The organism is Nostoc spongiaeforme FACHB-130, assembly GCF_014698475.1.
Taxonomy (GTDB): domain Bacteria; phylum Cyanobacteriota; class Cyanobacteriia; order Cyanobacteriales; family Nostocaceae; genus Nostoc_B; species Nostoc_B spongiaeforme.
Window position 1 is genome coordinate 115,343 of record NZ_JACJTB010000006.1, and the last position, 55,961, is coordinate 171,303.

General features: G+C 40.9%; 66 protein-coding genes. 49 read left to right on the forward strand and 17 right to left on the reverse strand.

All coding sequences use genetic code 11. The features are described from left to right. Nucleotides 1-274 precede the first annotated feature (274 nt). The 3 genes from H6G74_RS07915 to H6G74_RS31480 are packed head-to-tail and all read left to right on the forward strand — an operon-like array spanning nucleotide 275 to nucleotide 1,065. Nucleotides 275-574: a type II toxin-antitoxin system HigB family toxin gene (locus H6G74_RS07915; RefSeq protein WP_190967207.1), complete on the forward strand. Its 300-nt coding sequence runs from the start codon at nucleotides 275-277 to the stop codon at nucleotides 572-574. Beyond that, a complete protein-coding gene (locus tag H6G74_RS07920; protein WP_190967149.1) occupies nucleotides 558-959 on the forward strand; it encodes a helix-turn-helix domain-containing protein in 402 nt (133 codons plus the stop codon). Before H6G74_RS07915 ends, H6G74_RS07920 begins: the two co-directional genes overlap by 17 nt. Continuing rightward, entirely contained in the window at nucleotides 931-1,065 is a 135-nt protein-coding gene (locus H6G74_RS31480) for a hypothetical protein (protein ID WP_277927134.1), read from the forward strand. Before H6G74_RS07920 ends, H6G74_RS31480 begins: the two co-directional genes overlap by 29 nt. On the opposite strand, the gene ndhN is transcribed toward H6G74_RS31480, so the two are convergent. Beyond that, on the reverse strand, nucleotides 1,046-1,534 hold the full coding sequence (gene ndhN, locus H6G74_RS07925) for an NAD(P)H-quinone oxidoreductase subunit N (RefSeq protein ID WP_190967150.1): 489 nt from the start codon (nucleotides 1,532-1,534) through the stop codon (nucleotides 1,046-1,048). The genes H6G74_RS31480 and ndhN overlap by 20 nt on opposite strands. Before the next feature lie 924 nt (nucleotides 1,535-2,458). Here ndhN and rplC point away from each other — a divergent pair. From rplC to H6G74_RS08125, 40 genes are all read left to right on the forward strand, one after another. After that, nucleotides 2,459-3,094, forward strand: coding sequence for a 50S ribosomal protein L3 (gene rplC / locus H6G74_RS07930; protein ID WP_190967151.1), 636 nt, complete (start codon nucleotides 2,459-2,461; stop codon nucleotides 3,092-3,094). Between the two features lie 91 nt (nucleotides 3,095-3,185). Continuing rightward, the gene (gene rplD / locus H6G74_RS07935) at nucleotides 3,186-3,818 is read left to right on the forward strand and encodes a 50S ribosomal protein L4 (RefSeq protein ID WP_190967208.1); all 633 of its coding nucleotides are present in this window, start codon (nucleotides 3,186-3,188) and stop codon (nucleotides 3,816-3,818) included. Then, nucleotides 3,811-4,125, forward strand: a complete 315-nt coding sequence (locus H6G74_RS07940; protein ID WP_190967152.1) for a 50S ribosomal protein L23 — start codon at nucleotides 3,811-3,813, stop codon at nucleotides 4,123-4,125. Before rplD ends, H6G74_RS07940 begins: the two co-directional genes overlap by 8 nt. 6 nt (nucleotides 4,126-4,131) lie before the next feature. Next, complete coding sequence (rplB, locus tag H6G74_RS07945; RefSeq protein WP_190967153.1) at nucleotides 4,132-4,995, forward strand: 50S ribosomal protein L2; 864 nt, start codon at nucleotides 4,132-4,134, stop codon at nucleotides 4,993-4,995. A gap of 97 nt (nucleotides 4,996-5,092) precedes the next feature. Continuing rightward, nucleotides 5,093-5,371, forward strand: coding sequence for a 30S ribosomal protein S19 (gene rpsS, locus H6G74_RS07950; protein ID WP_190588737.1), 279 nt, complete (start codon nucleotides 5,093-5,095; stop codon nucleotides 5,369-5,371). Nucleotides 5,372-5,458: 87 nt separating this feature from the next. Further along, nucleotides 5,459-5,818: a 50S ribosomal protein L22 gene (gene rplV, locus H6G74_RS07955; RefSeq protein WP_190588918.1), complete on the forward strand. Its 360-nt coding sequence runs from the start codon at nucleotides 5,459-5,461 to the stop codon at nucleotides 5,816-5,818. Between the two features lie 26 nt (nucleotides 5,819-5,844). Further along, complete coding sequence (rpsC, locus tag H6G74_RS07960) at nucleotides 5,845-6,600, forward strand: 30S ribosomal protein S3 (protein WP_190588738.1); 756 nt, start codon at nucleotides 5,845-5,847, stop codon at nucleotides 6,598-6,600. A gap of 151 nt (nucleotides 6,601-6,751) precedes the next feature. Continuing rightward, a complete protein-coding gene (gene rplP, locus H6G74_RS07965; RefSeq protein WP_190967154.1) occupies nucleotides 6,752-7,180 on the forward strand; it encodes a 50S ribosomal protein L16 in 429 nt (142 codons plus the stop codon). 3 nt (nucleotides 7,181-7,183) lie between these two features. After that, nucleotides 7,184-7,414 carry a 50S ribosomal protein L29 gene (gene rpmC / locus H6G74_RS07970; protein WP_190967155.1) on the forward strand — a complete coding sequence of 77 codons (231 nt, stop codon included), beginning with the start codon at nucleotides 7,184-7,186 and terminating at the stop codon, nucleotides 7,412-7,414. 6 nt (nucleotides 7,415-7,420) lie between these two features. Further along, nucleotides 7,421-7,669, forward strand: a complete 249-nt coding sequence (gene rpsQ, locus H6G74_RS07975; RefSeq protein ID WP_015113422.1) for a 30S ribosomal protein S17 — start codon at nucleotides 7,421-7,423, stop codon at nucleotides 7,667-7,669. 39 nt (nucleotides 7,670-7,708) lie between these two features. Next, nucleotides 7,709-8,077 (forward strand): 50S ribosomal protein L14, encoded by a 369-nt coding sequence (rplN, locus tag H6G74_RS07980; protein ID WP_062291728.1) that lies wholly within the window; start codon nucleotides 7,709-7,711, stop codon nucleotides 8,075-8,077. Further along, nucleotides 8,077-8,421, forward strand: coding sequence for a 50S ribosomal protein L24 (rplX, locus tag H6G74_RS07985; protein WP_190967156.1), 345 nt, complete (start codon nucleotides 8,077-8,079; stop codon nucleotides 8,419-8,421). The genes rplN and rplX overlap by 1 nt, the downstream gene beginning before the upstream one ends. Nucleotides 8,422-8,517: 96 nt before the next feature. Then, nucleotides 8,518-9,066 (forward strand): 50S ribosomal protein L5, encoded by a 549-nt coding sequence (rplE, locus tag H6G74_RS07990; RefSeq protein WP_190967157.1) that lies wholly within the window; start codon nucleotides 8,518-8,520, stop codon nucleotides 9,064-9,066. 20 nt (nucleotides 9,067-9,086) lie between these two features. Then, nucleotides 9,087-9,488 (forward strand): 30S ribosomal protein S8, encoded by a 402-nt coding sequence (rpsH, locus tag H6G74_RS07995; RefSeq protein ID WP_190967158.1) that lies wholly within the window; start codon nucleotides 9,087-9,089, stop codon nucleotides 9,486-9,488. A 65-nt stretch (nucleotides 9,489-9,553) separates the two neighbouring features. Next, entirely contained in the window at nucleotides 9,554-10,102 is a 549-nt protein-coding gene (gene rplF / locus H6G74_RS08000) for a 50S ribosomal protein L6 (protein ID WP_190967159.1), read from the forward strand. 2 nt (nucleotides 10,103-10,104) lie between these two features. Continuing rightward, on the forward strand, nucleotides 10,105-10,467 hold the full coding sequence (gene rplR, locus H6G74_RS08005) for a 50S ribosomal protein L18 (protein WP_190967160.1): 363 nt from the start codon (nucleotides 10,105-10,107) through the stop codon (nucleotides 10,465-10,467). Between the two features lie 196 nt (nucleotides 10,468-10,663). Continuing rightward, nucleotides 10,664-11,188 carry a 30S ribosomal protein S5 gene (rpsE, locus tag H6G74_RS08010; protein ID WP_062291712.1) on the forward strand — a complete coding sequence of 175 codons (525 nt, stop codon included), beginning with the start codon at nucleotides 10,664-10,666 and terminating at the stop codon, nucleotides 11,186-11,188. Between the two features lie 44 nt (nucleotides 11,189-11,232). Beyond that, a complete protein-coding gene (gene rplO / locus H6G74_RS08015; protein WP_190967161.1) occupies nucleotides 11,233-11,679 on the forward strand; it encodes a 50S ribosomal protein L15 in 447 nt (148 codons plus the stop codon). A gap of 70 nt (nucleotides 11,680-11,749) precedes the next feature. Next, nucleotides 11,750-13,063, forward strand: coding sequence for a preprotein translocase subunit SecY (gene secY, locus H6G74_RS08020; protein ID WP_190967162.1), 1,314 nt, complete (start codon nucleotides 11,750-11,752; stop codon nucleotides 13,061-13,063). Continuing rightward, nucleotides 13,063-13,617, forward strand: a complete 555-nt coding sequence (locus tag H6G74_RS08025) for an adenylate kinase (RefSeq protein WP_190967163.1) — start codon at nucleotides 13,063-13,065, stop codon at nucleotides 13,615-13,617. Before secY ends, H6G74_RS08025 begins: the two co-directional genes overlap by 1 nt. Nucleotides 13,618-13,819: 202 nt before the next feature. Beyond that, nucleotides 13,820-14,044 (forward strand): translation initiation factor IF-1, encoded by a 225-nt coding sequence (infA, locus tag H6G74_RS08030; protein ID WP_006276978.1) that lies wholly within the window; start codon nucleotides 13,820-13,822, stop codon nucleotides 14,042-14,044. A gap of 135 nt (nucleotides 14,045-14,179) precedes the next feature. Then, entirely contained in the window at nucleotides 14,180-14,293 is a 114-nt protein-coding gene (gene rpmJ, locus H6G74_RS08035; RefSeq protein ID WP_015113411.1) for a 50S ribosomal protein L36, read from the forward strand. Between the two features lie 125 nt (nucleotides 14,294-14,418). Continuing rightward, complete coding sequence (gene rpsM / locus H6G74_RS08040) at nucleotides 14,419-14,799, forward strand: 30S ribosomal protein S13 (protein ID WP_190967164.1); 381 nt, start codon at nucleotides 14,419-14,421, stop codon at nucleotides 14,797-14,799. 54 nt (nucleotides 14,800-14,853) lie between these two features. Beyond that, nucleotides 14,854-15,249, forward strand: a complete 396-nt coding sequence (rpsK, locus tag H6G74_RS08045; protein ID WP_015113409.1) for a 30S ribosomal protein S11 — start codon at nucleotides 14,854-14,856, stop codon at nucleotides 15,247-15,249. Nucleotides 15,250-15,583: 334 nt separating this feature from the next. Next, nucleotides 15,584-16,531 carry a DNA-directed RNA polymerase subunit alpha gene (locus H6G74_RS08050; protein ID WP_190967165.1) on the forward strand — a complete coding sequence of 316 codons (948 nt, stop codon included), beginning with the start codon at nucleotides 15,584-15,586 and terminating at the stop codon, nucleotides 16,529-16,531. A gap of 33 nt (nucleotides 16,532-16,564) precedes the next feature. Beyond that, on the forward strand, nucleotides 16,565-16,915 hold the full coding sequence (rplQ, locus tag H6G74_RS08055) for a 50S ribosomal protein L17 (RefSeq protein ID WP_190967166.1): 351 nt from the start codon (nucleotides 16,565-16,567) through the stop codon (nucleotides 16,913-16,915). Between the two features lie 70 nt (nucleotides 16,916-16,985). Continuing rightward, nucleotides 16,986-17,807: a tRNA pseudouridine(38-40) synthase TruA gene (gene truA, locus H6G74_RS08060; RefSeq protein ID WP_190967167.1), complete on the forward strand. Its 822-nt coding sequence runs from the start codon at nucleotides 16,986-16,988 to the stop codon at nucleotides 17,805-17,807. A gap of 66 nt (nucleotides 17,808-17,873) precedes the next feature. Continuing rightward, a complete protein-coding gene (gene rplM / locus H6G74_RS08065) occupies nucleotides 17,874-18,326 on the forward strand; it encodes a 50S ribosomal protein L13 (RefSeq protein ID WP_190967168.1) in 453 nt (150 codons plus the stop codon). Further along, entirely contained in the window at nucleotides 18,326-18,742 is a 417-nt protein-coding gene (gene rpsI / locus H6G74_RS08070; RefSeq protein WP_062291689.1) for a 30S ribosomal protein S9, read from the forward strand. The genes rplM and rpsI overlap by 1 nt, the downstream gene beginning before the upstream one ends. A 203-nt stretch (nucleotides 18,743-18,945) precedes the next feature. Then, nucleotides 18,946-19,185: a 50S ribosomal protein L31 gene (gene rpmE / locus H6G74_RS08075; RefSeq protein WP_190684229.1), complete on the forward strand. Its 240-nt coding sequence runs from the start codon at nucleotides 18,946-18,948 to the stop codon at nucleotides 19,183-19,185. Between the two features lie 93 nt (nucleotides 19,186-19,278). Beyond that, the gene (prfA, locus tag H6G74_RS08080; RefSeq protein ID WP_190967169.1) at nucleotides 19,279-20,379 is read left to right on the forward strand and encodes a peptide chain release factor 1; all 1,101 of its coding nucleotides are present in this window, start codon (nucleotides 19,279-19,281) and stop codon (nucleotides 20,377-20,379) included. Nucleotides 20,380-20,542: 163 nt separating this feature from the next. Continuing rightward, nucleotides 20,543-21,043, forward strand: a complete 501-nt coding sequence (locus H6G74_RS08085) for a hypothetical protein (RefSeq protein ID WP_190967170.1) — start codon at nucleotides 20,543-20,545, stop codon at nucleotides 21,041-21,043. A 33-nt stretch (nucleotides 21,044-21,076) separates the two neighbouring features. Further along, nucleotides 21,077-21,913, forward strand: coding sequence for an Rpn family recombination-promoting nuclease/putative transposase (locus tag H6G74_RS08090; RefSeq protein WP_190967171.1), 837 nt, complete (start codon nucleotides 21,077-21,079; stop codon nucleotides 21,911-21,913). A 17-nt stretch (nucleotides 21,914-21,930) separates the two neighbouring features. Then, entirely contained in the window at nucleotides 21,931-22,158 is a 228-nt protein-coding gene (locus tag H6G74_RS08095; protein WP_190967172.1) for an Rpn family recombination-promoting nuclease/putative transposase, read from the forward strand. A gap of 134 nt (nucleotides 22,159-22,292) precedes the next feature. Further along, nucleotides 22,293-23,987: an ABC-F family ATP-binding cassette domain-containing protein gene (locus H6G74_RS08100; RefSeq protein ID WP_190967173.1), complete on the forward strand. Its 1,695-nt coding sequence runs from the start codon at nucleotides 22,293-22,295 to the stop codon at nucleotides 23,985-23,987. Nucleotides 23,988-24,200: 213 nt separating this feature from the next. Beyond that, nucleotides 24,201-25,799 carry a 2,3-bisphosphoglycerate-independent phosphoglycerate mutase gene (gene gpmI, locus H6G74_RS08105; RefSeq protein WP_190967174.1) on the forward strand — a complete coding sequence of 533 codons (1,599 nt, stop codon included), beginning with the start codon at nucleotides 24,201-24,203 and terminating at the stop codon, nucleotides 25,797-25,799. A 164-nt stretch (nucleotides 25,800-25,963) separates the two neighbouring features. Next, on the forward strand, nucleotides 25,964-26,197 hold the full coding sequence (gene secG, locus H6G74_RS08110) for a preprotein translocase subunit SecG (RefSeq protein WP_190588759.1): 234 nt from the start codon (nucleotides 25,964-25,966) through the stop codon (nucleotides 26,195-26,197). Between the two features lie 10 nt (nucleotides 26,198-26,207). Further along, a complete protein-coding gene (locus tag H6G74_RS08115) occupies nucleotides 26,208-26,954 on the forward strand; it encodes a peptidase (RefSeq protein ID WP_190967175.1) in 747 nt (248 codons plus the stop codon). Between the two features lie 24 nt (nucleotides 26,955-26,978). After that, entirely contained in the window at nucleotides 26,979-27,410 is a 432-nt protein-coding gene (locus tag H6G74_RS08120; RefSeq protein WP_190967176.1) for a putative toxin-antitoxin system toxin component, PIN family, read from the forward strand. Continuing rightward, complete coding sequence (locus tag H6G74_RS08125) at nucleotides 27,407-27,643, forward strand: ribbon-helix-helix protein, CopG family (protein WP_190967177.1); 237 nt, start codon at nucleotides 27,407-27,409, stop codon at nucleotides 27,641-27,643. Before H6G74_RS08120 ends, H6G74_RS08125 begins: the two co-directional genes overlap by 4 nt. A 110-nt stretch (nucleotides 27,644-27,753) precedes the next feature. Here H6G74_RS08125 and H6G74_RS08130 read toward each other — a convergent pair whose 3' ends face one another. The 8 genes from H6G74_RS08130 to H6G74_RS08165 form a co-directional block, all read right to left on the reverse strand. Further along, the gene (locus tag H6G74_RS08130) at nucleotides 27,754-28,380 is read right to left on the reverse strand and encodes a Uma2 family endonuclease (protein WP_190967178.1); all 627 of its coding nucleotides are present in this window, start codon (nucleotides 28,378-28,380) and stop codon (nucleotides 27,754-27,756) included. A gap of 31 nt (nucleotides 28,381-28,411) precedes the next feature. Continuing rightward, the gene (locus tag H6G74_RS08135; protein WP_190967179.1) at nucleotides 28,412-29,560 is read right to left on the reverse strand and encodes a glycosyltransferase family 4 protein; all 1,149 of its coding nucleotides are present in this window, start codon (nucleotides 29,558-29,560) and stop codon (nucleotides 28,412-28,414) included. Nucleotides 29,561-29,876: 316 nt separating this feature from the next. Beyond that, entirely contained in the window at nucleotides 29,877-31,463 is a 1,587-nt protein-coding gene (locus H6G74_RS08140) for an MFS transporter (protein WP_190967209.1), read from the reverse strand. Then, the gene (recO, locus tag H6G74_RS08145) at nucleotides 31,463-32,365 is read right to left on the reverse strand and encodes a DNA repair protein RecO (RefSeq protein ID WP_190967180.1); all 903 of its coding nucleotides are present in this window, start codon (nucleotides 32,363-32,365) and stop codon (nucleotides 31,463-31,465) included. The genes H6G74_RS08140 and recO overlap by 1 nt, the downstream gene beginning before the upstream one ends. 109 nt (nucleotides 32,366-32,474) lie before the next feature. Continuing rightward, the gene (deoC, locus tag H6G74_RS08150; RefSeq protein ID WP_190967181.1) at nucleotides 32,475-33,155 is read right to left on the reverse strand and encodes a deoxyribose-phosphate aldolase; all 681 of its coding nucleotides are present in this window, start codon (nucleotides 33,153-33,155) and stop codon (nucleotides 32,475-32,477) included. A gap of 207 nt (nucleotides 33,156-33,362) precedes the next feature. After that, entirely contained in the window at nucleotides 33,363-34,487 is a 1,125-nt protein-coding gene (locus H6G74_RS08155; RefSeq protein WP_190967182.1) for a DNA cytosine methyltransferase, read from the reverse strand. Between the two features lie 35 nt (nucleotides 34,488-34,522). After that, nucleotides 34,523-40,147: a trifunctional serine/threonine-protein kinase/ATP-binding protein/sensor histidine kinase gene (locus H6G74_RS08160; protein ID WP_190967183.1), complete on the reverse strand. Its 5,625-nt coding sequence runs from the start codon at nucleotides 40,145-40,147 to the stop codon at nucleotides 34,523-34,525. Between the two features lie 472 nt (nucleotides 40,148-40,619). Then, on the reverse strand, nucleotides 40,620-41,279 hold the full coding sequence (locus tag H6G74_RS08165; RefSeq protein ID WP_190967184.1) for a response regulator: 660 nt from the start codon (nucleotides 41,277-41,279) through the stop codon (nucleotides 40,620-40,622). A gap of 142 nt (nucleotides 41,280-41,421) precedes the next feature. Here H6G74_RS08165 and lipA point away from each other — a divergent pair, with 142 nt between their 5' ends. Both lipA and psaX read left to right on the forward strand, forming a co-directional pair. After that, the gene (lipA, locus tag H6G74_RS08170) at nucleotides 41,422-42,345 is read left to right on the forward strand and encodes a lipoyl synthase (protein WP_190967185.1); all 924 of its coding nucleotides are present in this window, start codon (nucleotides 41,422-41,424) and stop codon (nucleotides 42,343-42,345) included. 139 nt (nucleotides 42,346-42,484) lie between these two features. Next, entirely contained in the window at nucleotides 42,485-42,622 is a 138-nt protein-coding gene (gene psaX, locus H6G74_RS08175) for a photosystem I protein PsaX (protein ID WP_190588770.1), read from the forward strand. A gap of 21 nt (nucleotides 42,623-42,643) precedes the next feature. Here psaX and H6G74_RS08180 read toward each other — a convergent pair whose 3' ends face one another. Beyond that, nucleotides 42,644-43,510 carry a branched-chain amino acid ABC transporter permease gene (locus H6G74_RS08180; protein WP_190967186.1) on the reverse strand — a complete coding sequence of 289 codons (867 nt, stop codon included), beginning with the start codon at nucleotides 43,508-43,510 and terminating at the stop codon, nucleotides 42,644-42,646. A 190-nt stretch (nucleotides 43,511-43,700) separates the two neighbouring features. Between H6G74_RS08180 and hrmK the strand changes: the two genes are divergently transcribed. Both hrmK and larE read left to right on the forward strand, forming a co-directional pair. Next, nucleotides 43,701-45,503 (forward strand): hybrid histidine kinase/response regulator HrmK, encoded by a 1,803-nt coding sequence (hrmK, locus tag H6G74_RS08185; protein ID WP_190967187.1) that lies wholly within the window; start codon nucleotides 43,701-43,703, stop codon nucleotides 45,501-45,503. A 60-nt stretch (nucleotides 45,504-45,563) separates the two neighbouring features. Continuing rightward, nucleotides 45,564-46,415, forward strand: a complete 852-nt coding sequence (larE, locus tag H6G74_RS08190; RefSeq protein WP_190967188.1) for an ATP-dependent sacrificial sulfur transferase LarE — start codon at nucleotides 45,564-45,566, stop codon at nucleotides 46,413-46,415. A 67-nt stretch (nucleotides 46,416-46,482) separates the two neighbouring features. On the opposite strand, the gene H6G74_RS08195 is transcribed toward larE, so the two are convergent. Both H6G74_RS08195 and H6G74_RS08200 read right to left on the reverse strand, forming a co-directional pair. Beyond that, the gene (locus H6G74_RS08195; RefSeq protein WP_190967189.1) at nucleotides 46,483-46,845 is read right to left on the reverse strand and encodes a DUF4864 domain-containing protein; all 363 of its coding nucleotides are present in this window, start codon (nucleotides 46,843-46,845) and stop codon (nucleotides 46,483-46,485) included. Between the two features lie 5 nt (nucleotides 46,846-46,850). Beyond that, nucleotides 46,851-48,002 carry an SGNH/GDSL hydrolase family protein gene (locus H6G74_RS08200; RefSeq protein ID WP_190967210.1) on the reverse strand — a complete coding sequence of 384 codons (1,152 nt, stop codon included), beginning with the start codon at nucleotides 48,000-48,002 and terminating at the stop codon, nucleotides 46,851-46,853. Between the two features lie 740 nt (nucleotides 48,003-48,742). Between H6G74_RS08200 and H6G74_RS08205 the strand changes: the two genes are divergently transcribed. After that, nucleotides 48,743-48,982 carry a hypothetical protein gene (locus H6G74_RS08205; RefSeq protein ID WP_190967190.1) on the forward strand — a complete coding sequence of 80 codons (240 nt, stop codon included), beginning with the start codon at nucleotides 48,743-48,745 and terminating at the stop codon, nucleotides 48,980-48,982. Nucleotides 48,983-49,032: 50 nt separating this feature from the next. On the opposite strand, the gene H6G74_RS08210 is transcribed toward H6G74_RS08205, so the two are convergent. From H6G74_RS08210 to H6G74_RS08230, 5 genes are all read right to left on the reverse strand, one after another. Next, a complete protein-coding gene (locus tag H6G74_RS08210; protein WP_190967191.1) occupies nucleotides 49,033-49,938 on the reverse strand; it encodes a DNA-methyltransferase in 906 nt (301 codons plus the stop codon). A gap of 96 nt (nucleotides 49,939-50,034) precedes the next feature. Continuing rightward, a complete protein-coding gene (locus tag H6G74_RS08215) occupies nucleotides 50,035-51,102 on the reverse strand; it encodes a DUF6745 domain-containing protein (RefSeq protein ID WP_190967211.1) in 1,068 nt (355 codons plus the stop codon). Continuing rightward, on the reverse strand, nucleotides 51,089-51,262 hold the full coding sequence (locus H6G74_RS08220) for a hypothetical protein (RefSeq protein ID WP_206756979.1): 174 nt from the start codon (nucleotides 51,260-51,262) through the stop codon (nucleotides 51,089-51,091). Before H6G74_RS08220 ends, H6G74_RS08215 begins: the two co-directional genes overlap by 14 nt. Continuing rightward, the gene (locus H6G74_RS08225; protein ID WP_242051179.1) at nucleotides 51,259-52,350 is read right to left on the reverse strand and encodes a DUF6745 domain-containing protein; all 1,092 of its coding nucleotides are present in this window, start codon (nucleotides 52,348-52,350) and stop codon (nucleotides 51,259-51,261) included. Before H6G74_RS08225 ends, H6G74_RS08220 begins: the two co-directional genes overlap by 4 nt. After that, nucleotides 52,316-52,609 (reverse strand): hypothetical protein, encoded by a 294-nt coding sequence (locus tag H6G74_RS08230; protein ID WP_190673056.1) that lies wholly within the window; start codon nucleotides 52,607-52,609, stop codon nucleotides 52,316-52,318. Before H6G74_RS08230 ends, H6G74_RS08225 begins: the two co-directional genes overlap by 35 nt. Before the next feature lie 470 nt (nucleotides 52,610-53,079). On the opposite strand from H6G74_RS08230, the gene topA reads away from it, so the two are divergent. Then, on the forward strand, nucleotides 53,080-55,728 hold the full coding sequence (gene topA / locus H6G74_RS08235) for a type I DNA topoisomerase (protein WP_190967192.1): 2,649 nt from the start codon (nucleotides 53,080-53,082) through the stop codon (nucleotides 55,726-55,728). Nucleotides 55,729-55,961 lie beyond the last annotated feature (233 nt).

Consider the following 55,961-nt stretch of genomic DNA (forward strand, 5'->3'; position numbering starts at 1 on the left):
ATTGTACGTACTATTTTTAAAGGGTCAATAGGGTTATCATAGTTGCTATGACCTTAGATTTATTGAATATTTATCAAAGGTATTATTGCGCGTATGTTAATCGCAATGGCATGTTTATAAATATAATCGCAACTTCTCCCAAAAAATAAGCGATCACCGCAGGTTTACGGTGTAGTTGCAATTTTGTTTTTTACTTGATGTTGAGTAGTCTGATCAAGTAAAAGCCCGGTGACTACTCGCCGAGGATATTAAAAAATAAAATGATTATATTATGATGCACGTCATAAGCCGTAAACCGCTTCTGAAATTCTGCCAAACACACGCTGATTCGTGCGAAGCACTTGATGACTGGTTTCGGACTGCAAGCAAAGCAAGCTGGACTAATCTGATTGAGGTTCAAGCAGTCTACCCAAAAGCTGAAGCTGTTAGTAACTTTACAGTTTTTAATATTAAAGGCAACAAATATCGCTTAATTACGAGTATTAATTACGAGAAGCAGGTTATCTATGTCAAGTACGTTTTGACTCATGCCAATTATGACAAAGACGACTGGAAGCATGACCCATACTATTAATTCCACAATTTACGGTGAGTTATTGTTACACTATCAACCCCGTATCATCAAAACTGAGTCAGAAAATGAGCAATTTTTGGCAGTGGTTGAAGAATTATTGGCTCGTCCTGACTTGAGTCCAGAAGAAGATATCTTGTTAGAACTATTAGTCAAACTCATCGAAGACTTTGAAGGAAAGCACTATCAACTTAATGCTTCAACCCCTGGTTCTAGACTTTTGCATTTGATGGATGCTCGAAATTTACAGCCATCTGACTTAGTGGAAGTACTGGGTTCAAGTGAGATAGTGACTAAGTTACTTAATGGAGAACAAGAAATCACAGAGGAACAGGCTAAGGTTTTAGGACAGTTTTTTCATGTCGAGCCGGAGTTATTTTGCTCATGAAAAACAAAGGCGATCGCACTCTCAGATAAAAAGCGATCGCACCTGTACAATCAGAAATGCGATCGCCCTTGTTTTAATCCCAAAAATTACACAGCCTGAGAACTAACCGCGAAGGTAGCTGTCAAAGGCTTCCATTTGAAAGCACGACTACCGCCTCTTTCCACCACTACTTTGACTTTGGGTTGCAGTTTAGGCAATTCTGCTAAAAACTCAACTTCTTGGTCAGATAGAATATGCCCTTCAATAATCCACAGCACCAAACCCTTAGATTTGGGTGGTAACTGTTCTAGCTGATAGTTAACAATTGGGGGTAAATAGTAGACATTACCCACAGCCGCACCACTACCAGAACTTTTCTTACCCAAGTGAGGCGGTCTCACACCATGAACTCCAGTGAGATAAGCCGCTACATCGCCTAATCCCCTAGCAGTCATATTCAAAGTCACATAGCCAGCAGCACGCAGTCGGCGGCGATATCGACCTTCAAAACCTCCCTCTAAAGGGACGTACGTACCGAGAGCGCCAAATTTTTCCAAATCTCGGATTAAACCATTGCCAGTGGTAATCAGTGCCATAGATTTTCGTTTATCCTATCCCACTTACATATCTCTATTATTTACTGTTAAGTAAAATATTTAAGGTGTTGTCAGATAGCAACTAGTCAAAAACTCCCAAAAGTCTTACCTGACAAGGTAAATCGCCTCCAAAACCTTATTTATTCACTTAATGATTATAGATATGGGCTGGGCTATCCAAAGCATGAGCCACAACTCTTATAAAAATACTCGACAAACATCGCACCCTTCATCTATAATGTGAGATTGTGACCAAACGGCCAAATAAAGCCTTTCTTGGTAAGTTTTATGAGCGTAACATTTAACCTCTGATTAAACAGAATCAAGTTATAAGTTAAGCCAATTTACCAAGAGACTGGTAAACTAAAAAAGCCTTGATGTTCACAAAAATATAATTATGGCGAAGTAATCAAAGCCATAAACCGGATATAATCTGGATTCTTTCCTGTAACCCGGATAAACTAGGCAAAACCTTGAACAGTAGTTTAAGGTAATCCTAAAAGTAGAAACTGAGTCGTAATACTAGTGCTGTAGTAATACAAAAGTCTTAGTTATAGGGATACTGAGTGGTAATTAACTACTTAAGTCCTTCTACAACAAGGAGGCCACAAAAAAGCAGCCTCCTAAAAGTGCCTAAGCAAGTGCTTGGACGAGAGCATTGCTGCACAAAAAGCAAAGCTTTAGAGCATTGCCTTAAAGCCAGGAATTTGTGATTCTATTTGGAAGCAATTCATGGCTATTCTAGTAAGCAACTGAATTAAAGTAAACGGATTCACCCAAAATTTAGGGAACGGTTTTTGTTTTCTGGATAAGAGAAAGCAACACTAGTTGCTGGAAATTACTGAGGATCGTCCTCCCTCAGTCAGAGCATCACCGAGCATCCCGATGAATCTGCTCAGTAAGTAAAAAGGAGAACCAGTTACTGTGTCTGTAGGTATTCTCGGCACCAAGCTGGGCATGACCCAAATATTTGACGAGGCAGGAGTAGCAATTCCTGTCACTGTTGTTCAAGCGGGGCCATGCACTGTTACACAAGTTAAAAGCAAACAAACTGACGGTTACGCCGCTATTCAGCTTGGTTATGGCGAAGTCAAGCCAAAAGCTCTAAATAAACCTGTATTGGGTCACTTAGCCAAATCATCAGCGCCGGCTTTACGTCACCTAAGTGAATTTCGCACAGATAATTCTGGCGAGTATACATTAGGACAAGAAATCAAAGCAGATATTTTTAGTGCTGGTCAAATCGTAGATGTAATTGGTACAAGTATCGGTCGCGGTTTTGCAGGCAACCAAAAGCGGAATAACTTTGGTCGCGGGCCAATGTCTCATGGTTCTAAAAATCACAGAGCGCCCGGTTCTATTGGTGCTGGTACAACACCCGGTCGTGTGTATCCAGGAAAAAGAATGGCAGGGCGCTTGGGCGGTACCCGCGTCACCATTAGTAAATTGACAGTTGTGCGTGTAGACGCAGAACGCAACTTATTACTCATTAAAGGTGCAATTCCTGGAAAGCCAGGTTCCTTAGTGAGTGTTGTACCCGCAAAGAAAGTTGGTAAATAGTCAATCGTCAATGGTCATTAGTCATTGGTTATGAGCTAAAGACAAATGACAAAGGACTAATGACAAAAGACAAATGACAAAGGACAAAAAAATGGTTGAGACTGTAGTTAAAAACTGGCAAGGAGAGGAAGTCGGACAAAAGACGTTCGACTTGCGGGTTGCCAAAGAAGAAACAGCGGCCCATATTGTACACCGCGCTTTGGTTAGACAAACAACCAATGCCCGTCAAGGAACCGCTAGTACAAAAACTCGTGCAGAAGTTAGAGGTGGCGGCCGCAAACCTTGGCGGCAAAAAGGTACCGGTCGCGCTCGTGCTGGTTCGATTCGTTCACCCTTATGGCGTGGTGGTGGTGTGATTTTTGGGCCTAAACCCAGAGATTACAACCTGAAAATGAATCGGAAAGAAAGGCGGTTGGCATTACGCACAGCCTTCGTCAGCCGTGCTGACGATTTGATTGTGGTCGAAGAATTTAGCAACGAACTTTCTCGTCCGAAAACTAAAGATTTAGTTGCAGCTTTAGCGCGTTGGGGAGCAAGCCCAGAACAAAAGACACTCTTAATTTTGTCTGAGATTGCCGAAACCGTTTATCTGTCAGGACGTAACGTCGAGAACTTAAAAATTATTGCCGCAGATCAGTTGAATGTTTATGATCTGCTGCACGCTGACAAGCTTGTAGTTACAGCACCAGCATTAGAAAAAATTCAGGAGGTCTACAATGGCTAAGGTTGCGCCCCGTGATCTGCCTGACTTGGTGCGTCGCCCGATTGTCACCGAAAAAGCAACGATTCTGATGGAACAGAATCAATACACTTTTGAAGTAGTCCTGAAAGCTACCAAGCCAGATATTAAAGCAGCGATCGAAGACTTGTTTCAAGTCAAAGTAGTCAAAATCAATACTGCTACACAGCCACGGAAAAAACGTCGCGTTGGCAAGTTTATTGGCTACAAGCCCCAATATAAGAAAGCTATTGTCACCGTCTCACCTGGGGACGCACAAAAGATTAGACAGATTCTATTCCCAGAGGTCTAACAAAAAATGGGTACTCGTTCTTATCGCCCTTATACCCCCAGTACTCGTCAAGTTACAATCTCGGACTTTTCGGAAATTACTAAAAAAGATCCAGAAAAGTCTCTGACGGTGTACATCCATCGCGCCAAAGGTCGCAATAATCAAGGGCGGATAACCAGCCGTCGTCGGGGTGGCGGCCATAAAAGACTTTATCGAATCATTGATTTTAAAAGAGATAAGCGTAACATTCCCGCTACAGTGTTAGCAATCGAGTACGATCCCAACCGCAATGCTCGTATTGCCTTGCTGCAATATCAGGATGGGGAAAAACGCTACATTCTCCAACCCAATGGATTGACTGTAGGTAAAACTTTAATTGCTGGCCCTGAGTCTCCTATTGAAGATGGTAACGCCTTACCATTAGCAAACATTCCTTTGGGTACAAACGTACATAACGTAGAACTAACTGCGGGTAAAGGTGGTCAAATTGTTCGTGCTGCTGGTGCGACAGCGCAAGTAGTGGCTAAAGAAGGTAATTATGTCACCCTAAAGTTGCCTTCTGGGGAAGTGCGGATGGTACGGCGTGAATGCTACGCTACCATCGGGCAAGTAGGCAACACAGACTTTAGAAACCTGAGTGCAGGTAAAGCTGGGCGCAATCGCTGGAAAGGTCGCCGCCCGAAAGTTAGAGGTAGCGTCATGAACCCAGTGGATCACCCACATGGTGGTGGTGAAGGTAGAGCGCCCATTGGTCGTTCTGGCCCAGTCACACCTTGGGGTAAACCAACATTGGGAGCCAAGACACGCAAACCTAAGAAACCTAGCAGTAGATTGATTGTACGCCGTCGTCGTAAATCTTCTAAGCGCGGTCGTGGTGGTCGTCAGTCTTAAAATTTTAGATTTGAAATTTTGGATTTTAGATTGAGAAATTATCTAAAGTCCAACTAAATAAATCCAAAAGCCCAAATCCTAAAACCAAAATTTAACTATGGGTCGTTCACTAAAAAAAGGGCCTTTCGTTGCCGATCACTTACTCAGCAAAATTGAAAAGCTGAATGAGAGAAACGAAAAGCAAGTCATTAAAACTTGGTCAAGAGCCTCAACAATTCTGCCCCAGATGGTAGGGCATACGATCGCTGTTCACAATGGTAGACAACACGTCCCCGTGTTTATCAGCGATCAGATGGTAGGCCATAAGTTGGGAGAATTCGCCCCAACACGCACCTACAGGGGTCATGGCAAAAGTGACAAAAAAGCGGGTAGATAGTTTGTTCTTTGTCTATTGTCATTAGTCCTTTGCAACTGACAAATGACAAATGACAGATGACGAATGACAAACGACAAGGAGAAAAACATGGCAACTAATACTACAGAAGTAAAAGCGATCGCCCGTTATATACGCATGTCTCCCTTTAAAGTGCGTCGCGTACTCGATCAAATTCGGGGGCGGTCTTACAGAGAAGCGTTAATTATTCTGGAATTTATGCCTTATCGGGCTTGTGAACCAGTACTAAAACTAATTAGAAGCGCAGCCGCCAATGCTGAACACAATGCAGGTCTAGACCGCGCCCAACTGGTAATTACTCAAGCTTATGCCGATCAAGGCCCAGTCCTAAAACGTTTCCAACCTAGAGCGCAAGGTCGAGCTTACCAAATTCGCAAACCTACATGTCACATCACAGTAGCTGTAGCTGCTGGTGAGACTGTGGAATAATTACCAGAACTTTAGAGGAAGCATTTGTGGGACAAAAAATTCATCCAGTTGGCTTTCGCCTCGGAATTACCCAAGAACACCAATCCCGGTGGTACGCAGATCCTGAACGCTATCCAGAACTTTTACAAGAAGATTACAAACTACGTAATTACATCGAACAAAAACTGGGTAGACTCGCTCAAAACAACGCTGGTATTTCCGAAGTTAGAATTGAGCGCAAAGCAGACCAAATTGATTTAGAAGTACGCACAGCCCGCCCTGGTGTAGTTGTAGGTCGTGGTGGACAAGGTATCGAATCCTTACGTACCGGACTGCAAGATTTATTAGGTGGTACTCGCCAGATTCGGATCAACGTCGTCGAAGTCCAACGAGTTGATGCTGATGCTTACTTGATTTCGGAATACATTGCCCAACAATTAGAACGTCGGGTTTCCTTCCGTCGCGTAGTCCGCCAAGCAATTCAACGGGCGCAACGTGCTGGTATTCAAGGAATTAAAATTCAAGTCAGTGGTCGGCTCAACGGTGCGGAAATTGCGCGGACAGAGTGGACGCGCGAAGGTAGAGTACCTCTACACACCTTACGGGCTGATATTGACTACGCTTACTGCACAGCCAAAACCGTTTACGGTATTTTGGGCATCAAAGTGTGGGTGTTTAAAGGAGAAATTATTCCTGGACAGGAAGAAACTCAACCCCAACCCGCCACCCGCGAACGTGAACCGCGTCGCCGTCAACAACAGCGCCGTCGTCAACAGTTTGAAGACCGTTCCAATGAAGGTTAAATCGTCATTTGTCATTAGTCCTTAGTAATGACAAATGACAAATGACCCTTCGGGTGACGCTCCTAACGTCGCTAACGCTGACGCTAACACCAGTTGTTCACGGGGGAAACCCTCAAGACCGCACTGGCTCACAAACGACAGATGAAAAATCATGTTAAGTCCTAGAAGAACTAAATTCCGCAAACAACAGCGCGGGCGAATGGCGGGTCTAGCCCACCGGGGTAGCACCCTCAACTTTGGAGATTTTGCCCTCCAAGCCCAAGAACCAGCTTGGATCACCTCTCGACAAATCGAAGCTTCCCGTCGGGCGATGACACGTTATATCCGCCGGGGTGGTAAAATCTGGATTCGGATTTTCCCAGATAAACCTGTTACCATGCGTCCAGCAGAAACACGGATGGGTTCTGGTAAAGGTAATCCAGAATTTTGGGTGGCAGTAGTTAAGCCAGGGCGGATTATGTTTGAAATCGCTGGTGTTTCTGAAGAAGTCGCCCGTGAAGCTATGCGCCTAGCTGCATACAAACTGCCAATTAAAACCAAGTTTATTGTGCGCTCTCAAATAGAAGAGGAGCAGGAGTAGGTCATGCCGCTTCCCAAGATTTCAGAAGCTAGAGAATTAAGTGACGAACAATTAGCCGCGGAAATTGCCGCCACTAAAAAGCAACTGTTTCAGTTGCGTTTGCAAAAAGCAACCAGACAACTAGAAAAACCTCACCAATTCCGCCATGCTCGCCATCGCCTCGCCCAACTGTTGACAGTAGAGGGAGAACGCAAACGGGCAGCAGCAAGTCAAACGCCTAAAGAAGAGAATTAATAGATTATGGCAATCAAAGAACGAGTTGGCTTGGTAGTGAGCGACAAAATGCAGAAAACGGTGGTAGTTGCCATCGAAAACCGCGCTCCCCATCCCAAATACGGCAAGATTGTAGTGAAAACCCGCCGTTATAAAGCTCACGATGAAGAAAACAAATGCAAAGTGGGCGATCGCGTGCGGATTCAAGAAACCAGACCCCTGAGCAAAACCAAACGCTGGCAAGTCACAGAAATCCTCAACACTAAAAACTCATAAGTTGTTACTTCACTAACAACTGCACAAGGGAGACCAATTGTGATTCAACCCCAAACTTACTTAAATGTGGCAGATAACAGTGGCGCACGGAAACTAATGTGTATCCGGGTGTTAGGTGCTGGTAATAGCCGTTACGGTTTTATCGGCGATCGGATTATCGCTGTTGTCAAAGATGCGATTCCCAACATGGCTGTGAAAAAATCAGATGTTGTGGAAGCTGTGATTGTTCGCACTCGCCATAACATCCGTCGTGATAGCGGTATGACTATTCGCTTTGATGATAACGCCGCCGTGATCATCAATAAAGAAGGTAATCCTAGAGGTACACGGGTATTTGGCCCAGTAGCACGGGAACTCCGCGACAAGAACTTTACTAAAATTGTTTCTCTGGCTCCGGAGGTGCTGTAATGCCTAGCCAAAAGGAAAAAGTCTTCTATAAAATGCACGTCAAAACTGGTGACACCGTACAAGTAATTGCAGGCAAAGACAAAGGCAAAGTTGGCGAAGTGATTAAAGCATTACCCCAACTGAGCAAAGTCATTGTTAAAGGTGTCAACATTAAGACAAAGCACGTTAAGCCCCAACAAGAAGGGGAATCTGGACGGATTGTCACTCAAGAGTACCCAATCCACAGTTCCAACGTGATGCTCTATTCCACCAAACAAAATGTCGCTAGTCGCGTTTGCTACACCTTTACCCCCGAAGGCAAGAAGGTGAGAAAACTCAAAAAAACTGGCGAGATTCTTGATTAAGAATGAAGATAAAGCCTGAAGCATAAATATTACTTATCTTATCTTCATCCTTCATAATCTTCCCTGACCAAGCCCAGGGATATCAGGACAAAAACTATGGCGATAACAAGACTCAAAACTTTATATCAAGAGACAATCGTCCCGAATCTCACAAATCAGTTTCAATACACCAACATTCATCAAGTACCGAAGTTGGTCAAGGTGACTGTTAACCGAGGTTTGGGCGAAGCTGCACAAAATGCTAAGGCTTTGGAAGCTTCTATCAACGAAATTGCGTTAATTACAGGTCAAAAACCTGTAGTGACAAGAGCGAAAAAAGCGATCGCAGGCTTTAAAATTCGCCAAGGTATGCCCGTCGGGATTATGGTCACACTCAGAGGCGAGAGAATGTATGCTTTCCTCGACCGCTTGATCAGCTTGACACTACCAAGAATTCGTGACTTTCGTGGTATTAGCCCAAAAAGCTTTGACGGCCGTGGTAACTACACTCTCGGCGTAAGAGAACAGCTAATCTTTCCAGAAGTCGAATACGATAGCATTGATCAAGTTCGTGGTCTGGATATTTCGATTATTACTACAGCAAAAACTGACGAAGAGGGCCGCGCTTTACTCAAAGAATTGGGAATGCCCTTTCGCGATCAATAAGTTCATCTAAAGAGGGAACGATGGCGGCTAACGACACAATTGCAGATATGCTGACGCGCATCCGCAATGCCAACATGGCAAGGCATCAAACAACACAAGTGCCAGCCACTAAAATGACCCGTAGTATTGCCAAAGTACTACAGGAAGAAGGATTTATTTCAGAATATTCGGAAACCGGAGAAGGCGTAAAACGGCACTTGGTGATTGCCCTAAAATACAAAGGGAAAAATCGTCAGCCTTTGATTACTGCCCTCAAACGGATCAGTAAACCTGGTTTACGTGTTTATTCCAACCGAAAAGAACTACCCAGAGTATTAGGCGGTATCGGTATTGCCATTATTTCTACATCTAGTGGCATTATGACTGACCGTGAGGCTCGCCGTCAGAATTTGGGTGGTGAAGTACTTTGCTACGTCTGGTAGTCATTAGTCATTTGTCATTAGTAAAGGACAAATAACAAAGGACAAATAACAAAGGACAAAAGATCATGTCTCGTATTGGTAAAAGACCAATTACTATTCCCACCAAAGTGCAAGTCACCATTGATGGCACCAAGGTTGTTGTAAAAGGCCCCAAAGGTGAGCTTTCACGGGATCTACCTGTTCAAGTAACAGTGAACCAAGAAGGCGAAACCTTACAAGTAGTTCGCAAAGATGATTCCCGTACTTCTCGCCAAATGCACGGTTTAAGCCGGACATTGGTAGCCAACATGGTAGAGGGAGTTTCCCAAGGTTTTCAACGTCGTTTGGAAATTCAAGGGGTTGGTTATCGCGCCCAAGTACAAGGACGTAACCTAGTGTTAAATATGGGTTTCAGTCATCAAGTACATATTGAGCCACCAGATGGAATTCAGTTTGCGGTAGAAAATAACACTAACGTCATTGTTAGTGGTTATGACAAAGAAGTAGTCGGTAATACAGCTGCTAAGATTCGGTCCGTCCGACCACCAGAACCTTATAAAGGTAAAGGTATTCGCTATGCGGGTGAAGTAGTCAGACGCAAAGCTGGCAAGACCGGAGGTAAAGGTAAGAAATAAGCATGAAACTTACTCGTAGAGAATCCAAACATCGCCGCCACCGCCGCGTCCGTGGCAGGGTTAGCGGCTCTCCAGAACGTCCACGCCTAGCCGTATTTCGTTCTAACCAACATATTTACGCCCAAGTAATTGATGATACTCAGCATCACACTTTAGTGGCAGCATCAACTTTAGATGCAGAGTTAAAAGTAAATTTAGCTTCTGGCGCTAACTGCGAAGCCTCAGCACAAGTTGGTAAGTTAATTGCAGCCCGCGCGTTAGAAAAGGGCATTACAAAAGTAGTTTTTGATCGTGGTGGTAACATATACCACGGCCGCATCAAAACACTAGCGGATGCTGCACGCGAAGCTGGTTTAGATTTTTAAAGTCATTAGTCATTAGGAGCCAGTGCGTTGGGGAGACAGCGCAGTGGGCGGGTTTACCGACTTAAAGCGACTGTCGTCGGCTTCGCCGACTTGTAGCAACTGGCATTCATTTGTCATTGGTCATTAGGTAAATGACAAAGGACAAATGACAATTGACAAATGACAATTGACAAATGACATTTAGAGAGCATGAATTATGGCAACAGGTCGTCGTAAAGCTAACCGCGCGAAAAAAGAAGAAACCAACTGGCAAGAGCGTGTAATCCAAATCAGACGTGTGAGCAAGGTAGTTAAGGGTGGTAAAAAACTCAGCTTCCGCGCCATTGTCGTTGTTGGTAACGAACGCGGTCAAGTGGGCGTGGGAGTAGGGAAAGCCTCAGATGTTATCGGTGCTGTGAAAAAAGGCGTAGCCGATGGCAAAAAACACCTAATTGACATTCCAATTACCAAATCTAATTCCATTCCTCATCCGATTGATGGCGTTGGTGGCGGCGCAAAAGTGATCATGCGTCCAGCCGCACCTGGTACTGGTGTAATTGCTGGTGGTGCCGTGCGGACTGTACTGGAATTAGCTGGAGTTCGCAACGTTCTTGCTAAACAACTTGGTTCTAACAACCCACTTAATAATGCTAGAGCCGCAGTCAATGCTTTATCTACCCTACGTACTTTGGCAGAAGTTGCCGAAGACCGTGGTATTGCTATTGACAAACTCTACATTTAGTAGAGCTTCAATGACGAGTTCTTGTACACAATACAAATAACATCATGAGACTCAACGATGTTAAGCCCCAAAAAGGCTCCAAAAAACGCCGTCGCCGTGTAGGTAGAGGCATTTCTGCTGGTCAAGGTGCTAGTGCTGGTCTAGGTATGCGGGGTCAAAAATCTCGCTCTGGTAGTAGTACCAGACCAGGGTTTGAAGGTGGTCAACAGCCGTTATACCGCCGTATACCCAAGCTGAAAGGCTTTCCAGTTGTGAATCGCAAGATTTACACTACGATAAATGTAGAGAAGTTAGCCTCTCTTCCTGCCAACACAGAAGTAACATTGGAATCCTTAAAAGCAGCTGGAATTTTAACCTCTGCCAAAGGGCCATTGAAAATTTTGGGTAATGGGGAATTGAACGTTGCCCTCAACGTCAAAGCGGCAGCTTTCACAGGTCAAGCTCGTAGCAAAATTGAGGCGGCTGGAGGAAGTTGTGAAGTTTTAGGGTGAAGCTCAACCGCGCACTTAAATATCTGCCAACTCGCTTCCAGTGCCTGGTTCACGACAAAGGTAGCACTCTATGATCAGTCGAGATAAAGCCCCAACGGCTCAAGAAACTTTTATGCAGATGGCGCAAGCAGCTGGGCTAAGAGGCAGGCTGCTTGTTACTGTCGGTATTTTAATTTTGGTTCGCCTAGGTATCTTTTTACCTGTACCGGGAATTGACAGAGCTAGATTTGCTGAAGCCATTTCCGGCAACAATTCCATATTTGGTTTATTGGATATCTTTTCTGGGCGCGGACTTTCTACTTTGGGAGTCTTTGCTTTAGGGATTTTGCCCTTTATTAATGCGTCCATTATCATCCAATTACTGACTGCGGCTATCCCATCTTTAGAAAATTTACAGAAAAACGAAGGCGAAGCAGGACGGCGGAGAATATCGCAAATCACCCGCTACGTGACTGTAGGTTGGGCAATTGTTCAAAGTGTGGCATTTTCTGCATTATTTCTCCAACAGTTTGCCTTACAGCCTGGACCGCTATTTGTAGCTGAAACTGCGATCGCTCTTACCGCAGGTTCTATGTTTGTTATGTGGGCATCCGAATTGATCACAGAACGAGGTATTGGTAATGGTGCATCATTGTTGATTTTTGTCAACATTGTTGCTTCGCTACCTAAATCTCTGGGCGACACCATCGACTTAGTACAAGTTGGTGGTCGAGAAATCGTGGGTCGGGTAATTGTGCTGGTGTTGGTCTTCTTAGCCACCATCGTAGGCATTGTTTTTGTGCAGGAAGGTATTCGCCGCATCCCAATCATTTCTGCTCGTCGTCAAGTAGGTCGAAGAGTTTTGGCAGAACAGCGTAGTTACCTACCTTTGCGTCTCAACTCTGGTGGTGTAATGCCAATTATTTTTGCGGCTGCCATTTTGAGTTTGCCATTACTCATTGCCAACTTTACCAAAAATCCTGACTTGGCAAACATCGTCAATACCTATCTCAGCCCTGGCGGTTCTGCACCTTGGGTATATGCGCTAGTGTATTTAACTTCCATTGTTTTCTTTAGCTACTTCTACTCTTCATTAATTGTGAACCCAGTTGATGTAGCACAAAACTTGAAAAAAATGGGTTCTAGTATTCCTGGTATTCGTCCAGGAAAAGCTACCAGTGAGTATATTGAGCGAGTTATTAACCGCTTAACTTTTTTGGGAGCTATATTTTTAGGCTTGGTTGCGATTATTCCTACCGCCGTGGAAAGTGCGTTGAAAGTGCCAACCTTCAAGGGACTGGGTGCTACTTCATTGTTAATTCTAGTTGGTGTGGCAATTGACACCGCAAAACAAGTCCAAACCTACGTTATTTCTCAGCGTTATGAAGGAATGGTGAAACAATAGTGACGCGACTAATCTTCTTGGGGCCACCGGGTGCGGGAAAAGGAACTCAAGCTCAGGTTTTGGCAGAACACCTGCATATCCCTCATATTTCCACTGGTGAAATCTTGAGGCAAGCCATGAAAGAGCAAACTCCTTTGGGAGTCAAAGCTCAAAGTTACGTGGATAGCGGTGAGTTAGTTCCTGATCAATTGGTGCAAGACTTAGTAGAGGAACGTCTAGGTCAATCAGATGCCCAAGCCGGTTGGATTTTAGACGGTTTTCCTCGCAAAGTGACGCAAGCAGCTTTTTTAGAAGCATTGTTAGCGAAAACTGCTCAAGGTGGCGAAAGAGTAGTTAACTTAGATGCACCAGATGACATTGTAATTTCACGGTTACTGGCTAGAGGAAGAAAAGATGATACCGAAGAGGTGATTCGTCGTCGCCTAGAAGTGTACCGCAATGAAACTGCACCTTTGATCAACTACTATAGTGAACGCCAAAGGCTATTAACAGTCAATGGTAATCAATCCCAAGAAGAAGTCACTAGTAAATTGAAACAAATTTTAGCCGCCTAGCTGGAGATGCAGGAGTAGTTATAGGGAATCATAAAATTCACCATTCACTACTCCCCATTCTTCACTAAACTCTGGCAAAAAGATGCTGATCGATTTTAGCTAAAATATATTAATAAACTGTTGATATATTTCTTAAATTGTGTTCTGTTGCAGATAAAAGCTGCCAGCGAACCAAAAACTGTTGAGTTGAGGAACAAAAAAGTTGTCTAAACAAGATTTGATTGAAATGGAAGGTACTGTTACGGAGTCCTTGCCAAACGCGATGTTTCGTGTAGACCTGGACAATGGTTTTAACGTACTGGCACACATTTCTGGAAAAATTCGCCGCAACTACATCAAGATTTTGCCCGGCGATCGCGTCAAGGTTGAACTCACTCCCTATGACCTGACAAAAGGCCGAATTACCTATAGATTGCGGAAAAAATAATTAAATCCAGAAAAAACTAGTTATATGTGAAGGATCTTACCATAAAATCAACTTGTTGGGAGATTCTCATCTACTTAACTGTAATATTTTTCTAGAAATGCTATAATTTTATATTTGGAGTCAATTAAGAAGGGCATGAAAGTCAGAGCCTCTGTCAAAAAAATTTGCGAAAAATGTAACGTGATTCGCCGTCGTGGTCGCGTTATGGTGATTTGCTCTAACCCCAAGCATAAACAACGTCAAGGATAACACTCTCAGTATTAGGGAGTTAACCGCGACTAGGAAAAAATCACCAAAAAAATCCCAGGTGTGGCATATCAATCACCCACATCTTAACCAAGAGAAACAGCGAGAACAACAGGGAGAGATTTATTGTGGCACGTATTGCCGGCGTAGACCTGCCACGCGATAAGCGCGTAGAGATTGGTCTGACTTACATTTATGGAATTGGATTATCAAGGTCGCAAGAAATTCTGGCGACTACAGGTGTCAATCCAGACACTCGTGTGAAAGACTTAAGTGATGCCGATGTCGCAGCCCTACGTGCAGAAATAGAAAGTAACTATCAAGTAGAAGGTGACTTGCGGCGCTGGGAAGGGATGAACATCAAGCGTCTAATTGACATCGGAACCTACAGAGGTCGCAGACACCGGATGGGTTTACCAGTCAGAGGACAAAGAACCCGTACTAATGCTAGAACCCGTCGTGGCAGAAGGCAGACAGTGGCTGGTAAGAAGAAGGCTCCTGGCAAATAATTGTTCATTGCTTGCTCAACAGAGCAAGTTTTTCCTTAAATTAACTAAACAAATATGGCGAGACAACCAACTAAAAAAACTGGGAGTAAAAAGCAAAAGCGGAACGTACCCAACGGACTTGCTTACATCCAATCTACTTTCAACAATAGCATTGTCACCATCACTGATCAAAACGGTGATGTTATTTCCTGGGCAAGTGCTGGTTCCAGTGGTTTTAAAGGAGCCAAAAAAGGAACTCCCTTTGCAGCTCAAACTGCTGCTGAAAGTGCCGCCCGTCGAGCGATTGACCAAGGAATGCGTCAAATTGAAGTGATGGTCAGTGGACCTGGTGCTGGTAGAGAAACTGCAATTCGCGCACTGCAAGGAGCAGGGCTGGAAATTACCCTGATTCGTGATATTACCCCAATTCCTCACAATGGTTGCCGTCCACCAAAGCGCCGTCGAGTCTAGATCAAACTTGTTGGGTAACAAATGCCAGAAGTTGCAATTAAAAATTCACTTGTTATAGCTACTAAAGTTTTGGTTTTTAGCTATCAAGCAGAGTAAATAGTAAATAACTTCTGGATGCTTGGGTGGTAAAAAGCAAGTTAGCTCTTCCTGGAGGGAGAGCTGCTGCACTTTCCGCAACACCATATTTATGGATAATCGCCTATAAGCTGAAGCAGCAGGTCAGTTACCCCTACTGGATTTGGGTAGTTTGATTAGCCGGAAGCAAGCCGAGGGCAGAAGTAAATTGAATAGGCAATTAATTGCTAGCAGCACCTGAATTAAGGGAGGCTACTCCGTGGCGCAGTTTCAAATTGAATGTGTAGAGTCAAGTACAGAAGAAAGTCGGAGTCATTACAGTAAGTTTGTCTTAGAACCCCTGGAACGCGGTCAAGGCACAACTGTGGGTAATGCGCTGCGACGGGTGTTGTTGTCCAACTTGGAAGGAACAGCCGTAACCGCAGTGCGAATTGCAGGTGTTACACATGAGTTTGCCACAGTTCCGGGCGTGCGGGAAGACGTGCTAGAAATCTTGATGAGAATGAAAGAAGTTATTCTCAAAAGTTATTCTTCTCAACCCCAAATTGGCAGATTACTCGTTACCGGGCCAGCAACAGTCACAGCCGCTCATTTTGATTTGCCAAGTGAAGTTGAAGTTGTTGATCCTACCCAGTATGTTGCGACTCTCGCTGAGGGCGGTAAGCTGGAAATGGAATTTCGCATCGAACGCGGTAAGGGTTATCGTACCGTAGAAAGAGGACGAGAAGAAGCTACTTCTTTGGACTTTTTGCAAATCGACTCGGTATTTATGCCGGTGCGAAAAGTCAACTACAGTGTCGAAGAAGCCCGTGCGGATGGCTCGATTACCAAAGACAGGCTGTTATTAGAAGTTTGGACAAATGGTAGTGTCTCTCCCCAAGAAGCACTATCCTCAGCTGCCAGTATTTTGGTAGATTTATTCAACCCACTGAAGGATATTTCTTTAGAACCAACAGATATTGGTTCTGATATTCCAGACGATCCAACTGCTCAAATTCCCATCGAAGAATTGCAACTTTCTGTGCGAGCATACAACTGTCTCAAACGCGCACAAGTTAATTCTGTGGCAGACTTGTTGGATTTTACCCAAGAAGATTTGCTGGAAATCAAAAACTTTGGTCAGAAGTCGGCGGAAGAGGTAGTGGAAGCGTTACAAAGACGCTTGGGAATTACCTTACCGCAAGAAAGAAGCTCCAAACACAGCTAAAACAAAACCTTTCATAGTTCATAGTCCACTATTATGCGTCACCGTTGTCGGGTTAAAAAACTTGGTAAACCAGCTGACCAGCGTCGCGCTCTGTTGCGTACCTTAACCACTGAGCTAGTTCGTCATGGTCGAATTACCACCACTTTAATCAGAGCGAAAGCTTTGCGGAGTGAAGTAGATAAAATGATTACCTTAGCGAAAGACGGCTCCTTAGCATCTCGTCGGGCAGCTTTAGGTTACATATACGACAAGCAACTGGTTCATGCCTTGTTTGAACAAGCTCCTACTCGGTATGGTAATCGTAGTGGTGGTTACACCCGGATTATCCATACCATGCCTCGGCGTGGAGACAATGCCGAAATGGCCATTATTGAACTTGTCTAAGTCATTAGTCATTAGTCATTGGTCAAACTGAACAAATGACAAAAGACAAGTGACAAAGGACAAAATCTGTATGCAAGAAACTAACCAGCCGCAACAAACTCAAAGAGTTGCCTTGGTAATTCAATACCTTGGTACTCATTTTCATGGCTGGCAAAGGCAAAAGGGGCAGCGTACAGTCCAAGAAGAAATTGAAACAGCGATCGCGACTATTCTTGGTCATCATGTCACACTACATGGCGCAGGACGCACTGATGCTGGTGTTCATGCTGCTGCACAAGTAGCCCACTTTGATGCTACAGGTTTAATTCCGGCTCAGAAATGGGCAACAGTTCTCAACAGTTATCTGCCACCAGACATCATAATAAGGGCTTCAGCACCCGTAGGTAACGCTTGGCACGCCCGTTTTAGCGCGGCTTATCGGCGATACCGCTACATGATATACACTGAAAAACGACCAAATTTGTTCGTTAAACCCTTTAGTTGGCATTATTATCATGAGCCACTGGATGAATTATTGATTCAGTCTGCCATGAAACCTCTGTTGGGCAAGCATCATTTAGCAGCTTTCCATCGTGCAGGCTCCAAGCGCAAGCATTCTTGGGTAGAAGTACAAGCCGCAGAATGTCATCGTAGCGGGTCACTGCTCCATCTAGAAATTCAAGCAGATGGATTTTTATATGGCATGGTTAGGCTACTAGTGGGAATGCTAGTACAAGTAGGTGCTGGACAGCGCACCCTGGCGAACTTCACCGAAATTTGGCAAGAAGAACGCCGAGAAGAAGTAAAATATGCCGCACCTGCTCAGGGTTTATGCTTGTTGCGCGTCGGCTATCCTGATTTTCCTTTTTCTCCAGATATTTGGTACGATACCCAGCCCAAATTTAGTTTTTAGTCATTGGTCATCAGTCGTTACTCAATGACGAATGACAAAGGACAAAATAACAAAGGACAAACACAAATGAGTAAAACCTACCTTCCGCCTCAAGCTTCACTTGAGCATGATTGGTACGTAGTAGATGCTACTGACCAACGTCTTGGTCGCCTCGCTACCGAAATCGCTATGATTCTCCGAGGCAAAAAGAAACCGGAATATACACCTCACATGGACACTGGTGACTTTGTGATTGTGATTAATGCCGAGAAAATCGCAGTCACAGGTAAAAAACGGACTCAAAAATTATATCGTCGCCACTCTGGCCGTCCTGGTGGGATGAAGACCGAAACTTTTGCCAAGCTGCAACAGCGCATCCCCGAACGGATTGTTGAACATGCTGTTAAAGGTATGCTACCTAAAAATAGCTTGGGTCGGCAGTTGTTTACCAAGCTAAAAGTTTATGCAGGGCCGACTCATCCCCACGAAGCTCAACAACCTAAAGAATTAAAAATTAGTACAATTCCTGGAGAAAGCTAATGGTAGTAGCAGAAGCCAATAGTGGTCGTGCTGTGTACTGGGGTACTGGCCGCCGAAAATCAGCAGTAGCAAGAGTCCGCCTTGTCCCTGGTAGCGGTCAATTGACAGTCAATGGCAAGCCTGGAGATTTATACTTCCAGTTCAATGCCAATTACTTGGGAGTGATTAAAGCTCCTTTGGAAACCCTGGGCTTAGAAACCGAATATGACATTTTGGTGAAAGCTGAGGGTGGTGGCTTGACTGGTCAAGCTGATTCTATCCGTTTGGGTGTGGCTCGTGCTTTGTGTCAATTAGACCCAGAAAATCGCTCACCCTTAAAAACCGAAGGTTATCTCACCCGTGATCCCAGAGCAAAAGAGCGCAAAAAATACGGTTTGCACAAAGCTCGCAAAGCTCCTCAGTACTCCAAACGATAAGGGATTGGGTCTTGGGAATTGGATAATTTTTGTAGTCCCTAGTACAACAAGGCAAAAGTAAAAGGTCAAAAAGAAAAAGAAAGAATAGTGATACCACAAGCCTTTTAGCAATTTCTTATGATCTGTTTATTTCCGCCGATCTGTACTAGTCTCTAGATTCCACTGAAAGTTATAATTTATATAGATTCACCACAAAAGGAACAATGGCTAAACCTGATATTCATCCCCAGTGGTATCCAGAAGCTAAAGTCTACTGCAACGGTCAAGTTGTAATGACTGTTGGTTCTACCAAACCAGAATTACACGTAGATGTTTGGTCTGGAAATCACCCTTTTTATACTGGTACTCAAAAGATTATCGACACAGAAGGTCGCGTAGAACGCTTTCTGCGGAAATACGGCAAGTCAAGCGAGCAAGGCTCCGGCGGCAAAAAGAAAAAGTAGCGGTTTGGCTCTGCTGTTAACGACGACCCTGCGAATGCTGGGTCGATTGTCATTTTTTGAGCCAAGTTGTTATTTGAAGGAGCGATCGCACTTATGGCTGAAACATACCTGCTGGAGAAACTTAAATCTGTTGAACAAACCTTTAATGAACTAACACGTCGCCTAGCCGACCCTGATACCGCAAAAAACCCTGATGAGTATCAACAAATAGCTAAGGCTCGTTCTTCTTTGGAAGAGGTAGTGAATACCTATGAAACTTGGAAAGTAGCCCAAGAAGACTTAATTGGGGCGCGTCAGGTTTATAAAGAAGCAGCCAGTGACCCAGAAATGCAAGAAATGGCAGCACTGGAAGTTAGTGAACTGGAAGAAAAAATAGAATACTTAGAAACCCGCTTAAAAGTACTATTACTGCCCCGCGATCCCAACGATGAGAAGAATATCATGTTGGAAATTCGCGCTGGGACTGGTGGCGATGAAGCGAGTATTTGGGCTGGCGATTTGATGCGGATGTACACTCGCTACGCTCAAACTCAAGGTTGGAAAGTTTCGCTGGCGAGCGAATCTTTGGGAGAAATGGGCGGTTGGAAAGAAGTCATTCTAGAAATTAAAGGTGACAACGTTTACAGCCAGTTAAAGTTTGAAGCTGGAGTGCATCGCGTACAGCGTGTACCAGTCACAGAAGCTGGAGGACGGGTGCATACTTCCACCGCTACTGTAGCAATCATGCCAGAAGTGGATGATGTAGAAATTCACATCGACCCCAAAGATATTGAAATGACGACGGCTCGTTCTGGCGGTGCTGGTGGACAAAACGTCAACAAAGTGGAAACAGCCGTTGACTTGATGCACAAACCCACAGGAATCAGAATTTTCTGTACGGAAGAGCGTAGCCAGTTGCAAAACAAAGAACGGGCGATGCAAATTTTGCGGGCGAAACTGTACGAAATGAAGTTACGCGAACAACAAGAAGCTGTAACTTCTATGCGGCGATCGCAGGTTGGGACAGGATCGCGATCGGAAAAGATTCGCACTTATAACTATAAAGATAACCGCGTTACCGACCACCGCTTAGGTCAAAACTTCTCCTTAAACCCTGTTCTGGAAGGTGATTTAGAGACAGTAATTCAATCTTGTATCTCTCAAGATCAGCAAGAACGTTTGGCAGAGTTAGCGACTTCCGGTACAATGAACTAATTTTTAGCTTGAGAATTAATTTGATTACAAACCGTCTGGGGTGTTGCAATGTTTAACACACTAGACGGTTTTTTAATCTGAATTGATTTCCGCAAATATACATAAGTTACGCACATATAAATAGTTTTAGAATGGTGAGCATCAAATTTTTATAGGTGCAGCTATGTCATTGTTACGGAACGAACCTTTAGATTGGCAATCCAATCCAGAAACATCTTATATACCTGTTTATCATAAAGGTAGTTTAGTTGGTTTCTTCAAGCAAGAATATGTGAATGAAATTCTTTATTTTTTAAATGAAGAAGAAGTTTTAAAAAAAGCTCTCAAAAAAGCTTGTGCTGATTTACTAAAAAAGACTGGTGGCGATATAACTAAGGTTAATTATTTAGTACAAAAATATATAAAAGTTAGTGAACGTCCTAAATATGGGGCGAGAGCGATCGCACTTTTACTGCAAGAGCGACAAACAGAACTTGACCTTAACAATCAAGAATTTGCTAAATTCTGCGATACCTTTAAAATCTCTCCTACCGAACTCAATAGTATTTATGCTGGAGAGCCGATAGATGATAATTTATTAGCGCCAATCTCACGGGTATTGGGGATAACTAGAGAGCGTGTGCAAGAAGTCAGAGATGGTACAGAAGCCCAAAAAAGTACATAATTAGCTATTAACATTATTTCCTTTGTTCAATCTGTGAAAACAGACAGCATATTTTATCGCCTATTTCAAGAATTTCCCGATATCTTCTTTGAACTCATTGGTGCTTCTCCCGAAAATACTGAATACTATCAATTTTCATCAGTTGAGATCAAACAAACAGCCTTCAGAATTGATGGTGTGTTTCTACCTGTACAAAATGAGGAAAAGCATATTTACTTTGTGGAGGTACAGTTTCAAACTGATGATGATTTTTATTCACGACTGTTTGCCGAAATTTGTTTATATTTACGCCAAAATCGACCGCCAAATAACTGGTGTGCAGTGGTTTTATACCCTAGTAGAAGTGTAGATACACAAGATATAAAACATTACCGAGAATTTTTTGAAAGTCAGCGAGTCCAATGTATTTATTTGGATGAATTAGGCGATGCAGCATCACTACCAATTGGTATAGCAACCATCAAGTTAGTAATTGCTGATACAAACACAGCAATCGTCGAGGCTACGGAGTTAATTACTAGAACAAAACTTGAGTTAACATCTCAACGCCAACAACAGCAATTATTACAATTGATAGAGACGATTCTGATTTACAAGTTGCCGAACATGAGTAGAGAGGAAATACAGAATATGTTTGGATTAAGCGATTTAAAACAAACACGATTTTATCAAGAAGCTTTTCAGGAAGGTAAAGAACAAGGTAGACAGGAAGGTAGACAGGAAGGTAGACAGGAAGGTAGACAGGAAGGCCAACGCCAAGAAAAGTTGAGAATGGTTTCTCGCCTTTTGAGGTTGGGTTTGACTGTGGAACAAGTAGCGGCGGAACTTGATTTAAGTATTGAAGAAGTACAACAAGCTGCACAAAATTAATCAGTAATCAAAGAAAAATGCAGGCTATGTTTGAATTAGGCGATTTAAAGCAAACACGATTTTATCAAGAAGCTTTTCAGGAAGGCAAAGAACAAGGTAGACAGGAAGGCAAAGAAGAAGGTCAACGCCAAGAAAGGTTGAGAATTGTCTCTCGACTTTTGAGATTGGGTTGGACTGTGGAACAAGTAGAGGCAGAACTTGATTTAAGTATTGAGGAAGTACAGCAAGCTGCACAAAATTCATGAGTAATCAAAATTAAGCAATATCTGGGTTTGATTGTTACTTCTTGGGAAGAATTATTGGTTAATTTTTGTTAATATTGGACACGGTGTTGGTACTTCGTCCTTAACCATCAATTTCCTACCCTGAGAGAAACTCGATGCTGCGACTCGAACATATCAGTAAAATTTATCCCACAGGCGAAGTCCTTAAGGATATCAACTGGGAAGTAAAACCAGGCGATCGCATTGGCTTAGTTGGCGTTAACGGTGCGGGAAAATCTACCCAGTTGAAAATTATCTCTGGGGAAATTGAACCTACCGCCGGCGACATTATTCGTCCTGCTAGTTTACATATTGCTTATCTCAATCAAGAGTTTGAAGTCGACCCTACCCGCACGGTTAGAGAAGAATTTTGGACAGTATTTAAGGAAGCCAACGAAGTACAGTTAGCTCTGACGCAAGTGCAACATGATATGCAAACTGCGACACCAGAGGAACTGGATCGGTTAATTAACAAGTTGGATCGTTTGCAGCGTCAGTTTGAAGCTTTGGATGGTTACGGTTTAGAAGCACGCATCGGCAAGATTTTACCAGAGATGGGATTTGATCAAGAAGATGGCGATCGCCTCGTCAGTGCTTTTTCTGGTGGCTGGCAAATGCGGATGAGTTTAGGTAAAATTCTGCTGCAAGCACCGGATTTATTACTGTTAGACGAACCGACTAACCATTTAGACTTAGAAACTATCGAGTGGCTAGAAAATTACCTCAAAGGCTTAACAACGCCGATGGTGATAGTTTCCCACGACCGCGAATTTTTAGACCGCCTCTGCACTCAAATTGTCGAAACTGAACGCGGCGTTTCTAGCACATACTTGGGTAACTATTCGGCTTACTTGCAACAAAAAGCCGAAAATCAAGTAGCACAGATGAATGCTTACGAACGCCAACAAAAGGAAATTGAGAAGCAACAAGCTTTTGTTGACAGATTCCGCGCTAGTGCTACCCGCAGTACTCAAGCAAAAAGCCGGGAAAAGCAACTCGAAAAAGTTGAACGCATTGAAGCACCAACATCTGGAGTCAGAACCTTACATTTTCGTTTTCCTCCTGCACCTCGTAGTGGTAGAGAAGTAGTGAAAATTAAGGATTTGACCCATATCTATGATGATAAAATCTTATTCCTGGGTGCAAATTTGCTGATTGAAAGGGGCGATCGCATCGCTTTTTTAGGCCCCAACGGTGCGGGGAAATCTACCTTATTGCGAATCATTATGGGTACGGAAATACCCAGCGAAGGCATCGTTAGCTTAGGCGATCATAACGTTATTCCGGGTTACTTTGAACAAAATCAAGCCGAAGCGTTGGACTTGAAAAAGACCGTGATGGAAACAATTCACGATGAAGTTCCTGATTGGAAAAACGAAGAAGTTCGCACGCTGCTCGGCAAGTTTTTATTCTCCGGTGACACTGTATTTAAATCGGTTGAAGCCTTAAGTGGAGGAGAAAAAGCACGTTTAGCATTGGCAAAAATGCTATTGCGTCCAGCTAATTTACTGATTTTAGATGAGCCTACCAACCATCTTGATATTCCAGCTAAAGAGATGTTGGAAGAAGCATTGCAAAACTATGATGGGACAGCGATTGTAGTTTCCCACGACCGTTATTTTATTTCCCAGGTGGCTAACAAAATTGTGGAAATTCGGGATGGAGAATTCCGGGTTTATTTAGGAGATTACCACTACTACTTAGGAAAAATTGCCGAGGAAAAAGAAGAAGCCAAATTAGCGGCGATCGCTGCGGAAAAAGCTGCTAAGAAAGCAGCTAAAACTGCCAAAACTTCTGGCAAGAAAAAGTAAAATATCAAGTTAGTAGTAGTATCTTTACTTAACTACTAACTCATTCATTCATTGGAGATATCACAAAATATATGCAACAGTTGCGAAAAGTAAAAAAAGTCTAAAAAATCTCTCAATAAGTCATAAATTAAGTTACTAAGCAGAAATTCACTTGCAGCTGTGGTTAGCAGTGGTATCATTCGGGTATTACAAAAAGTAAAGGGCAATTTTATTATGACCAAGGCACCTGTTGCTCCTGTGGTGCTAGTCATTTTAGACGGATGGGGCTACTGCGAGGAGACGCGAGGAAACGCTATTGTGGCGGCGAAAACGCCGATTATGGACAGCTTGTGGGTGGCGTACCCGCACACCCTCATCCGCACATCAGGAAAAGCCGTAGGCTTGCCAGATGGTCAAATGGGTAACTCAGAAGTTGGTCATTTGAATATTGGCGCTGGGCGAGTTGTTCCACAAGAGCTTGTACGCATCTCCGATGCAGTAGAAGATGGTTCAATCCTCAGTAACCCTGCACTGGTCAAAATTTGCCAGGAAGTTCGTTCTCAAAATGGCAAGTTGCACTTAGTGGGTCTTTGTTCTGATGGAGGGGTACACTCGCATATCACCCACCTGTTCGGACTACTTGACTTAGCAAAAGATCAGCGAATTTCAGAAGTTTGTATTCACGCGATTACAGATGGTCGTGATACTTCCCCTAGTGAAGGTATAAAAGCGATTCAGGCAATTCAAGATTACACCGATCACGTAGGAATTGGGCGCATCGCCACCCTCAGCGGCCGTTACTACGCAATGGATCGCGATCGCCGTTGGGATCGAGTCAAACGGGCTTATGATGTCATGACCCAAGATGGCGCAGGCGATGGGCGCACAGCCGCACAAGTCTTGCAAGCATCTTACTCCGAAGGGGTGACAGACGAATTTATTAACCCAGTTCGCATTGCTCCTGGTGCAGTTGAACCAGGAGATGGGGTAATATTTTTCAACTTCCGCCCTGACCGTGCTAGACAATTAACTCAAGCCTTTGTCAGTGCTGAATTTACAGGCTTTGAACGACAGCAAATTCAGCCACTATCCTTTGTTACTTTTACCCAGTACGATTCAGACCTACCAGTAACAGTAGCTTTTGAGCCGCAGAATTTAACTAATATCCTCGGTGAAGTTATTGCTAATCATGGTCTGAAGCAGTTACGTACTGCGGAAACAGAAAAATACGCCCACGTTACTTATTTCTTTAACGGTGGTTTAGAAGAACCTTTTCCTGGCGAAGACCGAGAACTGGTTAGTAGCCCAATGGTAGCGACTTACGACAAAGCCCCAACTATGTCAGCCGCCGCCGTTACAGATGTAGCGATCGCTGCCATTCAAAAAGGTATATACTCTCTCGTTGTGATTAACTATGCTAACCCAGACATGGTAGGGCATACTGGTCAAATGCCAGCCACAATCACCGCGATTGAAGAAGTTGATCGTTGTGTCGGTCGCCTGCTTGAAAGCATTATCAAAGCCGGCGGGACAACAATTATTACCGCCGACCATGGTAACGCTGAGTATATGCTAGATGAAGAGGGTAACTCTTGGACGGCGCATACTACCAACCCAGTACCCTTGATTTTGGTGGAAGGCGAAAAAGCCAAAATTCCTGGACATGGTACGAATGTCGAACTACGTAACGATGGCAAGTTAGCCGACATTGCACCTACCATTCTGGATATTTTACAGCTACCGCAGCCGCCAGAAATGACTGGGCGATCGCTAGTTAAGCCAATAGAGTTTGAATTAAAACGCGATCGTACTCCTATGCCAATTGGTCTGTAAACAGTACTGAGTGCTGAGTAACTTTGACTTTACTCAACACTCAGACCTCAAAAATAATTATGCTAAGAATCTTAGGAGTTAAGAGTTAAAAGTAATAAAATAGAGTTTTTAAAGCCTTAACTTCCGACATCTGTTTTCAAACCGCCATAAATGAGATTGCGAACATGACAGTTACAAATATCGTACAAATTGTTTGGGCATTAGCCGCCCTGGGAATGATTGTTTTAGTATTGCTGCACAGCCCCAAAGGCGATGGAATTGGTGCTATTGGTGGACAAGCCCAATTGTTTAGCAGTACCAAAAGTGCAGAAAACACCCTCAACCGAATTACTTGGGCTTTAACAGTAATTTTTCTTGGCTTAACAGTGGTTTTAAGTGCAGGTTGGCTACCCAAATAAGGATAGGGAAATGGGGAAAATGACCCTAAACCCAACACCAAATATTAGAAAATTACTAACAGCCTTTGTCTTAACTATAAGTACAGGGCTGTTGATTATTTTTGCTCACTTTTCATCTAGCGCCACTTCTTTACCTCCGCCTAAACCCCATCCCCTACCACCTACGCTAGTTCAGTGGAATGATCAGACAAACAGTGGCGATTACTTTGCTCAAATTGCAAAAACAGAAATAGGTTATTTAGTTTGGTCACAATTTCCAGTTCAAGTTTATATAGAACGACCAATAAATATTAGCAATCAACAGGCGGAAGACTGGGTTAAAAATATTTTGCAGGCTGTACAGGAATGGAGTGTTTACTTACCTTTAAAAGTAGTAGAAAATCCAGAAATTGCTGATATTAAAATTGAGCGAAAAGTACCACCATTACAATTATCACTAGATAGAAAACTCCCGCGTGCGCGTTCTGCTTTAACTACATACCAGTTGTATCCCAAAAACACAATTTTATTACACCGTTTTACTATTCTCTTGAGTCCTAGTCAGACAGGTAATTATGTCGTTGCAGCCGCACGGCATGAACTCGGACACGCCTTGGGAATTTGGGGTCATAGTCCATCGCCAACTGATGCTTTATATTTTGCCCAAGTCCGCAACCCACCGACTATTTCAGCTAGAGATGTGAATACTTTGAAGCGAGTTTATCAACAGCCAACAAGTTTGGGTTGGGCTTTAAAGGATGAATTTATCAACAGGTAGATTATTCAAGTCAATAGTCAAATAATGAAAAAGCCGTACCAAATTGTACTCGATACAAATATATTACTTACTGGTTTACGGTCTAACCAAGGGGCATCTTATAAGCTGCTCACAATGCTGAACGATAGCCGTTGGCAGTTAAATGTTTCTGCTACTTTAGTATTTGAGTACGAAGAAATTCTCAAACGAGAAAAAGAGCAGCTTAGATTGAGCAATGAAGATATTGACACAATTATTGAAGCTATTTGTAGTATTGCCAATAAATGTAGTATTTTCTATTTATGGCGACCAATAGCACAAGATCCTGATGATGATTTTATCATTGATTTAGCTGTTGAATGCCAAGCCGACTTTATCATTACTTACAATCACAAAGACCTACAAAATGCAAAAAAATTTGGTATCAGGATAGTTTCACCCAAAGAATTCTTACAAATAGTAGGAGAAATCCAATGACTAACTTAAATGTACAGCTACCTGAATCTTTGTATAAACAAATTGAAACTTTAGCTGCCAAAGAAAATATTTCTATTGAACAACTTGTAGCTATTGCTTTATCAGCACAGGTTTCCGCCTGGATGACCAAAGAATATTTAGAAGAAAAAGCCAACCGTGGTAGTTGGGAGAAATTTCAGCAAGTTTTGAGTAAAGTTCCTGACGTAGAACCAGAAGAATACGATAAATTTTAGAATTAGTAAAATAGCTGTAATGATTTGCTACAGTTGGTTTTAAATTTTGTATATTCACTTTATAAAAGCTTATAAATGAAAGAACTCTGAAGAGAAATTTGCTACTTTAATCAATCAATAACGCACTGAAAAATCTGCTCAACAGTTAGATTTAAATTTAAGAATGTTGGAGATTCTATACGTTCATTTCCTCTAAACTGTTTACCACGATATTCCCCTTCATCACTTAAAGAGTAAATTGTGATTGTTGGCTGTTTGGGGTCGCCTATTAACTCTTTACTACCCAAGGCTGCATAATCTACAATCCAATATTCTGGAATGCCCATTTCTTCATAGTCAGCAAACTTTTTATGATAATCATCTCGCCAATTAGTACTGACAACTTCGATTACTAATGGGATGGAATCTGATTCACTGAGGATTGATTGTTTCTCCCACAGTGGTTCATTTTTCAAATTAGAAAAATTCATTAATAAAACATCTGGATAGTAACCTGATATTTTATTTTTTGGCTTCACTGTAGCGGTTTTAGGTATACCGTAATTAAGTTTCAGACGAAGATACTCATACCCCAAAATCATTGTTAAAAATGCCACTATTTGCTCATGTTTTCCTGGTGGTGGCGGCATTTGAACAATCTCTCCATCGTGTAATTCATAACGAATATTTTCTGGTTGTGTAGCCAAAAAATCTAAAAATTCATCAAATGTAAATAATTTTTGGAGAGATTGTGTCATTATTTCTACGTCAGTTTAAATATGGAATGTCTTAAGCTCCCCAACTCAGACGTACAGGGCGCTCTACTAAAACTTCTTTATACAATTCTTCTAGCTGCGTAATATTTTTATCTAATGTATATCGCTCTAAAACGCGATTTCTGGCTTTTTGTCCTAGCAGAGTTGTTAATTCTGGATGGTCTTGGCAGAGTGGTAGAAGGGTTTTTAATTGCGATCGCACTGTTTTAGTACTTAAAACTATACCAGCCCCTTTCTCTAAAACTTCTCCATCCGCGCCGACATCTGTAGCTATACAAGCCCCTCCACAGGCCATTGCTTCCAATAAAGACAAAGACAATCCTTCTACTAAAGATGGCAAAATAAACACATCTGCACCCCGTAAAATTTCGATGCGTCTTTCTTCTTCCGCCACAAAACCTAACCAAATCACGCCGTATTCTGCGCCATAAAATTGCTCTAAAGAAGCTCTTAAAGGGCCATCCCCTACAATTAATAACTTACTTCCATTGCCCATCCCCGACTGCTTCCAAGCTCGAAGAAGCGATTCAACATTTTTTTCTGGGGCTATTCTTCCTTGGTAAACAAATAAGCGTTCTGCTTGAAATTCTGCTTTAACTGTCGAATATCCTGGTGAATATTTAACTGTATCTACACCGTTGGGAATCACTGCAATATTTTTGTCCCGTACACCCATACGTGCCAGTAATTCGCGCTGAATTTGCGAAAATACAATCACGCGATGATAGTTATCTAAAAACGGTGCGTACAACTGATAAGCGATGAGTTGCGTTCCTGATATCAGTTTTGCCCCTTTACCAGCAAACGGCGTATGAAAAGTAGCAACTAAAGGCAAATTTAGTTGTTCGCAAATTTCTGGTAAAACAAAGTCCAGTGGCGACAAAGTTAAAGAAGCATGGACAATATCTGGCTTGATTTCTCTTAATGATTCTGTTAAAACTTTTGTCGCTTTCAGTGCCGGAATTGTATAAACTTGAGATTTATAAATAAATGGTAACGATACTTCTTGGAATTTCGGCCAGTTATCCGGTTCAGGTTCTTCTTGGGCAAAGTGCAGAAAACTAACTTCATGTCCCCTATCTAATAAAGCATTAGTTATTTCTCGGCTATAGGTGACATTGCCACAAAACGGCGATTTTTTTCCAATCCAGGCTATACGCATTCTTTAAAATTAGTTATAAGAAAGCTGGTTTTATTGATGATTTTTGCGCCTTAGCTGTATTTGACTAGAACCTGATCTTACTAAATAATTTTGATTGAAAAAACACCGATATCAACTATTGCTCACTTTGCTGATTAGCTGATGAAAGCAATCGATGTTCGGATTGATTAATTTTAATGAATAAGCTGTGAATTTTTCACTTGGAATACAACTTTATTCTGCGTAATCTCAGGTTTATTCCCAGCGAAGAGGCACGAAATTATTGATGAGTTCAGTTTATCATGAAATCAAAGTCAATAATAAATTATTGCTTTTGTCAAGCAGACTGATGGGAGTTATACCAAGTCAAAATCCCACCAAAAAATACGATCGCAGCTAGTCCCAGAAAAACAGCTTTCAATCCCACAAAGGTTTCGGCCACACCTGCTAGTGCTAAAGGTAAAGTCAAGGCAATATTAATCACATTATTTTGCAAACCAAATACTTTACCCCGCATTTCTGGGGGAGTTTCTGTTTGAATTGCAGTTTGCATTGGAATCCCAACTAACGCGCCAAAAATTCCCAAGATAGCAACAAACAATAACACCAACCACAATTGTGTTGTAAATAAAGCCAAACCAATTAAAGATACTGCCATTCCTAAACAACCATACAAGCCAAGTTGAGAATAGGAGAAGCGTTGTCCAAACTGTCCTAAAATTGTTGCGCCAACGGCAATCCCTACACCACCTGCCGCTAGTAAAAAACCAAATTGCGAAGCTTTTAAATTCGGAATCACTTCTGCCATCCGCACTGCCAACACTGTTAAAGCGGCAAAGACAGAAAACAAAATAATCAGCCTCACTAAAGCATTCCGCACTTGATGATTAGCTTTGAGGTAAGCAAAACCATCACGTAAGTCTGAGAAAACATGAGGAAATTCGGTATCGGGAGCGTGGGGTTTTTCTTTAGTGGTTAATAACATTAAAATTACACCAGCGATCGCATAACTGCCACCTACTAAAATTTCTTTACCCAAACCATTGCTACCGCCAAACTGCGCCCATATACTATCTGCGATCGCTAAAATCGGTTCACCGATGGCAAAGCCAATAATGACTGAAGCCATCATAGTTGTTGTATACAGGGAGTTGGCCGAAAGTAAGTGCTGTTCTTCGACTACCAACGGAATTGCTGCTTGTTCGGCTGGTGCAAAAAACTGTGTCAGTGTGGAAACCAAAAAAGTCACACCTAAAATTATGGCAAAACCTACTGGTAAAACTCCGATGGGTTGCCAATCATGAGTTAACCACAACAACAAAGGAATCACCAAAACCAAAATACCCCGCCAAATATTTGTTGCTACCAAAACTGCTTTTTTTGACCAACGATCTACAAATACTCCAGCCACCGAACCAAATAATACGGCTGGAATCGTAAATGCCATCATCAATGCTGATACCCAACCACTAATGCTTTGACTACTGGCTTGAAAGTGAGTATTGATTAAAGCAATCATTAATACTAAGTACACTTTATCAGCCAGTTGGCAAAACACTTGCCCACCCCAAAGTGCTAAGAAATTCGGGTTTTTTAATACAGGTAAAAATCCCTGCTGTTGTACTTTGTCTGAATTTGCTTCACCGCCAGAACCATTCCCAACTGTTTTTTCGGTTACAGCTGCGACTGGTAGACTTTGTTCCTTACGACTGGGGGCAATATTGACAACTGTATCCGATGTCCATTCTTTATCATTGGGTGAAACATCGGGTTTAGAAATTTCTTGGTTGTGAATTTGACCATTTGTAGATATGGGAACAGACTTCAAATGATTATTCACATTAGAAGTATTTGCCCGACTTGGTTTTTTGGTGTGGCTTGGTGATAAAGGAAGGATTTTTCGATCCAAATCAGATGGTTGCATCATGGTTGGTTGGCAGCAAAATAAGAATCTAACAGGGTAGCAGAGCGAATAGAATGGCCTAAATGATACTGAGCATACTGACGTAAAATCTGCTCAATCGATAACCAGCCATTATCTCTAATTCCATCAATTTGCATTATCTCTGGTTGTGACAGTTGTTGGAGCAGAGCAAATTCTCTGGCACTTAAACGACAAGAAATAACGGGAATTTCTTGTTGATGGACAACAGTCTCATAACTAGGGATAGGAGAATTTGCTGATGGGGAAAATTCGGAATGATTTCTATTTTCCCATTTTTCTTTCTCGCGTTTTCTGCGTAAACTTTCCCATACCTCTAAACAAATTACCCCACCAGTCGGAACACTAAATCCGACTTGCCAGTTGGGGTTGATAAAGTCTGGCGTGAGAGGCTTTTGAGTTAAACAACAGGCTTGGATTTGCGGTGTAAGTCCTGCCAAAACTAAAAGTTGAAACACTCCCAAAGCGAGATATGCGTACACAGATGATATTTCAGCTTTTGGGAGGATTTCTAATTGATGAAGATGTGCATTCAGTAACTCATAAAGTTCTTCTTGGGGTTGTTCGCTCAAAGCCTGAGACAAGGCTATTTCTGCTAAATACTGACCTGCGGCTAATTTGCTTAAATCTTGAGCTAAACCGGGATAGGTTTTTAAGGTTTGTGCTTGAGTAATTTTATCGAGCGATCGCCCTTTAGCAATCAGTAATTCATTCACAACAAACATCCCACTCCGACCACCAAGGCTAGAGTTGTGCTTCCGCGCCCCTGGCGCAACTGCACGAATCAGACCAAACTCTCGTGTCAAAATTGTCACTATCTTGTCTGACTCGCCCAGCACCTGAGTTTTAAGATTAATACCAGTTGCCTTATAAGTTTTACTCATGAATCGTTAGTCATCAGTCACTAGTCATTAACAGCCAGTGTATGGGGTGGTTTCGCCGACTTTCTCACTGGCGTTCATTAGCTGTGGAGGAAAGACAACGGACAAATGACTATTCCCCTTTCTCCAGATTATCGCGCTGGCGGAGCAAATCAATACCACGAGATGTCCCCAATCTTGTAGCACCCGCTATGATTAAGTCTAAAGCTTGTTCGTGAGTCCGAATACCACCAGAAGCTTTAATTCCTATGCTGTCTCTGACTATTTCTTTCAAAAAACGCACGTCTGCTAATGTAGCACCGCCATTCCAACCTGTACTGGTTTTCAGAAATGCTGCACCCGCATCCATACATATTTCTGCTGCCAGTCTTTTTTCGGCATCTGTCAGCAGACTAGTTTCTAAAATTACCTTGACTGTTTGCCCTGTTTCTTCACAAATCTCAGCAATTTCTCGGTGAACTTCCTCGGTTTTTCCGATCTTCAACCAGCTTAAGTTAAGTACTAAATCTAACTCAGTAGCACCATTTTCTACCGCTTCTTGCGCTTCATACAGCTTAACGGCTGAAGTTGTGGCTCCCGACGGAAAACCAATCACAGTACAAACTTTTGGCTTTTTATTTTGTAGGAGTTCTGCTGCTTGCTTAACGTGGGTAGGGTAAATGCAAACCGCCGCAAAGTTAAATCTATATGCTTGTTCACACCATTGCTCAACCTGCTCTGGAGTAGCCGTTGGCGTTAACAGGGCGTGATCGATAAATGGCGCAATATCAATATCTGGATAGTCTGCTGCCATTGAACTTTTGCCTATGTAATGATTATTAAGCTTTATAAAAAATTAAGACATTTATTATATATTAAACCACATAAACTTTGAATTTAACTCCAAAACTAGCTAATTATTCAGGTTATATTTGGAGGCATTTTGAGTTTATTTAACTATTGTAACTAAATTTATGGATTTTTAGACAATTTGTGCTTGCGACAATGCCACAGTTTTGTCTTAGTTAATTCCTAAAAAATCAAGAATAGTCCTAGCTAACGCCTGAGATAGCAAGTAAGGTACGCCATTACCAATGGATTTAAACATATTAGTCAAAGACATCAGTTCAGGAAGTACAAAATTTTCTGGTAAAGATTGTATGGCTAAAGCTTCAGCTACAGAAATTCGCCGCATTTTATAAGGATGTAAATGTACTTCATTATTGCCATAGCAAGCTGTGGGAGAATAACGCCAACGGTGCAGACGTTTAAATGATTTTTTAGAATCATCTCCTTCATCAACAGTCGCAAATTTACTCATCCCGGCTCTGGGTTGAAAATAATGCTGAGTATTAGGATGATGCTGAACGTTATTTTTTCTAAACCAAAACTCCACAGTTAATTCGGGAATAATATTCTCAGGACAAGGTAATAAAGAATCTACTTGAAATGATTGGCATTGCGGCCAATAACAAGCGGAAATCTTTGTTTGAGAATATGTTGTATATTTTTGCCAAAAGCCTATATTTACCTGTTTTTCTGTTTGATTTTGATTAATAAAATGCTGATGAAAACCTATCAGAATAATTCTTTCTCTATCTTGAGGTACACCATATTCAAGAGCATTAATCAAGCGTTCAGTTAAAATATAGCCAGCTTGCTGTAACCGGATTTTTAAAGATTCAAAAAATATACGGTGTTTTTTAGTTCGCCATAATCCTTTAACATTTTCAAATAAAAAGAAATCAGGGAGATTCTGGCAAATTAATTCAATGTATGCGGCAGAAAGTTTACCATTATCTCCCAGGTGTCCTTTATTTTTACCGCCAATCGAAAAATCAGGACAAGGCGGCCCACCAATAAAACCAATAATATTATTAGACTTGCGGCAATTTTTTACTAGTTCCAATAAACCTTGTGCTGGTAATCCTGAGACTAATTTACTTACGTCTCCTGCTTCGCTGTGATGATATCCATATTCAGGCAGTGGTAATTTGAGTAATTCTCTAGAATAAAGGTATGCTGCCATGAAAGGTGCGAATATTTCATTGACATAAACAATATTAAAACCGCTATGTTCAAAGCCTAAATCGAGAAAACCAGCACCAGAAAAGAATGAGAAAATTGCAGGGCGATCGCTATTCATTAGCAATGTTAATCAGGACATTTTTAATTTACCATTTATCGTATTGGTATCTCAATCACAAACTCAGTACCCTGATTTAATTCAGAATGATAAAATAAATTGCCATGATGCTTATCAACTACAATCTGATAGCTAATTGACAACCCTAAACCAGTACCACCACCGACATCTTTAGTGGTAAAAAATGGGTCAAATATTTTTTGACTAATATCTTCTGGGATACCACCACCATTATCTGCGATCGTAATTCTGATCATCCGAGATGCTGTTAACTCTGTACAAATTTTAATTTGAGGATATTGATGATTTTGGAGACATTGAGTATTTAAAAAACTGCCTCTTAACGCATCAATTGCATTACTCAAAACATTCATAAAAACTTGATTCAGTTGACCTGCATAACAAGTTACTTCTGGTAAATCACCATATTCTTTAATTACAACAATTTCTGGTAAATTATTTTTTTCTTTTAATTGATTTTGCAGAATCATTAAAGTATTATCGATACCCTGATGAATATCAACAGGTTTCATATCAGACTCATCTAAGCGAGAAAAGTTACGTAAACCTAAAACAATATCTCGAATCCGTGAACTGCCCATCTTCATTGAATCTATCGTTTTCGGTAAATCATCAACCAAAAACTGCAAATCTATTTCCTCTGTTTTTTCAGCAATTATCGGTGTGGGATTTGGATATTCTTGTTGATACAAATCCATTAAATCTAGTAAATCACTCACATAATCATTAGTGTGTACAAGATTGCCATGAATAAAATTGATGGGATTATTAATTTCATGGGCAATACCCGCTACCATTTGACCCAAAGAAGACATCTTCTCGCTTTGGATTAATTGGGATTGAGTTCTTTTTAACTCCTGGAGTGCTTGTTGCAATTTGTCATTTTTATCTTTAAGTTCGTTGGTTCTTTCTGCAACTTTTGCTTCTAAATTATGATTGTATTCTTCTAGTTGTTGCTTGGTTTTATTTAAATTTTCATAGAGGATCGCATTTTCTAAAGAAATTGTAGCTTGACTAGTTAAAAGTTTGAGGACTTCTAGGCGATCATTGGTAAATGCACCTGTAGCCAAATTATTTTCTAGATATAATATCCCCAGTAGTTGGTTTTGATTAATCATCGGCATACACAACAGACTTTTTGGCTGTTCCCGTATAACATACATGTCTTGTGCCAGAAATGCCTGATTTATCGCATCATCAATTACTAAGATTTCTCGACTACGTTTCACATAGTTAATTACCGCCTGCGGTACCTCACTGCAAGATTCTAAATCAATGGCAGTAAATTCTGTATAGACACAAGCTAAATTAAGAATGGAACTAATAGCTCTAACAGTAAAACTTGAATTATCAGCTTCATTCAAAACTAACACACATTTAGATGCACCTACATTCTCCATGACAACTGTCATCATCGTTGACAGCAAATCTGGCAGATTAATTTCTCCTGACAGCGCCTGAGAAGCTTTAATGACCGATGCCAAATCTAGCATATCTGAAATACTAGTGTTAGAACTCATAACAGTGTCGTGACTGCTAATGGAAGTCTGCATATTATGGGTTAAAGATGTACTAAATTCTGCTTCCTGATGTTGCTGAAAATCTTGGCTGAGTTGTTCTTCCTGAATAATCGCCGCTAGTAAATAAGGATGACGCTTTTGCAAATCTTGAGCTTTAGCTAATGCTCCCCAACGTACATAACCGTAGTAAGCATCAATTAAGTAAGCTTTAGCAATCTTTTCTTTATCCCAAGTTAAATAAAAATTAGCAGCTAATTCATTAGCTAAGGCTTCTTCATGGATAAATTCATTTTCCTTGGCTGACGAAATAGCACAGTCATAAAACTCTATTGCTTCTAGATATTGGTTTAGCACTCGATATCTTTCAGCTTCTACTAAATAAAATTTATTTAAATAATTTCTGGAGGAACTGAGTGACCACCGTTGCATTTTTGCTTGATTTGCTCCAACCCTAGCCAATATTTCTGCCTGTTGAGCCGAGTCAAGCTCATGATATATGGCCAAACGAGCTAGAGAATCATAAAAGAAAAATTGCGGAAATGTAAATTGACCAATTCCCCCAGACAAATACTTTTCGGCATTGACAGCATAATTAATAGCTTCAGAATATTCTCTGAGTAAATAACATAGATGTAGCTTACAGAGATAGAAATATAACAGAGCATTGATATCGTTAGCTTCTTTGTGAATAGAAAGTAATTTTTCCTCATTGTAAGCTTCACCAATTAAACAACAAGGATTTTGAACATTATCTTTTAAATTTAAAACTGTTTGTCGGTAAATTTCAATCCAGTAAAAAACCCTATCTTGTTTAATTTGCTTAACGGCATAACTGTAGGTTGCCATCTCTTTTTCTAGGGAGTTTAGTACTTTTCCACTAAAATATGAAATATAGCAGTATGCTTTTAGAGAATAGGCTGCAAATTCCAAGTCCCCAGCTTCTAAACCTGCCGAATAAGCTTCTAAAAGATACTTTAAAGATTCACTAACCGGATCTTGCCAATGTTTGACATGGGCATTAAATGTTTGAATAACTTTAGCTTTGATTTCTTTATTATTCAATTTAGTCAATAAGCTTGTAGCCAGATTGCCAAATTTATAGCCAGATGCAATATCTTCTGCTGCGCCGCACAGCATAAATCCATAGCAAACGTATACATACGATGAGAAATCAGAATTACCATATTCCAGAGAAAGTTTGAGCTGTTTTAAAACCATCAAAGGAAATAGTTCTGGAATTACTGTGTAGGCTAAAGCAAGAATATTAGATGAAACACGCATAATTGCTAATGCTGTTGCATCTTGCATAATTGGCAAATCTATTAAACTATCAATACTCCTATGAATAAAGTATTGATTGCTTTCATCCATTGCTTGTTGAATATCTAATTGGCTGGGTTGTTCTGGAAATTCAACGCCAAATAATTTCAAAAAATCTAGTCCGGACTGGACACCTGCTTGTGCTTTGTTTTGCGCTCCTAATGATTGAATAGTAATTTCAATTACTTTGACTTTATCTAAGTTCGTCTTTGCATGAAATAAAACTATTTGAATAAGTTGCTCTGCTTGTGTAAAATCTCCATTTAAATATGCTGCTTCTGCTGCTGTTTCCCATAGAGATAAAGTTAGTGCATATTCAGTATTCCAAGTATATTCGGGAAGTAGTTTAATTCCTGTATTTAAATATTTCAACGCTGCTGAGTAAGCTGTTGAAGCTAAAGCTTTACGTCCAGCAGTCAGATTCATTTCTGCAAGTTCATAACGCTGATTTGGATTGGTAATCAACTCTACAGCTATATTAAACTGATTAACTAGCTCGAAAATTTTCTCCTCTCTTTCTGCTATAGGAATATTTTTTAATAAAAGTAAGCCAATTTTTAAATGAGTTAATTTTTTTTGTTCATTAGCAATTAAAGAATAAGCTGCCTGCTGTACACGGTCATGTACAAATTTATATTTAGGAAGTTGATAGTTATTGATATTTGATTTATTGACACTAGGATGATTAATAACATCTAATTTTGCATAATCATCATCTGATAAGAAAATATACCCATCATTTTGCGGGATGATGAGACCTTCAATTAATGACGGCCATAAATCTGATGCCGTATCAATAACTGACTTTTCACAGATAATAGCTAAAGTTTTTAAGTCAAACTCGTTACCAATGCAAGCTGCTAGTTGTAAGATATATTGTGTATTTTGCGGCAATTTTTCTATCTGAATTGCCATAAACTCTATAACATCATCTGTAAAAGTAATAGTTTTAATTTCTGCTAAATTATATTGCCAATATCCCGCTTCAAAATTTAACGTTATTAGCCCTTCATCATATAAACCTTTGAGGAATTGTGTAGCGAAAAAGGGATTTCCTTGAGTTTTAGTAAATACCATTTGCGTTAAAGGTATAGCTAATACTTCCGAACAATGAAGTGTATCGGCAATTAAATAGTTTAAACTCGACTGATTTAATGGCAGAAGTTTAATTTGATTTATTTGAATTCCAGATTTTATAATTTCGTTTAATGTTAAAACTAAAGGATGGATATGAGAGACTTCATTATCTCTATATGCACCAATTAGCAATATATTTCCTTGGCTTGCTTCTGTATTATTTGTTTCACTGACAAGAGCAGGAGAAATATTCTCACTCATTAATAATTGAATAAATTTTAAAGAAGCATGATCCGCCCATTGTAAATCATCTAAGAATATGACTAGTGGTTGGTCTTTTGTGGTGAATACTTGGATAAATCTTTGAAATAATAAGTTAAAGCGATTTTGGGCTGCACTCCCAGATAATTCTACAATTTCTGGTTGTTTACCAATTATTCTAGCTAATTCAGGAATGACATCAATGATGACTTGTGCTTGTGTACCTAATGCTGATAAGATTTTGGCTTTCCATTCTTGAAGATAAGTATCATTTTCTGCTAATAATTGTCCAATTAAGTTACGTAATGCTTGAATTAAAGCCGACAATGGTATGTCACGTTGAAATTGCTCAAATTTACCTTTAATAAAATAACTACGTTGTCTAACAATGGGTTTATGAATTTCATTAATGATAGCGGTTTTACCAATACCAGAGGAACCTGTAACTAATATCATTTCTGTTTGAGTATTAGCTACCCGCTCAAAAGTATTCAGTAAAGTTTCGACTTCGCGCTGTCTTCCATACAGTTTTTCGGGAATTGTAAATTGACTGGATATATCCTTCTGTGCTAATTCAAAAGGTAATATATTTCCAGTTTCTTGGCATTGTTTTTGACATATTTCTAAGTCATATCTGAGTCCATAACCGCTTTGATAACGGTCTTCAGCATTTTTAGCGATTAATTTGGTAATAATATCGGATAGAATTGATGGAATATTAGGATTAAGAGAGTTAACTTTTGGTGGCTGTTTAGCAATATGAGAATAAACTAGTTCCATTGGATCGGAACTAATGAATGGTAGATTTCCTGTTAGGAGTTCAAAAAAAGTTATACCCAAAGAATAAAAATCACTACGGTAGTCAATAACTCGATTCATCCGTCCTGTTTGTTCAGGGGAAATATAAGCTAAAGTGCCTTCTAAAATATTGGGATTAGTAAATGATTGAATTTCTTTCGGTAAAAGCGTGGAGATACTAAAGTCAATAAGTTTGATTTCTCCAGTAGTTGGATGAATTAAAATATTAGCTGGTTTGATATCTTTATGAATAATCCGATGACGATGTAGGAGTTCTAAGGTTGTGGTAATTTTAATAGCAATTTTAAAAAAATCGCTGAGAGAAATGTCACTTTCACCAATTTTATATTTTTCTAAGCGCCATTCTTTGATAGATATACCCCCAAAATCTTCCATAATCAAAACATAGCCATTACGATAGTTTTCTAGGCTATATGGTTTGACAATACCGGGAATTTCTAGATTTTGAGTAATAGTGTATTGATTACGAAATTGGGCAATTTCTATAAAAGTAGGATACTCATTCCGCATCAGTTTGAGAATGACAAGTTTTTGGTCTGTTTCTCTCAAGCCACGATATACTAGGGTTTTACTACCAGAGTATATTTGCTCAGTGATTTGATAGCCAAATATAGGATATATCGTGTCTGATACTGTTAACATCTCAGCCTTTGCATTGATCTAAGGACTATGATTCCAGTATTCCCAAAAATAAATTACTAATATCATTAGAATAGCGAAAATTATGTTTTAATTATTTATAATGAATATAGGCGATTTAATGAAAATATAAATTATTAATAAAAGTTCAGAAATAACAAATAATTATTAATATTTTAGCAAAATTGTTTATAGTATCTAAAGCAATGTATACGTATAATCATGATATTAAGAGAATTTTTGCATTTCAGAAAGACAATCGAGTAGAGATTTGATTTTAACATCTCTACTCGATTAATTTTGGGAATTTGGGAATTATTGACTACTAGTAATGTTATTGCTTTCTAGAAAATTTACAATTGGTAGTATTTTTTCTAGTGAAAAACTAGAAAATTATACTATATTTAACCCGCATTGAATGAGAATTTGGAGAAGAAACTATTAAAGACAACAGAAATTAAAGCAAGTTTGAACTTTACTTAATTTTCTGTTTAATAAAAGTGACTACCTGAGCTAACTGTTTTTTCAAGCCATCTATTTCAATTTGCATTTGAACTATTTTCTCATTCAGTGCTTTAATTTCTGCTAAAGAGGCTGTTTCAACAGAAGATGTTGAGGGTAGTGGCGAGTGATTAACACTGGCTGTAGCTACTGTTTCATGTTCTGCGATCGCACTTGTACTAGTTGTGCCTGTACTAGCTGTACTAGCACCATTTTTAGCCGCACCAACTCCCACTAAAGCTGGTTCAGGACGTGGCAGCTTGGCCTTAGCCATTGCTGATTTAATCGCGTCAATCAGTTGCTTTTTATCAAATGGTTTACCTAGAAAATCAAAATATTCAAATGGTTCGGGGATTTTTTCGGTAACTTCTTCCTTGCGACCAGACATGATCACTAAAGGAATTTTCCTTAACTCTGGCTGGGCTTGAATTTGTTGAAAAACTTCCCAGCCACTCATTTTTGGCAGTAGGAAATCTAACATAATCAAGCTGAGTTTTTCTTGACGGATAAAATTAAGTCCTTCCACCCCGTCTTTTGCTTCTAATACCTCGAAGTTACCTGGAGGTAACATTTCTCGGACTTTTACCCTGACAACGGTAGTGTCATCGATAACTAAAATTTTGTTGCTGGCCACGACTGATTTCTCTAACAGAAAATTTAAGTTGCATTACGGCTATGCCGCTTGACCTTGAGAGTCATCCCACTATATCTAAATTTGTTATGGATTGGGGGATAGTATATTTCGGTATAAATAGCTGGAGATTTATCTAGGATTTATGACTTCGTTACAACCAGGGGAATTTAAGTCCGAAATTATGGCTATGCCTAGCTGGTTACGTCGCCCGATTGGCAAAGCCAGTGAAATTTCCACCGTGCAAAGCATTATTAAACAGCGTCAAATTTACACAATTTGCGAAGAAGGACGTTGCCCTAACCGGGGAGAGTGCTATGCCCAAAAAACGGCTACTTTTTTGCTGATGGGGCCTACTTGCACCCGTGCTTGTGCTTTTTGTCAAGTTGATAAAGGCCATGCACCAATGCCTCTGGATTTAGAAGAACCCCAGAAGGTAGCAGAGGCAGTACAACTTCTAGGATTAAATTATGTGGTGTTGACTTCTGTGGCGCGGGATGATTTGCCAGACCAAGGGGCTGGACATTTTGTCAAAACAATGGAGGCGGTGAGAAAGTTAAACCCTGGAACTCAAATTGAAGTACTCACACCAGATTTTTGGGGTGGTGCGGGTGTGAGTGAGGCAGGACAGCGCCAACGGATTGAATTGATTGTGAATGCTAAACCTGCTTGTTTTAATCACAATATTGAGACGGTACAACGATTAACTGGCCGAGTGCGTCGGGGGGCAAAATACGATCGCTCGCTGGGAGTCTTGGCTATAGTGAAAGAAATTGACCCGACTATTCCCACCAAGTCTGGTTTAATGCTGGGACATGGCGAAACTGTTGCAGAAGTTCTCGAAACAATGGCAGATTTAAGAACCATAGGCTGCGATCGCTTAACTATTGGTCAGTATATGCGTCCTTCCTTAGATCATCTGCCAGTACAAAAATACTGGACTCCAGAGGAATTTGATGAGCTTGGTAGTTTAGCATGGAAAATGGGATTCACTCATGTCCGTTCTGGGCCTCTGGTTCGCAGTTCCTACCATGCAGGAGAAGATACAAGTGTGAAGCCTGAAGTCTGAATCAGTACTCATTACTCATTACTTACAACTCATTACTTACCACTCCTGCCTCGCTAGACAAATATTTTTAACGAATCTGGGTAATTGGTGCAGCTATTTGGTATTTCTGAAAAAGTCATGACATTAAGGAGAACCTCTTATGGCTACTCAAAACAAAAGTTCCGCAGTGGCAGACAGTGGAGCAAAGCCTCCCTATCCATTTCGTACAGGTTGGGCGTTGCTGCTGTTAGCTCTTAACTTGTTGGTAGCAGCCTACTATTTCCACATCATTGAATAATTAGAAGTGGGCTGGTGCTGCTCAAATCGTGCCTTTAAATAAACCTTTGGGGCGAATGAGCAGCACCAAAATCATAATTAGTAGAGCAATACCTTGTTTGTATTGTGAACCCAACCAAATAGTGCTAACTTCCTGAGCAATCCCAATGATAAAAGCTGCGGCGATCGCTCCATAAGGGTTCCCAATTCCGCCTAAAATTACTGAAGCAAACAATGGCAAAATTAAAAACCATCCCATATTGGGGCGTACAGCTGTAATTAAACCGTACATACTTCCACCCAAGGAAGTGAGTGTACCAGCAATCAGCCAAGTCCAAAGAATAACTTGCTCAACATTGATACCGGAAACTCTGGCTAAATCTAGGTCATCTGCGACAGCTCGCATCGCTTTACCTATTTTGGTGTTTTGCAGGAGGTAATGCAGCCCCACAATTGCTAACACAGCTAAACCTAAAACCAAAAGTTGATTTTGGGGGATTTTGACACCAAAAAAGTCCCAAGCAGAAGTAACAGGAACATTGTAGTTTTGGTTTTTGCCACCCCAAACTAAGATAATGCCATTACGCAAAAATAAAGCTAGACCAATAGAAATAATAATCAGCGTTGTGGAAGTGGCACGAATTAAGCGCATCTTTGACCACAATAACTTTTCTGATAGCAGCATCGCGGCGACGGTTCCCACGGCTGCCAAAACCATTGATAGCCAGATGTTGACCCCAGCTGCATTTACCAACAGCGTCAAATAAGCTCCTAAAGTCAGAAAATCACCATGAGCAAAATTCGATAACCGTAAAATCCCGTAGGTGAGCGTCAGACCAACCGCAGCTAAAGCAATAATGCTCCCTAAAGCAATACCATTGACAATTAGTTGTAGAACTTGTGTATCCATGATTTTTAAGCAAATTAGTTACTCTAATGAAATTAGACTTGGGTAATTTATTCAAAAACTATTGTTACGTCTGTTACCATAAACAGTAAAAGTTAGAGTTTGTGAACAATCAAGATTTGTGAGCTAATATACATAGAATCTTGTTCGCAATTTTGCGCCAGGCTAAACTTGTTCAACGGTCTAGTTGACCATGCAGCAGTATTCAAGCTTACCAGAACAAAACTCACAGGTAGATACAACGCCAAGTCTTTTGGCAACAATTCAACAACTCCGTGCGGAGTTGTGGTTAGAGTGCAGCTTGAACAAGTTGCAAAGTCGCCTGAATGATTACCTAGCTTCTGTTTCTGCGTCTACTGTACAGGTAGAAGCCACAGCAGCAGAAATTTTTCAAACAGTGGTTGATGAACTTGATGTGGCTTTGAATAATAGTAGAGTAGCGATCGCTCTACCTCAACCACAAACAACATTGACTCAAGTTTGTTATGTTTCAACTTCTGCATCAGCCTTAGAAGTAACACCCCAAAAAAGCAAAAAACTGCGGTTGCAATTAACGCAAATGGTGGAAGTTGCAGACTTGCAGCGCCTCGCTAGTCAACAACCGCCAAGTGCTTGGCCTCTAACCAGTGATTCTGAGGTGATTGGCTGGCTAATTATTGCTAAAGCACCACGAGAAGTCCTGACAGCATCACAAATACAACTGAAACCAGAATTATTCACCAGAGTCACGCAACAACTAACTAATGCTCTGGCACAGTTTAAACAAATACAATCTTGGCAGCAACTCTCACAAAATATTGGTAATTCTAATCAGGAACTGGAAAGAACAAATCAACTCAAAAATCAGTTTCTCGCCAATACCAGCCACGAAATTCGCACACCCTTGAGTTCGATTATCGGATTCACCCATTTACTGTTAGCTCAAGGTTACGAACCCAGCCGAGAACGCCATCAAGAATATTTAAATATTATTCAGTCAAGTGGCAAACACTTGTTAGCACTGATTAATGATATTTTAGACCTCTCCAAAATTGAAGCCAATCAATTAGAAGTCCAACCAGAAGAAGTAAATGTGCCAGAACTATGTCGTAATGTTTTGGCATTAGTCAAAGAGAAAGCCGCTAACAAAGGCTTAAAACTGCGACTAGAACTCGATCCTAGCGTGACAACTTTAGTTGCAGATCCCTTACGCCTCAAGCAAATGCTGTTAAATTTGCTCTTCAATGCTGTCAAGTTTACTTGTACTGGTGAAGTGGGTTTAAAAGTTATCCCACAAGCTGAATTTGTCAGTTTTACAGTTTGGGATACCGGAATTGGAATTTCTCAATTAGACCGAGAACAACTTTTTCAACCATATTTTCAGATTGCTAACTCGGTAACTAGCCGTGATGAAGGTACAGGCTTGGGTTTAGTTGTCACGAAGAAGCTGGCGGAAATTCATGGGGGTTCTGTAGAAGTAGAATCGGAACTGTATCAGGGTTCGCGTTTTATAATTATTCTGCCTGTGAAACCAGTAACAGAAGTACAGGAGCATCAGAAAGCTCAAACAGATGCAGCAGATATTACACCTTTATCTGCGTCCAATATCGTTCCTAGTTCTAACTTCCGAATTTTATTGGTAGAAGATGATTTACCCAATGGCCAGTTAATGCAAACTTATCTTGAGAGATTGGGTTATCAAGTGACTTGGATTAAAAATGCTACAGCAATGTGGTCAACTTTGGCACAACAAACACCAGGGTTAATTTTAATTGATATTCAGTTACCCGATGAAAATGGGCTACAGGTGGTCAAGCAATTACGTCAAAATTCAGAGTATCAAACGATTCCGGTAATTGCTCAAACGGCGATGGCGATGAAAGGCGATCGCGAAACTTGTATTGCATCAGGAGTCAATGAATATATTTCTAAACCCCTGGATTTACCACTTTTAGCGGCTTTGGTAGCTAAGTATATTCAATTACCACCACCAGCATCGGAAGCATCGCCCAGCTAAAACACAGATTTTCTTGACACCTCTACAATGGAACTTGTGGGGAAATGTCAGGAATTCAAAATGAAATTGTCGGAAAAATTAGAGCAACTCAACGCCTTATTTGGCGAAATGGAACGCGCCTTAATTGCTTATTCTGGTGGTGTAGATAGCACTTTAGTAGCGAAGATTGCTTATGATGTTTTAGGCGATCGTGCTTTGGCTGTAACAGCAGTTTCGCCTTCACTATTACCAGAAGAATTAGAAGACGCAAAAATTCAAGCTGCAACTATTGGGATTAAGCATCAAGTTGTGCAAACAAATGAGATGGAAAATCCTAACTACACATCAAATCCTGTCAATCGCTGCTATTTTTGCAAAAGCGAACTACACGACACACTCAAACCATTAGCTGTGGAATTGGGCTACCCATACGTAGTGGATGGAGTGAACGCCGATGATTTACACGATTATCGTCCAGGAATCCAAGCCGCCAAAGAACGAGGGGCGCGATCGCCTTTAGCTGAAATTGGTGTATCTAAATTAGAAGTCCGCCAACTTTCTCAACAACTTGGTTTACCTTGGTGGGATAAACCCGCTCAACCTTGCCTAAGTTCCCGCTTTCCTTACGGTGAAGAAATTACCGTAGCTAAATTACAAAGAGTCGGTAGAGCTGAAATTTATTTGCGGAAACTCGGATGGGATAATTTGCGTGTACGTTCTGAAGGTGACACCGCCCGGATTGAATTAGCCCCAGAAAAAATTAAAGATTTCGTCTTAGCTGTTGATTTACGTGCTGTAGTTACCACATTCCAAGAATTTGGCTTTATCTACGTCACCTTAGATTTAGAAGGTTATCGTAGCGGCAAATTAAATCAAGTCTTGAAGGTAAATTTAGAAGGCAGAAGCCAGAAGTCAGAAATCGGAATACTATAGCAATCCTCAACAATTTACAAACCTCTCTCCCTTGTCTCCCTTGTCCCCCTTGTCTATTGACTAATAATTAAGTAATTTCCGCTTCTACTGATACTAAAATGCAACCGTTGATTTTCCAAGTATCATCGCGTTGCTGTTCCATAAAATATAGCGCCCTCAAAGGCATACCATGAGGACTCAACAATAATACAGGTTGAGTTATATTGTCTTGAATAATAGTAATTTTTTCAAACATCACCGAACGAGGACGATACACCGCCGGGTAATTTAGCATTACCATCCGCATAAAGTTTTCTGGGCTTTGAAATTGCTCTTGAATTCCCGGACTTGCGAACGTAAACGCAGTTTGAGCATCATCTTGCTGAAAAGCCGCTAATTGACTTTCAATTACAGAACGGATGGTAATAGCATCAGTATCATGAATTTCCATAAATTTTAAAACTGCGATCGCAATTTTTCATGTTCACGCTGAGTCAACTTATACTCGACTTGTTCTAATGCGGAACGCCAAACATCATATCCCTCTTGGGATAGATGTAATCCATCAGTTGTTAACTCTAAGCGCAAGTTACCTTCAAAATCGGTAAACCAATCATGAATATTTAGATAATTCGCTCCCTCTTGTTGAGCAATTAGAGACAATTGAAAATTAATCCGCCGAATTTGGCTATTAGAAATTGTTGGTAAACTTGCTGGTAGAATTGATTGCACAATTATCTCAGTTTTTGGGTGAGCCTGTCGCAACCGACGGATAATTTGGCGGTAATTTTGCAAAATCACTTCATCCTTTAGCCCTCTGCGTAAATCATTAATTCCCGCCATGATGTAAATGACTTCTGGCCTTGTAGATGAAAATGCGCCTAATCTTTTTAAAATTCCGCCAGAAGTATCACCAGATATACCTTGATTTAGCCAAAGTTTGCCACTTGGGAGTTTTTCCGGGGGAAACCACAAACTTAAAGAATCCCCAACCATAATACTTAAATGATTGTTACCTTGACCTTTTGTCACAGCTTTGGCTTCTAAAGCTAATAAACTTTTCCAGTCTTCGTAAGTTAATTGGCGCTGTTTATTAGACTCGGAAAAAGATGGCGCATCATCAGACATACGTGTATAAATTTGCCCTGTCTTTAAAGCCGCTAGTCTTTGGTAATAAAGTTGATATCCAGATGTTAGCGGTACATTTGATGAGGGTGAACTGCGATAAAATAGTGACTCGATAGGCGCTAACAATCCTTGTTCACTAATTGCTGATGAAGATTCATCAAGATTTGAAACTTTTTTATTATCAATTATTGATTGTGAATACTTTAAAGATTGTGAGGAAATATCAACACTAGGAATAGTTTTTTCACTTACTGTTGAGTGCGAGGTTTTAATATGTTGTAAAGCTTGATATCTAAATTCCGGTAATAAGGTGTCAAAGCTAGGAATATTTTTTTCACCTATCATTAACAGCGAATTATGTTTTGCTGTCCCCAGGTAACTAGAATTTGCTGGCAATCTGTTTGACAGAGGTGAAAGCGTCGATACTGGTATTGCCAATCCTGTTAACAATCCTACTGCTAACAGATAATTGTGCTTCATCGCTTTGTATTTCCTCATACTTAGTACTTTCCCTTATGACAGCATTTGTTACCTGTGTTCAGGATGATTTTTTCTTGGTTAAGTTATTATTTTTATTTACACTCAGTAGTACTGTAAAGTAGTTTAACAAGATTACATTTGAAATTTATCATCTCTTTAACGCAACTTTTTCTAAAAATAGAAGTTCCTACGTATTTAACATGGCTTTGCCTGAGCGTTTCGGTGAATCTGTAAATTAGCGAATTGTAGAGATTCGTTCTTTGCAGAACCTTTATACTGTGAGTTAATCACTCAATATATTTACTATAGTTAGCAGTAATATTGCTTAGTATAGCAACAATTAAACGTAAATAAATATACGTAAGTTAATATTAATGCTGGATGGCAAGCTGATGCCCTTACCCGGATGTGGGGAGTTGGGGAGAGTGTGGGGAGTGTGGGGAGAGAGGGGAGTGTGGGGGGAAAGATTTCTTTACCATCCTCCCACCCCTCCCACACCTCCCACCACCTGGATTTCTCTCTTGTGAGAAATCTAGGAGATGCGATCGCCTAGCTATTTACTGAGTTATAAATTTAGCTCAAAAAACGAGAAATTACGTCAGTGAGCAAGATACAGCAAATAAAAGCTAAAAATCAATGTAAAACTTCTTTATAAATCAGCAGATTATGTTTAAATCAGTAATTATTCTTTTGGACTAAGTTAAATCGAATAACAGATATATAGAACAACTTTAAGGGAAATGCTAAGATTTAGGCGGTGTCTAGAATGTTATACATTTTGTTCTGTGGCTAGAGCTAGTACAGCAATCGGTGTTAGTCCGATTATCAAGGAGATTGTGCAGAAACAGGCACATTCAACTCGTTTAACTCTCAAAGAAGTCATCCTCATGGGGATGTTAGCGATCGATAAGCTTGATGATCAAAATCGTCAAGAATTGGCAGATCAGGTTCATAAAATGCAAGTAGATGGGGAGATTTAAGTAAAACTTAATAATTTTACTTTAAACTCTCAAACTCTCAATAGATTTGGCTACTCAACAAACCGAAAACGACTCCCCGTCACATAATCTTGATTAATTTCAAAAGAAATCCATTGGCGTTTTAAAGTCTCAGCTACAAAACCAGTTGTGTTGGAACCAGCAAATGGATCTAAAACCAGATCACCCTCATCTGTTAGAAACTTGATAAAAAATTCAGCAAACCCCTGCGGAAACCTTGCCGGATGGGGCTGAATTCCCTTAGCTTTACAGCGACGTAAATAAAGACTATTAGATTCTGTGTTGGGAATTTCTAATAAATTTGGTGGAATTGCACCTTGATTGTCTTTTTGAAACTTACCCGAAATTTCATGGCCACTGGGGCGCATTTTTGCTTCATAACCATTTTTGAGTAATCGCTGCATACTTTGGCTATAAGGCTTTAAAACTTTCCGATTATCTGCTTTGGGGTTTGCCGTTTTTGATAACCACCAAACAACATTAACCGCATCTTTTACCCGGATTCTTCTAATTGTTACCCACTCAGCCGGGGTGGGTAGTCGTGCTGGGTTGTAATGATAAAATTCCTGTGCCAAAAAAAAGCCCACTTCCTTACACAACCTCAGCAACAATTCGTATTGATAAAGACTTCGTACAGGATTACCAGGAAGATAAGCACCACCTAAATCTAAAATAAATGAGCCGTTATCTGCCAGCACTCTTTTAAATTCCGACGCAAAGGGTAGAAACCACTCAATATATTTTTCTGCACTCTCATTGCCATACTCTTTTTTGCGCGTCAACGCAAACGGCGGCGATGTCAAAATCAGGTTAACGCTGCTTTCTGGCAAAAATTTAATTAGTTGCAGACTATCGCCTAAATAAATTGAGCCGTAACTTTGAGTGTAGTAGGGTGTGAAATTAATAGGTTGTGGTGTATTCTCTGGTTCAGTTGCCAAGATTGATAAATATTAAAAACAAAATTACCCATCTTTAGATCCCCGACTTCTTAAAGAAGTCGGGGATCTGCATATTCACGAATAAAATAACTACTTTCAAGTTTCTATTATAAAATCATCTGGCTCAAGCCCCCAATTAACCCAGCAAATCGCTTCACGGGCTGACAGCATATTTGGGGGAACTCGTAAGACATGAATAAAACCTGTACTGGGACAAGTCATTTTTAATAATAAAATTGGTTCAATATCAATATTATTATCAATTTTTAACAGAGTATATCCGTCCCAATTATCTAATTCAACAGCTTGTAAATCTTGGTAAATGCGACTGTAACCTATACCCTGAATCAACACGCGCCGCAGTTCCGCATTGGTTTCTGTTAATAACCATTGGGCTTGCCATTGCTGTGGATGAACCTTACCGTATTTTTCAGGTAAGGTAATACCATGATAAGAATAAAGGCTATAGCCATCAGCATATTCAATTGCTGGTTCACCTTCAGCGTGGAGGCGGTTTTCGTTATCAAAGCGGAGATGAAGCGGGCGATCGCATACAATTGCTATATGCTCATCAGGAAATATCCAACCACAATTTTTAATTAGGTTTTGTATAACTAACCAATCTTGCTGAGATAAATCACAATTTAACTCAGAGATACAAAAATCTATAAAACTAGCAACATTAGCCCAAGACTCTGGTGCAAAGTAACTTACATCAAAAGCATAAATATCTAGTTCTTCATCAAAAATATAAAAGTGTGTATGTAGTTCTTTTAATATAATCCAACTAAATCTTTCAAAGATATCATCTAATGGATTAGAAATAAATTCTTGTATAAGAAAACTTGCTAGTTCTTTGTTAAGAATTTGAGAGCGTATATAATTTCTCTTTTCCGTCAGTATTTCTCTTTGGATCGTGTAAGCTTTTTCATTGAGTTGAGAGTGATGTAATTGCTGGTTAAACTCTTTTAAAGCAGCATAAGGACTATCAAAAAATACAATCTGCGGCTCATCAAAGCCCATAATTTCATAAACAGCATTCACCGCTTCAGCCGCTTTTTCTCTATCAATTCGCTCAGTAGAAAGCGCAATTTTTCGCCACTTCTCTCGATAAACAGAAATCAAAGCTGCTTGCTCAGGCGTGAGTTTTTCAATCTGCAACATATCGCCAACCTTCCGGCTCATACTCACGCTGAATTTTGACTATCCAGTTACTTTGAGGGATAGAAATTGCCTGGTGTTCTTCGTGAGTTAAAAACGCCGTCTCCGACATAATTGGTATTACACAGTTGAATTTATTTTCACCCACATACTTATCTTTCAAGTTTCTATTATAAAATCATCTGGCTCAAGCCCCCAATTAACCCAGCGAATTGCTTCACGGGCTGACAGCATATTTGGGGGAACACGCAAAACATGAATAAAATCTGTACTGGGACAAGTCATTTTTAATAACAAAATTGGTTCAATATCAATAAAATCATTATCAATTCTTAACAGGGTATATCCAGCCCAATTATCTAATTCAATAGCTTGTAAATCTTGGCAGATGCGACTGTAACCCATACCTTGAATTAACACGCGCCGCAGTTCAGCATTAGTTTCTGTTAATAACCATTGGGATTGCCATTGTTGTGGATGAATCTTACCGTATTTTTCAGGTAAGGTGACACCATGATAAGAATAAAGGCTATAGCCATCAGCAAATTCTATTGCTGGTTCACCTTCGGCGTGGAGGCGGTTTTCGTTATCGAAGCGGATGTGAAGCGGGCGATCGCATACAATTGCTATATGCTCATCAGGAAATATCCAACCACAATTTTTAATTAGATTTTGTATAACTAACCAATCTTGCTGGGATAAATCACAATTTAACTCAGATATACAAAAATCTATAAAACTAGCATCAACTACCCATGATTCAGGTGCTATGTATGTTAAGTCAAAAACACTAATATCTAATTCTTCATAAAGAATATCAAAATCTTGAGCTAGTCTGTTATTGATAATTCCACCAAATATTTTATCTAGCTCATCTCTTAACTTGCTAAGAAATTCTTGTTTAAGCAAAATAGCTAATTTTTTACTGATTATTTGAAATCTGATCTCTTTTCTTTGTGAAACAAGTATTTTTTCTTCAATTATGTAAGCTTCTTGATTAAATATAGACTTTTCTAATTGCACAATAAATTCTTCCAAAGCCGCATAAGGACTATCAAAAAATAAAATCTGCGGCTCATCAAAACCCAGAATTTCATAAACAGCATTCACCGCTTCAGCCGCTTTTTCTCTATCAATCCGTTCCGTAGACAGCGCAATTTTTCGCCACTTCTCTCGATAAACTGGAATCAAAGCCTCTTGCTCAGGCGTGAGTTTCTCAATCAGCGACATATCGCCAACCTTCCGGCTCATACTCACGCTGAATTTTGACTATCCAGTTACCTTGAGGGATAGGAATTGCCTGATGTTCTTCGTGAGTTAGCAAGGCTATATCTGATAAAACCCGCAGATAGAGCGTACCATCCTTTTCATATAACTCTGCTTCTCCCTCGCTAATTTTATGCTTGTGTCCTGTAACCTCACCCTCTGCCAAAATTAAATCAAGTTTCTTTTGTCCGTCAACCTGCTCCACAGGTAGTAAAATAACATCACCTTGGCGAATCGCTTTCATAGTCTTAACTTTGAGCTATACAGTAATGAACCCTACTTTGCTTTTAATCGCAATTTTGATTTAATTTTGGCACAACCTAAAAAATTCCAGAGGTCGCAGCACGCCAGCCAGAACCGCAGCAAAAGAATGTCAGATTGGGTTTTCCTATCATTTCACCCAACCTTACACACCCACAGCCTGATAAAAAAGTATCGTGCCACTACACTTGAACAGTATTTTGCCAACGGTAGTCGCCAATTATGCCTGAGATAAGTTAAAGATTGAAATAGTTGGAAATTCACCACCAACGTTTCTTTATCTTATGCTCTAAGAAAGACTGCTTCTGAAGTTTTGCGAATTTTCGCATTTCCAGGCAGTTTGTGTGAGGATGAATTCACAGCCCCCAAGCTCGAATTTTCTCTTGACATTTCACAGAACTTGCTTCAATTTGACTGTTTAGCTTGACAGCTATTCTTTTTTTTGAAATTTCCATGTCAACTCTCGTCATCGTCGAATCTCCCACCAAAGCTCGTACCATTCGCAACTACCTACCAAAAGACTATCGGGTAGAAGCGTCTATGGGTCATGTCCGTGACCTCCCCCAGTCAGCAAGTGAAATCCCCACGACCATCAAAGGGGAAAAATGGGCGCAGCTAGGGGTAAATGTGGACGCAGACTTTGAACCGGTGTATGTTGTCCCCAAAGACAAAAAGAAAGTTGTTACTCAGCTCAAAGATGCCTTAAAAGAGGCAACTGAACTCATCCTGGCAACTGACGAAGACCGGGAAGGAGAAAGCATCAGTTGGCATTTATACCAATTGCTGAAGCCCAAAGTTCCGACCAAGCGGATGGTGTTTCACGAAATCACCCAAGAGGCGATAAAAAAAGCCTTGAAAAACTGCCGCACTATTGATGAACAACTAGTCCGCGCCCAAGAAACACGCCGAATTTTAGACCGTTTGGTAGGATATACACTCTCGCCCCTGCTATGGGAAAAAATCGCCTGGGGATTATCTGCTGGGCGAGTCCAGTCTGTAGCTGTGCGGTTATTGGTGAAAAAAGAACGCCAACGCCGCGCCTTCCGTGAAGGGACATATTGGGATTTAAAAGCGTATTTAGAACAGGCAAAAGCACCGTTTACCTCCCAGTTAGTGACCTTGGGTGGCACAAAAGTTGCCAGTGGCAGTGATTTTGACCCCAATACAGGACAAATTACGGCTGGGCGCAATGTGGTGCTACTCACAGAAGCCGATGCTGTGGCGTTGAAAGAACGGTTAACAGGCAAAACCTGGAATGTTACCGAGATGGAGGAACGGCCAGTTACCCGTAAACCGTCGCCACCGTTCACTACCTCCACCTTGCAACAAGAAGCCAACCGGAAACTGAGGCTGTCGGCACGGGATACGATGCGAATTGCTCAAAACTTGTATGAGCAAGGGTATATTACCTATATGCGTACAGATTCGGTGCATTTGTCAGATCAGGCGATCGCAGCTGCCCGTGACTGTGTAGAAAAGCTTTACGGTAAGCAATATCTCAGCCCCCAACCCCGGCAATATACTACCAAATCTAAAGGCGCACAAGAAGCCCACGAAGCCATCCGCCCCGCAGGTAGCACCTTCCGCACACCCCAAGAAACAGGTTTAAACGGACGAGAACTGGCTGTTTACGACTTAATTTGGAAGCGTACCGTCGCCTGTCAAATGGCTGACTCTCGCCAAACCCAAATTACTGTGCAGTTACAAGTTGAAGATGCTGGTTTCCGTTCCTCTGGCAAACGCATCGACTTTCCTGGTTATTTACGCGCCTACGTCGAAGGTTCCGACGACCCCGAAGCCGCCCTAGAAGACCAAGAAATTATCTTACCTAACCTAAAAGTCGGGGATCATCCAAACTGTAAAGAACTAGAAGCAATTGGTCACGAAACCCAACCCCCAGCCCGATACACCGAAGCCTCTTTGGTGAAAACCTTAGAAAGTGAAGGTATTGGTCGTCCTAGTACCTACGCCAGCATTATCGGCACAATCATCGATAAAGGTTATGCCCAATTGGTGAATAATGCTTTAATTCCCACCTTCACCGCCTTTGCTGTCACCAGCTTATTAGAAAAACACTTCCCCGATATCGTTGACCCTAGTTTTACCTCCAAAATGGAGCAAACCTTAGATGACATTGCCGAAGGTGAAGTTAACTGGCTACCTTACCTGCGGGAATTTTATTTAGGTGATAAAGGTTTAGAAACCTTAGTTAAAGAACAAAAAAGTCAAATTGATGCGACTAAAGCCAGAACAGTAGAACTCGAAAATTTACAGGCGAAAGTCCGCATTGGCAAATATGGGCCTTACATCGAAGTGGAAAACGGTGATGCTGTAGTCACAGCTTCCATTCCTAAAGATTTAACCCCGGCTGACCTCGACCCTAAACAAGTAGAAGTTTTACTGAAGCAAAAAACCACAGGCCCTGACGAACTCGGTCGCCATCCCGAAACAGGTGAGCCGATTTATATCAAAATTGGGACTTACGGCCCTTACGTCCAATTAGGTGACAAAACCGAAGAAAATCCTAAACCCAAACAAGCTTCGATTCCTAAAAACGTGCCGCAAGAAAATGTCACTCTCGAAATAGCTGTTGGTCTTCTAGCACTTCCCCGCACTTTGGGAACCCACCCAGCGACAGGTGGCAGAATTCAAGCTAGTATCGGCCCCTATGGCCCTTATGTAGTTCACGACCAAGGCAAAGAAGGCAAAGATTACCGTTCGTTAAAAGTTGCGGATAATGTTTTAACAGTTTCTTTAGAAAGAGCCTTGGAAATATTATCAGAACCGAAAAAAGGACGGAGTTCGGCTAACAGTAAGTCCAAAGCGGCGTTAAAGGAACTAGGGAACCATCCCGAAGATGATTCGCCTGTGAATATTTATGATGGCCCTTATGGCCCTTATATCAAGCATGGCAAAACTAACGTCAGCATTCCTGAAGGACAGTCGGTGGAAGAGATGTCCCTATCTCAAGCCCTGGAATTGTTAGCCAGTAAAGCTTCATCTGGGAAAAAATCTACCCGCAAAACCAGCAAAACAACTAGTACCCGCGCTAAATCAACTACTAAGTCATCTAAGACCACAGCTAAAAAGAGTGAGGGGTGAAGTTGAGTTCAGGGACTTCTACGTGACTCTCTTTATTTAGGGACAAGGGGGGCAGGAAGACAAGGGAGACAAGGGAGACAAGGGAGACAGAACGATTAGTCGCGGCTATAGGAACGAAGCCTGCCTTTGCAGGCTGAAATTTCTCATTAGTTGGCTAATTAGCACTTACACTTCGACTTACCTCGACTTCGCTCATTACAAGTGCGTTCAGCACTCAGCAGTCTAGAAAATCC

What these genes read in the sequence shown, in the direction of transcription:
- H6G74_RS07915 (WP_190967207.1), top strand. Translation starts at nt 275, where the DNA reads ATGCACGTCATAAGCCGTAAACCGCTTCTGAAATTCTGCCAAACACAC.
- H6G74_RS07920 (WP_190967149.1), top strand. Translation starts at nt 558, where the DNA reads ATGACCCATACTATTAATTCCACAATTTACGGTGAGTTATTGTTACAC.
- H6G74_RS31480 (WP_277927134.1), top strand. Translation starts at nt 931, where the DNA reads ATGTCGAGCCGGAGTTATTTTGCTCATGAAAAACAAAGGCGATCGCAC.
- ndhN (WP_190967150.1), bottom strand. Translation starts at nt 1,534, where the DNA reads ATGGCACTGATTACCACTGGCAATGGTTTAATCCGAGATTTGGAAAAA.
- rplD (WP_190967208.1), top strand. Translation starts at nt 3,186, where the DNA reads ATGGTTGAGACTGTAGTTAAAAACTGGCAAGGAGAGGAAGTCGGACAA.
- H6G74_RS07940 (WP_190967152.1), top strand. Translation starts at nt 3,811, where the DNA reads ATGGCTAAGGTTGCGCCCCGTGATCTGCCTGACTTGGTGCGTCGCCCG.
- rplB (WP_190967153.1), top strand. Translation starts at nt 4,132, where the DNA reads ATGGGTACTCGTTCTTATCGCCCTTATACCCCCAGTACTCGTCAAGTT.
- rpsS (WP_190588737.1), top strand. Translation starts at nt 5,093, where the DNA reads ATGGGTCGTTCACTAAAAAAAGGGCCTTTCGTTGCCGATCACTTACTC.
- rplV (WP_190588918.1), top strand. Translation starts at nt 5,459, where the DNA reads ATGGCAACTAATACTACAGAAGTAAAAGCGATCGCCCGTTATATACGC.
- rplP (WP_190967154.1), top strand. Translation starts at nt 6,752, where the DNA reads ATGTTAAGTCCTAGAAGAACTAAATTCCGCAAACAACAGCGCGGGCGA.
- rpmC (WP_190967155.1), top strand. Translation starts at nt 7,184, where the DNA reads ATGCCGCTTCCCAAGATTTCAGAAGCTAGAGAATTAAGTGACGAACAA.
- rpsQ (WP_015113422.1), top strand. Translation starts at nt 7,421, where the DNA reads ATGGCAATCAAAGAACGAGTTGGCTTGGTAGTGAGCGACAAAATGCAG.
- rplX (WP_190967156.1), top strand. Translation starts at nt 8,077, where the DNA reads ATGCCTAGCCAAAAGGAAAAAGTCTTCTATAAAATGCACGTCAAAACT.
- rplE (WP_190967157.1), top strand. Translation starts at nt 8,518, where the DNA reads ATGGCGATAACAAGACTCAAAACTTTATATCAAGAGACAATCGTCCCG.
- rpsH (WP_190967158.1), top strand. Translation starts at nt 9,087, where the DNA reads ATGGCGGCTAACGACACAATTGCAGATATGCTGACGCGCATCCGCAAT.
- rplF (WP_190967159.1), top strand. Translation starts at nt 9,554, where the DNA reads ATGTCTCGTATTGGTAAAAGACCAATTACTATTCCCACCAAAGTGCAA.
- rplR (WP_190967160.1), top strand. Translation starts at nt 10,105, where the DNA reads ATGAAACTTACTCGTAGAGAATCCAAACATCGCCGCCACCGCCGCGTC.
- rpsE (WP_062291712.1), top strand. Translation starts at nt 10,664, where the DNA reads ATGGCAACAGGTCGTCGTAAAGCTAACCGCGCGAAAAAAGAAGAAACC.
- rplO (WP_190967161.1), top strand. Translation starts at nt 11,233, where the DNA reads ATGAGACTCAACGATGTTAAGCCCCAAAAAGGCTCCAAAAAACGCCGT.
- secY (WP_190967162.1), top strand. Translation starts at nt 11,750, where the DNA reads ATGATCAGTCGAGATAAAGCCCCAACGGCTCAAGAAACTTTTATGCAG.
- rpmJ (WP_015113411.1), top strand. Translation starts at nt 14,180, where the DNA reads ATGAAAGTCAGAGCCTCTGTCAAAAAAATTTGCGAAAAATGTAACGTG.
- rpsK (WP_015113409.1), top strand. Translation starts at nt 14,854, where the DNA reads ATGGCGAGACAACCAACTAAAAAAACTGGGAGTAAAAAGCAAAAGCGG.
- rplQ (WP_190967166.1), top strand. Translation starts at nt 16,565, where the DNA reads ATGCGTCACCGTTGTCGGGTTAAAAAACTTGGTAAACCAGCTGACCAG.
- truA (WP_190967167.1), top strand. Translation starts at nt 16,986, where the DNA reads ATGCAAGAAACTAACCAGCCGCAACAAACTCAAAGAGTTGCCTTGGTA.
- rplM (WP_190967168.1), top strand. Translation starts at nt 17,874, where the DNA reads ATGAGTAAAACCTACCTTCCGCCTCAAGCTTCACTTGAGCATGATTGG.
- rpsI (WP_062291689.1), top strand. Translation starts at nt 18,326, where the DNA reads ATGGTAGTAGCAGAAGCCAATAGTGGTCGTGCTGTGTACTGGGGTACT.
- rpmE (WP_190684229.1), top strand. Translation starts at nt 18,946, where the DNA reads ATGGCTAAACCTGATATTCATCCCCAGTGGTATCCAGAAGCTAAAGTC.
- prfA (WP_190967169.1), top strand. Translation starts at nt 19,279, where the DNA reads ATGGCTGAAACATACCTGCTGGAGAAACTTAAATCTGTTGAACAAACC.
- H6G74_RS08085 (WP_190967170.1), top strand. Translation starts at nt 20,543, where the DNA reads ATGTCATTGTTACGGAACGAACCTTTAGATTGGCAATCCAATCCAGAA.
- H6G74_RS08095 (WP_190967172.1), top strand. Translation starts at nt 21,931, where the DNA reads ATGCAGGCTATGTTTGAATTAGGCGATTTAAAGCAAACACGATTTTAT.
- H6G74_RS08100 (WP_190967173.1), top strand. Translation starts at nt 22,293, where the DNA reads ATGCTGCGACTCGAACATATCAGTAAAATTTATCCCACAGGCGAAGTC.
- gpmI (WP_190967174.1), top strand. Translation starts at nt 24,201, where the DNA reads ATGACCAAGGCACCTGTTGCTCCTGTGGTGCTAGTCATTTTAGACGGA.
- secG (WP_190588759.1), top strand. Translation starts at nt 25,964, where the DNA reads ATGACAGTTACAAATATCGTACAAATTGTTTGGGCATTAGCCGCCCTG.
- H6G74_RS08115 (WP_190967175.1), top strand. Translation starts at nt 26,208, where the DNA reads ATGGGGAAAATGACCCTAAACCCAACACCAAATATTAGAAAATTACTA.
- H6G74_RS08120 (WP_190967176.1), top strand. Translation starts at nt 26,979, where the DNA reads ATGAAAAAGCCGTACCAAATTGTACTCGATACAAATATATTACTTACT.
- H6G74_RS08125 (WP_190967177.1), top strand. Translation starts at nt 27,407, where the DNA reads ATGACTAACTTAAATGTACAGCTACCTGAATCTTTGTATAAACAAATT.
- H6G74_RS08130 (WP_190967178.1), bottom strand. Translation starts at nt 28,380, where the DNA reads ATGACACAATCTCTCCAAAAATTATTTACATTTGATGAATTTTTAGAT.
- H6G74_RS08135 (WP_190967179.1), bottom strand. Translation starts at nt 29,560, where the DNA reads ATGCGTATAGCCTGGATTGGAAAAAAATCGCCGTTTTGTGGCAATGTC.
- H6G74_RS08140 (WP_190967209.1), bottom strand. Translation starts at nt 31,463, where the DNA reads ATGCAACCATCTGATTTGGATCGAAAAATCCTTCCTTTATCACCAAGC.
- recO (WP_190967180.1), bottom strand. Translation starts at nt 32,365, where the DNA reads ATGAGTAAAACTTATAAGGCAACTGGTATTAATCTTAAAACTCAGGTG.
- deoC (WP_190967181.1), bottom strand. Translation starts at nt 33,155, where the DNA reads ATGGCAGCAGACTATCCAGATATTGATATTGCGCCATTTATCGATCAC.
- H6G74_RS08155 (WP_190967182.1), bottom strand. Translation starts at nt 34,487, where the DNA reads ATGAATAGCGATCGCCCTGCAATTTTCTCATTCTTTTCTGGTGCTGGT.
- H6G74_RS08160 (WP_190967183.1), bottom strand. Translation starts at nt 40,147, where the DNA reads ATGTTAACAGTATCAGACACGATATATCCTATATTTGGCTATCAAATC.
- lipA (WP_190967185.1), top strand. Translation starts at nt 41,422, where the DNA reads ATGACTTCGTTACAACCAGGGGAATTTAAGTCCGAAATTATGGCTATG.
- psaX (WP_190588770.1), top strand. Translation starts at nt 42,485, where the DNA reads ATGGCTACTCAAAACAAAAGTTCCGCAGTGGCAGACAGTGGAGCAAAG.
- H6G74_RS08180 (WP_190967186.1), bottom strand. Translation starts at nt 43,510, where the DNA reads ATGGATACACAAGTTCTACAACTAATTGTCAATGGTATTGCTTTAGGG.
- hrmK (WP_190967187.1), top strand. Translation starts at nt 43,701, where the DNA reads ATGCAGCAGTATTCAAGCTTACCAGAACAAAACTCACAGGTAGATACA.
- larE (WP_190967188.1), top strand. Translation starts at nt 45,564, where the DNA reads ATGAAATTGTCGGAAAAATTAGAGCAACTCAACGCCTTATTTGGCGAA.
- H6G74_RS08195 (WP_190967189.1), bottom strand. Translation starts at nt 46,845, where the DNA reads ATGGAAATTCATGATACTGATGCTATTACCATCCGTTCTGTAATTGAA.
- H6G74_RS08200 (WP_190967210.1), bottom strand. Translation starts at nt 48,002, where the DNA reads ATGAAGCACAATTATCTGTTAGCAGTAGGATTGTTAACAGGATTGGCA.
- H6G74_RS08205 (WP_190967190.1), top strand. Translation starts at nt 48,743, where the DNA reads ATGCTAAGATTTAGGCGGTGTCTAGAATGTTATACATTTTGTTCTGTG.
- H6G74_RS08215 (WP_190967211.1), bottom strand. Translation starts at nt 51,102, where the DNA reads ATGTTGCAGATTGAAAAACTCACGCCTGAGCAAGCAGCTTTGATTTCT.
- H6G74_RS08225 (WP_242051179.1), bottom strand. Translation starts at nt 52,350, where the DNA reads ATGAGCCGGAAGGTTGGCGATATGTCGCTGATTGAGAAACTCACGCCT.
- H6G74_RS08230 (WP_190673056.1), bottom strand. Translation starts at nt 52,609, where the DNA reads ATGAAAGCGATTCGCCAAGGTGATGTTATTTTACTACCTGTGGAGCAG.
- topA (WP_190967192.1), top strand. Translation starts at nt 53,080, where the DNA reads ATGTCAACTCTCGTCATCGTCGAATCTCCCACCAAAGCTCGTACCATT.